We start from the raw sequence: 52,734 nt of genomic DNA, 5'->3' as shown, positions 1-52,734 counted from the left end.
CTCACCACCAGAGTTCCACCGCACCAGATCACCCGTGCGATACATCCGCTCACCCGCACCACCAAACGGATCCGCCACAAACCGCTCAGCCGTCAACCCAGCACGCCCCACATAACCCCGCGCCAGACCCGTACCCGCGATATACAACTCACCCACCACACCCGCAGGCACCAACCCCAAACCCTCATCCAGCACATACACCCGCGTATTCGCCAACGGCACACCAATCGGCACCGACGAACCCAACGGCAGCCCAGGCCGGATGTTGTACGTGGTGGAGAAGCCCAGGTTCTCGACTGGTCCGTAGCCGTTGAGGAGCTTCATCTGGGGGAACAGTTTCCTTGCGCGTTCCACGTGTGCCAGGGAGGCAGCCTCGCCGGCGGTCATCACTTCGCGGACGTTCTCGAAGGCTTCCGGGTATTCGTCGAGTACCAGGTTGAACAGGCCGGCGGAGAGCTGGAGCGCGTTCACCCCGTAGGTGCGAATTAGGCGGGCGAAGTCTGCCGGCTCGGGCCGTTGGCCCGGCTGGATGACCGTCGTTCCGCCATGCAGCAGCGGTCCGAACACCTCCAGTGCGAAAGCGTCCCAGGACACAGGTGAGCACTGGAGGAAGACCTGGTCAGCGTCGAAGGCCAGGTAGCTCTGCCCGGTGTAGGTGCTGACCAGCGCCCGGTGGGGTGAGGCCACACCCTTGGGGCGGCCAGTGGAACCGGAGGTGAACATGACGCAGGCCGCGTCGTCTGGGCGGACCGCGATATCCGGATTATCGGCAGAGAGGGCTATTGGGCCGGATTCATCCAGACAAGCCTCGGTCAGGTGGGGGACGCTCAGCCGTCTGGCGGTCTGCGCGTGAGTAATTACGACAGGAGCACCAGTGTCCTCCAGTACCGCGGTCAAGCGGTCATGGGGGAAATCCGGGTCGAGCAGCGTGTAGGTACAGCCCGCCTTGAGCGTCGCCATCAGCGCGACGATCAGGGCAGGGCTGCGCTCGATGTGTACGGCCATAATCTGGGAGCGGCGCACGCCGAGTCCGATGAGGTGGTGTGCCAGCCGGTTGGCCTGCGTGTTGAGCTCGGCGTACGTCAGACTTCCCTGGTCCGAGGCCACCGCCACCGCGTCCGGAACCCGCCGGACCTGCTCCTCGAAGAGCTCATGCACACACGAGTCCGCTGGATACTCCGTAGCCGTGTCGTTGTACTCGACCAGCAGACGGTGACGCTCCTGAGCAGACAACGTGTGAGACGCAAACACGAGAAATCCCCTTCTGGCCCTGCCGTACGGAAGAAATGAGCGGCGCCGCTCACTTGATGAGGCGCGCCAAGCTGGACCGGAATGCTCCGGCCATGTGGTCCGCCTGGTCGGCGGTGAAGGACGTTGTATCGGTGCGGAGCACTCCGCTCATGTTCCCGACCGTTCCCCAGGTGAATTCCCAAAGGGCGGGGAAGGTAGCCCAGAGGGCTGGCATAGGGAGCCCGGTGGCTCTGGCTCCAGATAGACGCAGTTTCGGGATCTCCGTGTCCACGTTGACCAGATGCAGCAGGGGGGCCGCGCCTGGGGTCCTGCGGATTCGGGCGGCCTTCAAGATGCGGGTGTACGGGAGCTGTTTGTGCGTCAGTGCGGACTGCATGGCAGCGGCATGGGCCCGCACGATCTCCTGAGCTGGCCGATCCGGGTGCCAGGTGGTCGAGACCGGGAGGGTGTTCAGCAGGGGACCCATGGTCTCTTGGAGGTCCCGTGTGTCACGCAGCGCGGCTGGCAGTCCGACAACCGACCGACACGGCTGGTCGGCTGCTCCCGAGTTCTCGGCCGCCACGGCCATGCTTACGGCCGTGAAGAGCACTGCGGTGGGCGAGACCCGGGCGGCCCGGGCGAGGCGCTTGACTCCCTGGGTTTGCACTGCGTCGAGAGGGAGACTGGTCGGGTGAAAGCGTCCGCGGTCATCGTCGGCCGGCGGGTCCACACGTGGGACGGGCTGGGGCTGGTGGCCGCCGAGCGATTCCGACCACCATGCCTCGTCCTCGCTTGTGGCTTGTTCCTGGGCGGCGTAAGTGAAGAAGTCGGGTGCCGGTGCCTGCACTGGAGGGTTGGTGTCCCGGACGATGTGAGTGTAGGCATCGCCCAGTTCCCGGGTGAGGAGCGTGAGGGCCCAGCTGTCACCGGCCACGTGGTGGACGGACAGCACCAAGAGATGACTCTCGAGCGAGGAAGACATCAGCAGGGCCCGCACCGGAATCTCTCGGCGCAGGTCGAAAGGACGCTGCCAGAACTCGGCGACGGGAGGTGTCTGTTCGTCTCCCTCCTGCCAGGTTCCGAGAGCCAGACCGGGGAGGGGTTCTCCGTGTGGCAGCGGGACGGCGCCGGCCATGTCGAACGTGGAGTGCAGTACCGGGTGCCGCCGGATAACGTGGTGCAGCGCTCCTTCCAGTGCAAGTACGTCCAGGCGTCCCGAGATACGAAAGCCCAACGGCATGTTGTATAGCGGCCGGTTCGCGAGGCTCTCGTGCACCAGCATGGACTGCTGCATGTTGGAGAGCGGGCGGGGTTCCATAGGTAGGGTGCCTCTTCTACTGGCGGCGTTGCCGCGCTACGTCCGCGCGCCACTCGGCGAAGGTCTGTGCCTGTAGGCAGCTGTGCGGGGGGATCTCCATCCCGGTCAGCTCACGGACCCGGGCACTCACGCGAAGTGCCAGGAGGGAGTGGCCGCCGAGGCGGATGAAGTCGTCGTCGTCGTGAACGGCGTCCACATGCAAGGCTTGGCGCCAGATCTCCCGGAGCTGATCCTCCTGGCCGAGTTCGGAGTCGTGAGTCTGCTCGGTGGAGTCCGGTGCCGGGGGCTCGGGGAGGCCGTGGCGCGAGACCTTGCCGTTGGGGAGCCGTGGTAGCTCCTCCAGGAACACGTACTGGTCCGGCCGCATGGCCGGCGGGAGTCGGTCCGCCATGTACCCGCGCAGTGCCCGGACGGTGAGCAGTGTCTCAACGGCATCGCCGGAGGCACCAGCCTCCATGCTGCCGACCGCTGCATCGGAGTCCGCAGGGGTCGCCCGAGTCGCGTAGACATAGGTAACGTCGGCGTCCCGGCCCACGCTCCAGTCGTTGACTTCGTGTACGGAGAAGCCGGCACCGTCGAGGATGCCCTTGATCTCGGCACCGACCGCGCTGGCACGCTCCACTTCCAGGCATACCTGCTGGACGGTATGCCAGTGCCGTGTGCTAAGTCCTCGCAGGATGCTAAGTTCCGCCCCCTCGGCGTTGATCTTCAACAGGTCGACCTTGTTCAGTCCGAGCTGCTCGAAGAGGCTGGAGAGGTCGGTGGTCGGCACCTCGTGGGCCGTGGCCTGCAGCCTTCGTTCTGCGGCCTGGAGGAGGGAGGCTTTCTCTTCCGGAGTCGCGGTCCCGTCCCCGATGCCGGTGGATGCATAGTGCGACTGGACGAGCTCGGCTGCGGCCTGGTGCCGCTGCGCGCCGAGGCCGGAGAGGTAGGAGAGCTCCGGGAACGAGGTCAATTCGGCCGTGCCGGCCCGGTCGGTCACGGCAACTGGTACGACCTCGGACCGTACACCGTGGAGTTCCAGGTTGGCCCGGAGGTAGGGAAGGGTGTCCGGGTTCGGCTCGACGGATACGAGCTGGACGTTGTCTGCCTGCCGGTGGGCCCACAGGGAGAACAGGCCGATGTTCGCCCCGATGTCGACGACCACGGCGTTGTTATCGAGACGCACGCCGTACCGCGAGTACTCGTCCTGCTCGAAGATCTGCCGATAGAGGAAGAGAGCTTCGTCAGGGGAGGGCGTTGCTACACCGAGACCGTGCGGCAGCTGCATACGTCGCAGGCCGTCGACGACTGGTGCATGGCGACGCTTGGCCGCGACATAGCCGATCAGCCGGTGGCCATTGTTCTCGTCAGGCACGGTGACGACGGCGGCATCGTGCACCATCGTCTGACGACGCAGGACGGCCGCCACCTCCTCCGGTTCGACCCGGACACCGCGTACCTTGACCTGGTCGTCGAGTCGGCCGCGGAATTCCAGATAGCCGGGTACCGCGCGGCGAACCAAGTCGCCTGTGCGGTACATCCGGCCGCCGTGGGCAGAGAACGGGTCGAGCCGGAAACGTTCCTCGGTCTGGCTCTCGTCGGCGAGGTAGCCGACCCCGACGCCCGCTCCTCCGATCCACAACTCCCCGGTCTCGCCTTCCTCTACCAACGCGAGGTCCTCGTCCAGCACGTGGCACTGGACACCGGCGATGGGCCGGCCGATGGGAGCGATGTGTCCCTCGAAGGGTTCGCTGCAGTCCCAAAAGGTCGCGTTCACCGAGGTTTCAGTCGGTCCGTACTGGTTGAAGAGGGCGCAGTCAGTGAGCGTCGCCTGGAAGGTCCTAACGCGGTCCATGTCGAGGGCTTCGCCGCCACAGAAGACACGTCGCAGGTCGGTGCAGTACGCCAGCTCGGGCTCTTCGAGTACATAACGGAGCATCGAGGGGACGAAGTGAGCCGTGGTGACGCACGCGTCCTGGATCAGGCGCACCAGGCCCAGGCTGTCGAACTGGAGGCCAGGCGGGGCGATGACGAGTGTTCCGCCAGCAATCAGGGGCGAGAAGATTTCGTGCACTGAGGCATCGAAAGCGATGGACGCCTTGTGCAGGACACGGTCGGAGTCCTCGAGAGCGTACTGAGTGTGGCCCCACTCCAAGCGGTTGTACAGACCCCCGTGGTGCAGGACGACGCCCTTGGGTGTGCCGGTGGAGCCAGAAGTGAAGAGGATCAGGGCCGGGCGCTCGGCCGCTCCCTCACGGGGCCAGTCGGATAGCGCCGCCACTTCCTCGAAAGGGGGGAGAGCCCGCTGGGACAGGTCGCTAACATCGCGCCACCGATCCGGATTGAGATTCTCGTCACGGTGGGCGGCCTCCCCCGCCGCGTATAGGACAAGCCGAGGATGAGCGGCATCAAGGATGGTGTCGATGCGCTCGGCCGGGAACTCCGGGTCGATGGGCACGGCCACCGCACCCACCAGCCAGGTAGCCACGAGCGATGTCACGTACTCGGCGGAGCGCAGGAAGAACAGGCCCACATGGTCGCCGGGTGCGGCACCACTCTCGCGCAGCAGATCGGCAATGGCGTGAATACGGCCCCACATGTCGCTGTAACTCAGCTCGCCGTCCGTACTTACGATTGCCGACGCCTCGGCAGCTCCAGGAACGGGCCGATGGAGCAAATCCGGCATAAAGAGTGACTTCATTACAGTCAGACCGCTTTCTGGGCAAATGCAACTATCGCAGAGCGGGGAATCTCGGCCGCATAACCGCCCCCGACCGGATACACGACGGGGCGCGGGTTGTAGTCGACGCTCTCGGGCAAGCTCGCGAAGTAGTCCTCGTGGGCAAAGCGCTGCTCCAGCAGCCGCCAGCACGCATCAGTGTCGCCGAGCTTGTCGAAGTACGCCCTGACCCCATACATATCGGCCACGTAGTCGCACATACGCCGCCGGGCGTCCTCCTGGGTCGACGCCTGGACAATCAACGGGTCGTACAGGTCGATGACACGAGCCGACGTTCCCGCCTCGGCGAAGAGTTCGGCGATCAGGCTGCGGGTGAAATGGGGATAGTCGTGGCCCGCTTCAGTGTGCGGGTGGACGACGTCCGTGAAGAAGCCTGCCATCGGGCTGGTCGTGTCGAAGTCGTGAAGGACCACGCGTCCTCCCGGGCGGACGACGCGCAGGGCCTCGGCGACCGCGCCGAGCCGGTCCTGCGGCGCGATGTGGTGCGTGCCGTAGGCCAGTAGTGCCGCGTCCATTGTGTCGTCGCCGAGGAAGAGCTGGTCCGCTGCCTGTCGGACGGCGGGCAGCCCCTGCCCCAAGGCCCGCTCGATCATCTCGCCGGACAGGTCCCCGGTCAGGATGGCGATCCGGTCCGACAGGTCGCCCCCCTGTTCACGGACGGCGCGGGCGAGAGTTCCGTCGCCGCCGAGCACATCCAGGACGGTGCACTGCCGCAGGGGTATCCCGGGCTGTTCGGCCACCCCGGAGGCGAGTTCGAGGAGCTGGCGTATACCGGTCCACCGGACCGAGGAGTCACGCTGCGCCTTGCGGTATGAATCTCCGCGCCCGGTGTCGTCGGAGTCGAACTCAGTCGTGGTAGCCGTCAGCACGCGCAGCGCTTTGTCCGCACCGGGCCGACCGAACTCAAGTGCCGAGGTCAAGAGGGGATGACTCGGCACCACGTCACGCAGATAGTCGTTGAGGGTCATCGACGGAAGGTAGAAATCCAGTTCCGTCAAGGCATCGGTCTGCATGTTCACCAATCCGGCCTCTCGATGGGTCTCATCGGCGACCATAAGCTCCACTGGCATGGGAGATTTAATTCCTGCCATTCGAGAATTGCGGCCGTATCCGGATCCGTCAGCACGAACCTACACGCCTGGAGAGAACTCAGCGGATCAAATTGAAGCAAGCTTCAATTTACGACAACAACATGATCAACTCTGCCAGGGCCTGGCTAAGCGTGTCAACGACTTTCCGCAGGAAATTTAAATTCAACCCACAGGCGTGTTACCTGCATCACATTCAGCACCCTTGACAAGACTCAACGTCAACCTGAAAGATCAACAGGAAGCGGGGCGCCGGAATCAGGCATATGGGCATTTCCCCGACATTGCCTTCGGGATGTGCCCGCGATCCGGGCAGAGTTCGCCCCCAATGGAACTGCGGACTCCTGGAAGCTTGGATATGGAGTTCTGGACCGCCGTATGGAACTGAGTCGCATGCCAATGCTAGAGAATCCAGTTCGTCGGAAGATCATCGTCACAAGCACCTCTTCTGACTCACATATCTGGAATCTGGTATTCCTCCAGCTTCTTCTCGAGGAGGCCGGGCATGAGGTCGCGAACCTCGGCCCCTGCGTCTCGGACGACATGCTCGTCAGTGAGGCGCTCGGCCGACGGCCCGACCTCATCGTCGTCAGCAGCGTGAACGGACACGGACACCACGACGGCCTCCGGGCCATTAACCGTCTTCGCCGGACTCCTGCGTTGGCCCGCACACCGGCGGTCATCGGCGGCAAGCTCGGGATCGGCGGTCCTGACCCGCAACGGAACCAGGCCCTGCTCACCGCTGGTTTCCAGGCAGTGTTCGAGGGCGGTCGGGACGACCCAGAAGGCCTGCTGGCCCTGATCGATGTGCTCCCCAGCACGGTCTCAGCATGACACCAGGGTTCGGACACGTAGTGGCAGCGGCACACTCCCGCGGGCAGCTGGTCGTGCAGCCACGTATGGGCATGTCGGCTCCAGCCCACATGCGGGCGGGCCTGTTGGCGACCAGAAGCGCCCAGGCTGTCACCGTTGGGACAGTCACGCTGGACAGTTACACGCGGGTGGGCGACTACGCCGCCGCACGCCGCGCAGTGAACAACGGCAACTCACTCAACGGTTTCCCTATCATGGCGCACGGCGCTGACACCACGCGGCGGATGCTCTCCGGCATCCGGAACGACGCCTTTCCCATTCAGGTACGCCACGGCTCAGCCGACCCACGCCTGATCTTCACCACTCTGGCGTCGATACCAATCGATGCAACTGAGGGTGGCCCCGTCTCGTACTGCCTGCCGTACAGCCGCATGCCACTGCGCGAGTCCATCCGATGCTGGACTGAAGCCAGCCGGAGCTTCGCGCAGCTGCAGAATGCCGGGCTCCAACCGCACATGGAGACGTTCGGCGGCTGCATGCTGGGGCAGATGTGTCCGCCGAGCCTACTCGTTGCCATCAGCGTGCTGGAGGCAGTCTTCTTCCGTCAGCACGGGCTGCGTAGTATCTCCCTGAGTTATGCCCAGCAGACCAACCCAGCACAGGACACGGAAGCCATCTCGGCCCTGCGAGACCTTGCCACAGCCCATCTGCCGGACGTGGACTGGCACATCGTGCTCTACGCCTACATGGGTGTCTATCCGCGCACCTCCCAGGGCGCCTGTCTCTTGCTCGAAGAGGCCGCCAGGCTTGCCGTGCGCGCCGGCGCAGCCCGTTTGATCGTGAAGACGGTAGCCGAGGCGCACCGAATCCCAACCGTCCAGGAGAACGTGCGCGCGCTGGAAAGCGCGGCACGAGCTGCCAGGCAGGAACACAGGCGCAGGCCAGGTGGTGGTGGCCGGCAGATCCGTGCGGAGGCGACGGAGATCGTCGAGGCCGTACTTGAGCTGGACGAGGATGTGGGGCGCGCACTCGCCCTCGCTTTCGAGCGCGGCTACCTGGACGTCCCCTATTGCCTGCACCCGGACAACGCCGGCCGTACCAGGAGCTTCATCGACACCGAAGGCCACCTCCAGTGGTCAACGACGGGCTCACTGCCCGTCAGCCGCGTGGTCAGGTCCGGAACGACGGCCCACCTCACCTCAGGCGGGCTGCTCAGCGCCCTGTCCTACGTGGCTGACAGGTTCGACGCGCCGCACCAAGCCGGCACATACGACCATCCGACGAAAACGGAACACCGAACATGACGCTGCCCCCAGGCCCCCGAACTCACCTGTCTTCCGGTACGACGCGTGCGGTACTCCGCATCCAGCACCGGATCCTCGACACCGTGCGTGCCCATCTCACCGGCCTCGGATTCGTCGAGATGCTGCCGCCCATCATCGGGCCGGTCACCGATCCTGGCGCACGTGGCGCCAAGCAGGTCGACGTCGACTACTACGGGCACCGATACAAGCTGATGACCAGCGCGATCCTGTACAAGCAGGCAGCCTTGCTCGCCTTCGACAAGATCTTCTTCATCGCGCCCAACATCCGGCTGGAGCCGCTCGAGACTGCACACACCGGCCGCCATCTGGTCGAGTTTCACCAGATTGACGTCGAGGTGGCCGGCGCATCCCGCGACGACATCCTCGAGCTCCTCGAAGGGTTGGTCAGCCGGGTCATCGAGCAGACCCTGGCCACGGAAGCCGCCATGCTGGGCGAACTCGACAGAGACATCGCGGCACTCGGCAAGGCGCTGCTATCCCCATTCGGTCGGCGCACCCACAGCGACGCCGTCGACCGCCTGCGCTACCTGGGCCACGACCAGAGCCCGAACGCCGAGATCGACTGGCAGGGCGAGGTGCTTCTGGCGGCCGAGGTGGAGCAGCCGTTCCTCATCACGGACTATCCCAAGGGTTCGCGTGGCTTCTACGACCGGGAGAGCGAACAATTGCCCGGTTTCCTACGCAACTTCGATCTGATCGCTCCCGAAGGCTATGGCGAGCTGTGCAGCGGCAGCGAACGCGAGAACGACTACGCAAAGATCGTTACGCGCATCCGGGAGACGGGTGAGAACCCCGCCAAGTACGAGTGGTACCTCAAGGCGGCCAGGGAAGGAATCCCCGCGAGCGCCGGGTTCGGCATCGGCCTGGAGCGCCTCACCCGGTACATCGTCGGACTCGACAGCGTCTGGCAGGCCAGTGCCTACCCTAAGATTCCGGGAGTGCCGTCACCGTGACACGGAAGCTCACAGCTGCGGGCTTTCCGGAGGATCTGGTGCGTGCACGCGCCCGCCGCGGCCCGGCGGCCGCACTGCCGACCCTGGAAGAATACGGCCTCGCCATGTTCGGCGAGGCAGACACCGCCGACCCCGGGTCGGCACACGACATAATGGACACGCTGCGGCTGGTGCCGCCCGTCCTTATGCCCCGTCGGCTGGAAAAGCTCATCGACCTCGGCCGGGAGCCCCTGTATACGGACGTCGCCCTAGGCACCGAAGTTGGCGGGCTCAACTCCCCACTGCCCCTCGTCATCTCCGCACTAGGTTCCACGAACCTGGCAGGCGGTCACATCGGCAATGCCGTCGCCCGGCAGGCTGGCCAGCGCGGCGTTCCAATGGTCATCGGGGAGAACGTCGTACCCTCCTCGGGTTACGGACGCCTCGGCGAGGCCGATCACAGGTCGCTGCGAACACGACTCAGCGCGTACTGCGCCGAACTGCCTGACGGTCTGGGCGGTGTCGTGGTCCAGCAAAGCACCGAGGACGCGGACTCAGAGGTCTGGAACCTCGTCTACAGTGATCCCACCGCCCTGCCGCTCCTGGAATCGGGGCGGCTGGCTTTCGAGCTCAAGGTGGGTCAGGGCGCCAAGCCGGGGCTGGGCGGGATGTCGGTCATAGATGCGCCCGACAGCTCCGCTACGGAAAGCCAGTTCACCGTGGACCCGGTCTTCGGCTATGGGGCCTCACGGGTGCTCCGCTCGGCGACCCCCGGCACCTTCACCCAGGAAATCCTGCACCATCAGCTCATCCTGATGCGTAACAACTTCCCTCGGGCGCGCATCTGGGTCAAACTCCCACCCGGTCGTGACATCGCCGCAGCTGCCGACATCGCCTGGGCTGCCGGGGCCGACGCAGTCACGGTCGATGGCGCCGAGGCCGGCACCGGCTGGGCACCGCTGTCCTTCATGGACCACGTCGGCTTGCCCTTGGCGGAGTGCCTGATGCGCATCGCGCCAGGCGACGCGTGCTGCATCGCGTCCGGACGTATGTGGGAGGGAACCCGCGCGGTCAAGGCGCTCGCCCTGGGCGCGCGGGCCGTGGGCCTCGGTCGTGCCGCCTTCCTCGCTGCCGACGAGGACCGCGAGCGGGGACTGCTTAATCTGCTCGACTGTTGTGCCTTCGAGATGCAGCTCCTGCTCAGCGGACTTGGCAAGTACACGGTGGCGGAGGTCAGCCGGGAAGACCTCTGGGGCCTACCCCTCGCTACCTCGGCCCCCGCCAACCCTTAACCGATCAGCACCAGTGACTCCAAGGAAATGCCATGACCAACCCCTTCGAAGACGACGCCGTCGCCTACATCGTGCTTGCCAACGCCGAGAACCAACACTCGCTCTGGCCCGCCACAGCTGACGTGCCGAACGGGTGGACCGTACGGCACCAAGGGGCCCGGCGGAGCTGTCTTGACTACGTGGAGGAGCATTGGACGGACCTTCGCCCCGCCAGCCTCGCCGCGATGTTGAACGAGAACACCTGATCTCCGCGGAAGCGCACCTGACCTACAGCACAAATGGATCTGGCCCTCTGCGAACCCGCAGAGGGCCAGATCGCGTCCACCACAACAAAGCCGGTCAAAGCGACAAAGCGTCGCTTTGACCGGCTCTATTTGGTCGGTTTACTGAGAGGTCCGGGGCGGGGTCAGCGGCCGTGTCGTAGCGCCGGCGAGTTGGCCGGGGGCCGGGTGGTGGCTGCGGGCGCGAGGCTGCTCGGCCCGCTCTGTGCCGAAGAGGTGGTGCGGCTGCGCGCGGCCATGACCCGGAGGTCGGTTGCGGTGCGCGTGGCGCGCGTGGCGCGGTGGACGGCCTGGGTGACCGCCGTGCGGCGCACGTCGAGAGGGGTCGGAGCGCGGGATACCTGGGGGCCAGCGGTCGGGCCGACCGGGGCCAGCGTGACCAGGTGCTCCAACCTGCGGTCGATCTGGTGGCGTTCACGGATCACCGGGCCCGAATCCACCATGACGGCCGCCGTCGCGGCGATCAGGTGGGAGGGGGTGCGAGCGGTGAAGACCGCCTCCGCCCGAGTGCCCCACCCCCGCGGGCCGGCCCATAGGGTGATGGTCTCCTCGTCCCAGCCGGAGAGACGGTTGTCGATCAGGACACCTGCCTGCCCGTCAGGGGCGACGATCTCGACGGTGCCACGCTCGGCGCCGCTGTCGCGTGTCCAGCCGGCGTCGGTCAGCGGCCGGACGGCGTCGGTCCAGTAGAGCGACGGGGCGGCCAGGAAACGGGCGTTGTCGTCGTAGGCGTCGGCTTCGGCGTAGTCGCGGGCCAGAGCGGTGGTGAGGCCGGCGACGATCTCGGGCGGGGTGACGTGGTTGAAGGTGGCCGTCCAGCGGGGTGCGGCGAGGGCGTCCTCAGATGCGTTGATCTTCCACAGTTCGAAGTTGTCGCCGAACCAGCCGATCCGGATGCGGTGGTCGGGGCTGGTGACGAGAAGTTGGCAAGGAGTGTCCCCGAGAGCGTGGTGCGGCCAGTGAGCAACCGGTGCGAAGCCGGCGTCTCCGGCCCCGCCGGTCCCGGCCAGGTACATGGGACTGACCAGTACCTCCTGGTGGAGGTACGGGACATCAGGGGGATGCATGGGCAAAACTCCGGAAGTAGGGGAGGGGAACGCGCCCGCGTGCGCAGCAGAACGGATGACTGGCGTGCACGCGGACGCCGTGGCAGCGGCGAAACGGTTCTGGCTCTCACCACCCCGGTCACCGGCCCCGGCCCGGTGCCGACTGGATGGTTACGGCCGCCGGCACCTGCGGTTGCGGCTGCGGCGCGTGGCTGAACAGGGCGCTCGGCGCGGCAGCGCTGCGGCGCAGGGCCGCCGCGGTCCGGGCACCGTCCGCCGACAGCGGGACGTTGGGGTGGGCGCGCGTGGCCACCGCGACGGGGCGCGGAGACGATGAGGTGCTCCGCTCGGCGATAGGGCTGCTCCAGTGCTCGACGCTCGCGTAGACGGCTCCCAGCGCCTGGCCGGCGTCGGTCAGCACGTAGGGGTCGCCGTGGCGCGGACCTGTGCGGGTGACCAGGCCGTCGGCCTGAAGCCGCAGGAGTCGCTGCCGGGCGTAGCCGTTGACCAGACCGGTCTCTTCGGCGATGTGGACGAACCGCATCGGGCTGCCTGCGTCGAGGACCTGGATCACGGCGGTTGAGTGCCGAAGATGCAGACGGCGCAGGGCGTCCTCCACACGTTCGGCCTTGGCTATTCGTCCGAGCGACAGGTGGGCATGTGACCAGTCCGACATGGTGCGGTGGACAGGAGCCAGCGACGCACCGAGGGCGCTGAGCTGGTACGGGGCACCTCGACGGTCGTCGGGCCGGATGACCAGCCCGTCAGCGTGCATCGTGGCCAGTCGCTTGCTGACGAACTGCTCGCTGATGAAGGGGAGCCGGGCGGCGACGTCGCGTACCCGCATGGGGCGGTTCTCCTGGGCCAGGGTCATTGCCGACCAGGCGGTCCACTTCGGCCCGATCAGGGAAAGCGCGTCTTCGACCCGCTGAGCATCGATCGAGCTGATGGAGAAGACGGGAGGCTGTACAGGGGCAGGCATGGGAGCGCGTCCTTTCTGGAAGGGGGTCAGCGGGAGCGGGAGGGCTTGCCGAGCGCCGTGGCAACGGGTGCGGTAGCCGAGTCGGCGAGGGGGCCGGGGCCCGCGGGGGTGTTGCTGCGGCTGAGGGCGGTTGACACGCGCGGTGTCGCCGTACGCGCGTCGCGGAGGGCGGCCTCGCCCTGCGGTGTGAGCGAGAGGAGCCGGCCGGGCCGGTACGGGTTCTCACTGGTGTCCTGGTGCAGCAGCCCGTCGGCGACTAGCCGCTGGACGGTCGCGGCCAGCGGCTGAGGGCGCTGGCCCGTGCCGTCCAAAAGGTAGGGGTCGTCGCCGATCCCGGTCAGGCGGATCCGAAGGCCGTCGGCCTCGACGGCTTCGAGAGCCGTCAGCTTGCGATCACCCGCGACGGCCCAGTCGTCGTCCCGGCCGGAACCGTGTCGCTGATCCAGGTCGTGGACCTTCACGTTTGAGTGCTGGGCAGTATCCGGATCGGGCAGAAGACGCTGATAGACGGATACGGATTCGAAAAGCTGGTCGTATGCCCGATTCCATTGCTTAATAAGGTCTCCGAGCCTGGGGACCACGGTCCGCAGCAACGCGTACGGGCCCCGTGCGCCGCGGTGTTCGCCGCGCCCGAGGGGTTCGAGCAGCCGGAGAGCGTCCTTGGCCGCGACCGCCACTCGGTCGTGCAGTTCGTCCAACTCGTACGCAGTGCCGATTAACCGCGTCGCGGCCCGGTACAGCGGGTCGCCGGGTCGGCAGGCGGTGTTGAGGGTGCTGACTTCAGTGATGCCGAGCGTCTCGGCAACGAGGTGGGTGCCGGGGTGCGTGTTCGCGTCGTACGGGTTCACTCCGTCGCCTCCATCCGGGCGAGCAGGGAGCGAACCAGCGTGGGCAGGCCGTTGGACCCGTTGTCGAGCCAGACGTGGTCGGTTGCCCCGTCGAGGACGTATGCGGCGTCTTCGAGCAGGCCGCTGGAGATCTCCATGCAGGCGTCGGTGAACCGGGTGGCGGCGAGCAGCGACTGGGAAAGGACCTCGACGTAGTCGCCCGGCGTGAGGCCGGCAGCCTGGGCCGCGGTGCGGATCGCCGCCAGCTCCAGCGCGCTGAACGCGAAGTCGAACGTGACGTCCTGTTCGGCGCCACCGGAGGCGGCGACGACCGGGCCGGGAGGCTTGGTGGGGATGCCCACTCGGGTGCAGATCTGGTCGACCGAGACGGTCAGCTCGGCGAAGGACTCGACGAGCCACCCCAGCGCGGAGGCGTAGGAGGCCAGGGTGAACAGGCCCGCTGGTGTGGCGGGGCGTGGTTCGGCGGCCACAAACCCTTCGAGCCGGTCGTTCAGCTCGCCCACCACCCGGGGGCCGGCGGACAGCGGGCCCAGCACGGGGTGCAGGTAGGAGCGGCCGGCGGCCGTGGGGTACTCGGTGGTGAGGATGCCGGAGACGCTCTGCGCGGCATCGGTGAGGAGATCTGCCAGCTCGGTACGGGTCAGGGGAGCGCGGTCAGTGGTCATCGCTGAGGGGCCTTTCGGGGAGCGGTTGCCGGGGCCAGGGCTGCTGTTGGAGCAGTTGCCGGGCCTGCTGTCGGCCGGTCGGCGCTGAGCGTCGACCGGGACCGGGCGGCCTGTACGCGGGCCCGGGTTGCAGCGTCGGTATCGATGCTTTGCTGAGGGCCGGTGCGCAGGTGGGCTGAGCGGTAGACCGCGTAGTCCTGCCGGCTGCCGGCGGCGACGAGATAGACCTCGCGCTTGTGGGCCGAGGTCGGCGGGGCCGGGCGGAACTGGATGACCATCCGATAGGCGACGGAAGGGTCGACGTAAACCTTGTGAAAGCCGGCGAGGCGGCCCTTCAACGGCAGGCAGTCGTCGCTGCCGTGCACCAGATTCTGCAGTTCCAGCAGTGCCAGATCACGGATCGCGTCGGGGAGTTCCCGCAGGTCGGCGATGGCGTCGGGGTGTGCGGCGAAGGCGAAGCGAGCGCGGCTCACAACAGCCTCCCCTGTACCGGACGCTGCACTGGAGTGGTGCGGGGGCCGTCGGGCTCCGCCTTCGGTGTCGTGGAGGCACCGGACGACCGAGCGAGGGCGATGCGGGCCCGGACCACGGCGCCGTTGTGATCGCTGTACTCCGGCAGTTCGGGCAGCGGACCGCTGCGCTCATCCAGCCAGGTCTGGGCTGCACCGATGTCGGCGAAGGCGCCCTCGCGCATCGTGTACGTGTGGGTGCTGAAGTTCCCCTCTTCGAGGAAGACACGGATCGGTGCCTGATCGGCGGCAGAGTTCCGGGTGAGCGTCCACGCCTCACACGGGTTGAAGTCCGAGGTTTGGCTGCCGAGCACTTCATACCGAGTTCCCGACTCCCGGATCTGTTGTTCGACCTGGAGAGTGAGCTCATCGGCAGGCTTCATGAGGTTCCCACCGGTCTGGTTGATCTGCTCGGGCGGGCACCCGCGCTCGATCAACCAGTTCTGGGCGAAGGCCACTGTGGCGTGATAGGTCACCTCGAAGGTGAACGTGCGCAGGCTGAGGTCCCGCCCGACCTTGATCGCTGCTACTTGCGGTTCACCCGGCGCACCCCAGGCGACCGATCCGTCGTGAGCGGCGACGAAACTGTGGAAGCCATCGGGAGGGGTGTGGTGTTCAGCCAGGACCGTAACGTCGCCGGCCCAGAAGTCTCGCTCCGCGTACTCGGAACTAGCGTCCGACGGTGCGAGATCGTCAAGATGCAAGTCGAGTACGTCGCTCATGCCACCGGCCCTGTCTGCTCGGGCGCCGGGGTGGCCAGTACGCGATGGTTGGGGCGGTTCGGGTTCGTCGTGCACGCCGCGAAGGGCCCATCGGGGGCACGCAGGTGCGCCAGCGTCTGGTCCAGGTGGTCGCGGTGCCAGGTCGACGGGCCGGACAGACCGGCCTCCGTGTCGGTGAACTGCTGCCAGGCAAGCCAGAGCGCGTGGAGCCGGGCGACCGCCTCGGGGTGCTCGTGCCACTGCGCGCACCACGGACGACTCGTGCTGATCTCCCGGCCGTAGGTCGGGAGGAAGAGGTAGTTCACCCAGTCGCTGAGGGCGGCGAGTTCGGTGGTGTACGTCTCGCTGCCCAGGGCGACGATGAACACCGAGGCAGGGCCGTCGGCCTGCTCGGGGCCGGCCGCCCCGGCTGCCCGAGCGCCGACCGCCTGCCGGTCGGCAGCGGGTAGGAGTTCGGGCTCGGAGCCGAGGCGGTCAAGGATGACGCCGTGCTGCCTGACCTCGGCCATGGTCTTGGCGAGGGTGCTGGCGAGGTCGTCGAGGTCCCTGTCGGAGACGCGGAACGGCTCGGGGGCGGAGGGGGTCGGGCTGGTGTCGGACATAAATACGGGCTCCACCTCTCGGGACGGCTGTGGATGGAAAGTGTCCGGAGATTCCCTGATTTGGGCTGGCCGGGAGTTTGAGGTATGGGTGCGGCGGTGTGGATGTTCGGCGCTGCAGGACTGGCCGACATTAAGGACCCGCAGGAGTGGCATGGAGGGTGTTGTGTTCGCCGAGCGCCGCCGAAAGACGGCACTGCATCGGTGTCCGGAGCGGGCGAAGAGCTGGCCCGACAGACGGGGCCGGGGCCCTGCTGAACACGCCCGGAAGGCCGAAAGAGCTGGGGGGTGATCGACTTCACACGGCCGCAAAAAGGCGCACGCTTGGCTTCCTTAGGAAGTCGTCAGCGGCAACAAGCCGCACATCAGTGGCGGTGCCGTAGCGCCCGGGATCACGCTCGGAGGATCAACAGCGACTGACCCTTGGAGTACCTGTGCTGCACCTGTTGTGTAAGGACCCCGAGAGCCCGAACAACGGCTCCCCGACCCTCTACTACGACGACGTGTCCGACACCTACCTCCTCCAGGGGTGGCGCATCGTTGATCCGGAGCGGTTGGCGTCGATCAGGATCCCCGAGCACGAGATCGTCGTCGAGTTCCCCAAGCGCTTGCTGCGTCTGTTCCCCAGCGAGGCGGGAGAGTCGCACATACGTGCAACCCCATGACATGACAAACCGTCATGTGAGCGCACATGGACGCATTTTGGAGTAGCTGGTCCCTTCTACGGGTGGCCTGGCCGGGCGGCACACTGGTCCGCATGCCTACCTCCTCCAGCATCGCGGAAGCGCGCCGTGCTCTCGGCCAGCGTCTGCGGAAGGTGCGTGAAGACCATGGACTGTCAGCGACGGAACTCGCTCGTCGGTGTGGGTGGGACCGCGCCAAGATCAGCCGGATTGAAAACGGTCATTCGCCGGCAGGGCCGGAAGCCATCCGGACCTGGGTCAGGGTGTGTGGAGCGCCGGAGCGGGCTGACGAGCTCGTCGAAGCCGCCCGGAGCATCGAGTCGATGTACACCGAGTGGCGACTGCTCGAAAGCCGGGGCCTGCGTCCGGCGCAGGACGGTGTCCGGCCGCTGTGGGCCAGGACGAGAGAGTTCAAGTCCTATGCACAGAACCTGATTCCCGGCCCTCTGCAGACCGAGGAGTACACGCGCAACGTCTTGCGGGGCATCCAGCAACGCCGCGGACTTAGCGATGACGTGGAGGAGGCCGCCGGCTCTCGGGTGGAACGTCAGCAGTTCTTCTCCGACAAGACGAAGAAGTTCGCGTTCGTACTGGAAGAGACCCTGCTCTACCGCCGGATCGCGACGCCGGAGGTGATGACCGAACAGCTCGGGCAGTTGCTCCAAGCCATCGTGCAGCCCAATGCCCTGATCGGCATCATCCCGCGTGATGCCGACCGCAGCCGCATGCCGGCCGTGGAGGACTTCTGGGTCTTCGACGGCCGGCAGGTGAACGTCGAACTCGTCTCGGCCCATCTCACCGTCAAGCAGAGGTACGAAGTCGACCTCTACCTGAACGACTTCACCCGCCTTAAAGAGCTGGCCGTGCACGGCGGTCAGGTCTTCACGATCCTGGCGGAAGCTCTGCGTTCCTACGCCCAAACGTGAGCCGGTCTCCTGCCCGTGCCGTCGGACCGGCCGTGCAGGAGCACAATTCGTGACCAGAAATCAGGGCCTCCCCGAAATGCCCGGCCATGAGCGAGAGACCTTCTACCGTTGTCCTCTCCGATGGCGCGCGAACTTCGTGGCGCTCTCCGGCGCAGGGCTCGCTGCCCTCGCGCTCGTCGCTACGGGCTCCATCGCATCGCCGCGCGGCGACAGCGACGACGCAGTCGCCCAGGAGTTCCGGGTCTTCCTCTCCGATCTCCATAAGCACCGTCCCGAGCGCATCCTGGACTCCGGCAGATCTGTCCCGGGTGAGCCGGTGGTGATCCGCTTACCCGAAGGGCTGGGGGAGCCGATGCTGCGTGTTGCGTACCGGTGCCACGGGAAGAGCGCCACAGTCACGGCGACCGAGGTCGTTGCGGACGGTGTAGGCCGCCGCTCCCCTGCGACATCCTGCGGGCCGACGATCGCGTCTGTAGCCGCGAGCGCCGATCTCCCGGTCAGGATCAGCAGCGAGGACGACCGGGCGATCATTCTGTGGGCGATCCTCAGCCAGTAGCGGACATCGGCCGACCTCCGGCGCCGTCGTGGTGGTAGCGACGGCGCCGGCGCACGGCACTGAGTACTACGGCACTATGCAGCAACGGCACGGGAGGAGAGGCGGGCTCAACAACTGCAGAGCCCGAGCAGTCTGTTGGGGAACGACGCCGTTGCCGAGCGCGGTGAGCTGTGCCGGTCGTCCGAGGCCTGGGGTGGCGGTGACCCAGCCGACGTCGAGGCCCTGCATCCACTCGACGAACGCGGGATGGAGCCGCCCGGCCGCATCGGTGGGCGCGGGCGCGGGACGGGTGAGCCTCTCCCATCGGGTGATGGCTGCTGCGTACGGCCCCCATCGCCGGTCTGTTCCTCGGCCTCCGGCGACTCCTCCGTCCAGAGTGGCAGGACCACTGCCGACAAGGGAGGACGCCACCTCTTCCCCGGGCGGCGGCCCGGGGTGCCCGTGTCGCTGGCCTTGGGCGTGGGCAGCAGTGATGCCGCCGCACTGGGCAGGGTCATGTCCCCGTTGCCGTGCCGCTGATTCGGTGAGCCCTTGGTTCCGTCCGATGCTTTCGGGGTCGGCAGTAGCAGCCATTCGACCTCGTCGGCCAGGTTCGGCCCGTGCCCCCCGCTCTTCCGCTTCGACGGGTGTTGTGAGCCGCCGTTCTTGCCGATGTTGCTGGTCGGCGTCTTGAGCAGGGTGTCCGGAGGGCCAGGCTGTGAGGAAGGTCCGCTCGCGGCGGTGCGGGGCCCCGATGTCGGAGGCGCGAAGCACGAGCCACTTCGCGTCGTACCCGAGGTCGGCCAGGGATCCGAGTACGGCACCGAGTGCCCGCAGAGGAGGCTGACCTGGGGCGTCTCCCAGACACCACGGGCAGGGTTCCACGTCGCCAGGGGAACCGGCGGGTGAGGTGAGGAGGCCGCGGACATTCTCGATCACAACCAGGCAGGGTCGGAGGGCTTCGACCGCACGGGCGACGTGCAGCCACAGCCCGGAGCGGGTCTGGGCGTTGAGTCCGGCCCGTCGGCCGGCGACCGAGACGTCTTTGACAGGGGAAGCCCGCCGTCAGGACGCACACCCGGGGAACAGCGGACCAGTCAACGGTCGTGATGTCACCCAGGTTGGGGACGCCGGGCCAGTGCCGGGCCAGGATGCGCGAGGCATCCGGATTGATTTCGGCGTGCCAGGCCAGCGTCCCGCCGAGAGCGGACTGCACACCGAGGTCCAGCCCGCCGTATCCGGAGCAGAGCGAGCCGATCAGCGGAGGGCGCATGACGTGGGTGGGCATGTCACCGGCTCCGTCGGACTACGCCCGCAGGGACCGCTGCCGTCTGAGCGGCGGGAGGCGGTGCCGCGACAGAAGGGGCAGCCGCGGACCGGCTGAGAGCAGCCCGGAGCCGCACGGACGGAGGGGAAACGGTTGCCGATGCGGCACGAAGCGAGTCGGCGGCTTCGCGCAGGGCCGTATTCGCAGTGCTGAGCGAGTCGTCGATCACCTGTACTGCGGCCTCCCGCGCATCATCGGCGTCGGGTTGGTCGCGCAGATACTCGGTCCGGTCCAAGAAGGAGAGCTGGTGGGCGACCTCACCGAGGGCGGACGCCGCCTGACCGGTGGGCCGCACTGTGGCAGCGAAGCCGGTAATGACCCTGGCGGTGTGGGCTTCGGGTTCCTGGGAGGCGCTGAAGCGTACCTCGTTGCCCAGGTCGGTGATCAGCTCACCGAGTGCCGAGATCTGCCTGGCGACGTCGGCCACGTCGGGTGAGCGATGAGGATCTCCGAGAACGGGAAGCTTGCCACGCTGGGCGTCGAGGGCCGATGCCGTGGCGCGCATGGCACGGATATCAGAGCTGGGGGTGCTGTTCATGTGACGTCCAGGAGGAGAGCAGCGGGGGTGGGGAGTCGTCAGCTGTGGCCGCGCGAGGGCGGCCTGGAGGCGGAGGGGGTGGGTGCGGAGCTGGGGTGGTCCGAGGACGGTGGGACTGGGCGTGGCGTGCTCCGGGCGAGAGCTACGTGCACCCGGGCCGGAGGTGGCACGGGCGCTGAAGCTGGCGGTTTCGGGGCTGGGTTGCCGTTCGCGGTCTCCCAGCGGGCGCGCACCTCGTCGAGCGGGCCGAGGGCGTGCAGGGCATAGTTGATCAATCGGCCAGGAACCAGGGCTTCGTCCTCGGCCAGAGCACGCACCGCACGCGCGGAGGCGGCTGCGGTACGGGTGAGGGAGGAGCGCATCACCCGGTCCCCGAGCCATTCGGCGCTGCCGGCACCCACGCCGTCGCAGATGGCGGTCACCTGCTTGCCCGACAGGGTGCCGTCGGCCAGCAAACCGCGCCGCTGGGCTTCCCAGAGCAGGGTGATCCGGTCGATGGGTTCGCCCCGGTGGTGCAGCGCACCGAGGCACCGGTAGAGCTGCCCGTGGGCCGGATCGGCGAAGTCTCCCGGCCGCAGCCAGGCCACCACCTGCTCCATGGCTCCCGGCTGCTCGGTGAGGACGGCCAGGAGGAACCGCTCGTCCTCGGCGACCTGATCGGCCTGAATCGGCGGCGGGACGGCGGGGCCATTGGCCGGCGCGCTGGTGGGCGCGACCGGACGCGGTTCGGTCCCCCAACGCCGCGCGAGATCGGTGAGGACCCCGGTCAGGACATCCGCCGAGCGCAGCGCCCCGTCGACCTCACCCTGCAGGGCGTCGGCCCGAGCCACCTGGTGGAGTCGGATCGCGTGCTGGGCGACGGTGCGATGGATCGCCCCCTCCAGCACCATGCGGCCGTACACCGGGGCATGTTCGGGCCGCGGACATGCCTGGATCAGGACGTGGGGGTACACCGGGGTCAGCCCCCGAACGTGCAGGCCGGCCTCTTTGACCGCGTCGGTCACCCACGACAGGGGCACCGGCCCGTCAGCTCCGACCGCCGGGTGGCTGTCGCTTCGGAGCTTGCGCAACGCGGCGAACAACGCCTGGTGGACCGGACGGTAGAAGTGATCCGGTGCGAGCCAGTCAAGGTGCGAGAGCTGACCCGGGTCGAGCAGTACGGCACCGAGTACCGCCTGCTCCGCACCCAGCAGCGGGCTCATCGCTCGCCCCCTGCGTCGGAACTGGAGGGGGTGCTCTGCCGGGCATGGAGGCCGGCGACCACTTGGTCGGCAGCGGCTACCGCCGTGGCGAAGGCGTCCAGCGTGCTGGTGAACGCGGGATCAGTGGCGAGGATCGACCCGGCCCTGCTGACCAGCCACCACTGGCCGTCACGCAACACGACCGGCGAGCGCGGCAGCCGCCCGGGACGCGGCGTGGGCGCGCTCATGCCGACAGCCCGTAGCCGTCGTGGCCGATGCTCTTCGCGAGGGCCCGCTCGGTGATCGCCTTCGTGGCGCGGGCGGAGGCCGGGCCGACCACCTTGGCCAAGGGCTCCTTGTACCAGGGCTTGAGGTTGAGCATGGCGACCCGGGTGCCGGTGGCCAGTAGCAGCACCTTGCCCTTGGGCAGGGCGCGGATCGCGTCCGGCGGCAGGATCCGCTCGGTGCGCATGCTCACCGAGGTGGACTTACCGCTCTCGCTGGTGGAGACGGAGGTGGTCTGGACGTCGTGGTCACCGACCTGCCGACTGAGGCGGTCGGCGAAGTCCGCGTCATCGATGCCCGATCCGATGATTTTGACGGTGGCGGCGGAGTACAGGGCGTCCATGCCGGCCTCGCCCCAGCACCGTTGGCCCTGCCGGTAGGACTGCAGGATCGTCATCGGGATGACGCCCCGGCTGCCCAGGTGGCTGTACAGGTCCGGAAGATCCGAGATGCGGCACACATTGGCGGCCTCGTCGAGGACGCACAGGGCGGGCGGGTCGAGCCGGCCCCCGGAGCGCTCGGCGACGATCACGGCCGCGCGCATCACGGCGTCGGCCGCCGCCGCGATGATCGCGGACGCGCTGCCGCCGCCGTCCTTACTCAGCAGGTACAGGGTGTCGCGGGACGTGGCGAAGGCGAACGGCTGGAACTCGGGCAGGTTCTCGTTCGGGGTGACCCAGGCGGCGACGTCCGGGTCGAGCAGGCAGCTCGCGTACTGCCTCGCCGTCTCATAGATTCCGTCGCGGGTTTCGGTCGCACCGGAGACGGTGCCCTGGAGCTGGGCGGCGACGGCATGGTGGCCGGCATCGGCGAGCAGGTCCACCGGGGTGCGATCGGCCGGCATGGCGAGCCAGGCCAGGACATCGGTGATCGGCCGTCGGTGGCTGGCGGCGGCCAGGAACAGGGCGCCGAGGGTGTTGGACGCGGCGGTGGACCAGAAGTCGGAGCCGCTGGACTCGTCCACGCTCGCGGCGACGAAGTGCCCGGCCAGACGTTTCGCACCGGCCAGGTCGCGGGCGTCGGCCAGGATGTCCCACCACATCTCGCGCGGGTGGTGGGCGATCTGCTGGGGGTCCAGGGTCCAGATGGTGCCGACCTCGGCACGGGCGTCCACCGTCGCGGTGAAGGCGTCGTTCGCAGCCTTGTTACTGGTCAGCAGGACCGGACCGGGCGCGGAGAGCATCGCAGGGATCGCGAGCCCGGAGGTTTTCCCGCTTCGGGGAGCCATGATCGCGACGATCACGTCCTCCCATGACGCGCGGACCTCAGCCCGACCGGGGTCGAGGGTGCCGAGCAGGATGCCGCGGTCAGCCGGAGCGACCTCTTTTACCCTCCCGGCCGTCCAGGGACGGGCGCAGGCTCGTCGCCTTGGCGGTGATCTCCTTGTCCAGCAGAGGTGCCAGGTCGGCCTTGCGGGCGAGACCCGACTTGGAGTCGGAACGCCAGCGCATCCACAGAACAAGGCTGGTGGTGATCAGGGCCAGGGTGAGCAGGCCGGGCACGACGCGGGCGCCGAACAGCAGCGCGGTGGTGCTCAGGGCCGGCCACAGCACCTCGGGGTGCAGCAGGGCCTCGGTGGCGCGGAACGGGGCCCACGATCCGTTGCCGACGAGGGTGTTGGTGAAGTTGCCGGTCAGCCAGGCGAGGGAGCCGAAGGCCATAGCGGCGCCGATGACGCCGAACAGCAGGTAGAGGAGCGCGTCGGAGCCGGTGGTGGTCGACGGCGCGCTGGTACGCGGGGAGGGCACGGCGGTTCCTAGGGGGTGCGAACGGGCAGGGGGCGGAGCGCGCTCGGCTCTCGTGCAGTTCACCGGTCTCCTCCTTGGCGGTCGAACGGGAACGTTTCAGCGCTGATGGGTGGCGGGGCGTGCCACAGGTGGGGCTGGCGCGACGGGCGAGACCTGGCGGGCGGCGGCCTGCCACCGGGCCTCGGAATCGACGGAGTGGACAACGAGGCTGGCCGGGGCTTCTGCGGTGCCGGGTGGCGGGGAGGCACGGGCGGCACGTTGGCGGTCGGTGTCCGGATCCTGGGCGGAAGGCGCTGCGGCGACCGGGCTGGCGCCGAAGACATCATCGAGCAGACCCCGGGCCCGAAGGACGTTGACCCTCTCGTGGTACCGGGGATCGGTCCGCTCGGCCGGGCACGCGGCAACCCCATCCTCGGCTACCTCCAACTGCTCCCGGACGTCCTGGAGCATCCCGTAGGCGGCAGCCAGCCGCGTCCAGGTCTCGAAGGTGGGATTGCGATGTGGATCCTCGAACGACAGGCGAACGCGGGTCCAGTCGGCGGCAGCGGCGACAAGTTCGGTCAGCTGAGGCAAAGCCCCGACCAGCGCACCGTTGACCTCCTCAAGGATCCCGGCTACCTCGTCGGGCGTCGCGTCCTCGGTAAGGCGGGCGATCATCCCGCGGACGGAGTACGGGTCGGCGGAAGCGCTGGGCAGGTGCCGGACCTGCAGCGGTGTGTCAGAGCTGGGTGCCACGTTGCGGTGGGCGAGCCGGATGTTGTGCTGCATCGCGGCGCCGACGGCCTCGCCGATGCTGGAGTAGTACTCGGGCACGATTCCTCCTCGGTGGTTGTTCTGGGGCGAGCCAGGTGGGAGCACGCGTCCTGCCTGCTCCGACCTGCGGGAATTGCTCAATCTGGCAACGGAAGAAAGCAGCGGCGGATTCACGGCGTGACCGACAGGGTCAGGCTGTCAGCGAGGAGTCACCGCCGCGGACCAGAGGTGTGCGACGGGTGCGCAGCCGTGCTGGAGTTCGTCGCCTCGACGCCGGGGAACGAAGCGACCTTGGCTTTGGCCACTGCGGGGGACGTGGCCAGGGCAGCATCTCGATGGTCGGGCAGAGCCGAGGACCGCGTCCGTGCCGTGGTGCGGGACTCGGACGATGTGCCGACACGGCGCAGCTCAGTCTCAGAGTCGACGAGTTCGGACTGCGCCGAGCTGACGAACTCCGAAGCGAAGGCGAACCGGTCGGCGAGCGCGTACGCCTCCTCGTCCAGGCCGTTGACCTGTTCCCCCGCTGCCTCCAGCGCTTCCCGGACGCGCTCCAGGGCACCGTGCTCGGGGTGAAGGAGGTGGTAGACCGCATGCTGAAGGTCGGCTCCGTTCTGGGCTGCCCGGATCCGGTCCGTGATCTGGAGGAGTTCCGCTCCGGCGGTGTAGGGCCCGAGGGGGTGTGCTGGAGGGCTCGTGCGAGCCGTGTCGAGCGAGGGAGGAAGCTCGACGTCGTAACGGGCGGCGCGGAGCATCTCAGCCGCGTGGGTGGCGATGGCGACCTTGTCGGCGATCGGAGTGGTGGTGGGAAGACGATGGCGCCGGCCGTGCCAGTCGTCGATCTGCTGGAAGCCGGCGTGCTTGAGGAGCTGGGCGGAGAGGTCATCGGTGGCGCCCTTGGCGACGACGCTGCCGCTGAACTCGGACGTGATGGTGATCGAACGGGCAGGCACGAGGGTCTCCTGGGCGCGGGGGGCTGGGTCGGGAACGGCGGGCAGGGGTGCCAGCTCGGCGGCGATACGCCGGCACTCGGTCTGCACATGGAAGATGTCGCGGTAGGTGGTGTGGAGGCCGCCGTCCTCACGAGCGAGGGTGGCCACGATGTGTACCTGTCGGGGCTGGTTGCGCAGGGTGATGCACCGGCAGGCGTCGGGGTCTTCGTCCGGGGCGAGCCCGACGGCGGACACCAGGCGGCGGGCGACGGTGGCCCACTGCGTGTCGGTGGGATCGGGCTGACGCGGATCGGAACGGACCGAACAGGACCAGGTCGGCTGTGCAGGGGCGCGGCTTCCGAGGCGCTCGACAGGCGCGTCGAGCGCATGGGCCAGGTAGGGCAGCGAATCCGGCTCGGCGAGCAGCTCGATCGGGGCTCCGTGACCTTCGCCCGCGATCAGACGAGGGCTGACATGGTCGCCGGGACCGTAAAGGTACGAGAGCAGTCCCACGGTGTTGCTGGCGCGCTGTAGATGAGTGATCACGGCGTCGACCTCGGAGGAGTAACGGACACGAGCCCGGTGTTCGGGCCGTCAAGGGGAGAGGATCCGCAGGATCCATGATTTGGCTCAGCCAGAGAACCGTGGTAGATGCCCCACTCTGCTGGGCCGGGAGGAGCCCGTAGGGGCGTACCGCCCGCTTACCTGGCTGGTATCCGCGCCCGATACCTAAGGCGGCACTGTATGCCGCTCAACCTGCGAGAGTTCAATGACGTTTGTGGTTGAGTCATCCCGCAGTTGCCCCGACGCCTTCTGCGGACGAACTACACAACCGGTCGTGGCACCTTGTTCGATCACCGCAGCGGTGGGTGGGCTGGTTGTCCGCCGACGACGTGCGCTCCGGTCCAGTCGGGCTCATAGCTCAGCCACGGGTCGGGACACGGTCTGAACTTTCGGCAGATCAGACGAAACCACTCCACGCCCGGTCCCGCTCTTCTAGGGTCATCCCTGGCAGTGGCTTTGTGTCATCCCCACGCCACCCCCGGTGCTCACAACGTAGTTAGGCACTATCGCAAGGGGGCGTTATGGGACGCAGAGGTATCCGCCGCAGGAAAGAGGACCGGGACTGGAACCGAGCCACCTTCTTCGCGACGCTGGGTCGGCTTCTTCTCGAAGCGATCGACAAGGCGCGCGAATGGTGGCGCGACTGACAGTCCAGGTCCCCTTTCTGGCTGTGTTGCAACAACCGTGCGCCACTAGGCGCACTACGTCCCGGTGTTGGCGCACCTGGACGTGACGGGCCGCGGTGTTAACGCACCGCGGCCCGCGTTTTTGGGTTCAGCGCCGTTGGCGGGCGACGCATAGCGATAGTCAAGGACGTGACGGGTGGACCCCCAAGGTCAACCTGTTGTGCTTACGAGACATTGGCGGCTGCTTCTTCTTCCCTCTGGGTTCATCCCCGCACGCGCGGGGAGCACTCTTACCTGATGGCAATCCCAGCCATCAGACCGGCGAGCGCCTTGGTCTGATCGTTGAGAGTCCCAGTCAGCTAAGGGTGCTCCCCGCGCGTGCGGGGGTAGTCCCACAGGTGAGAGTAACGGGGTCACCCCCGCGCGCGGGGAGAAACTGTTGTAATTGATTGACTACGGTGTGTCATCAAGTTGGGGTGCTGGTAGGTCAGAAGTGAGGGTTCTCGGCCGGCCGGCCGGCTTCGGCGACGGCCTGGAGCAGCTCGACGAGGTCTTCGGGCTCGGAGGAGCGCTGGTCGATCCACCACCCGGCGCGAGTAACGCGGGGGGCGGCCCCCTCGATCGCCTCCCACTCCGTCTCGCCGGTATCTCCTTCGAGGACGAGAGCTGTATACGCAGCGGCCAGGACCTGGTGGCGACAGCGCACACCCCAGGCGACGGCCCGCCCGGTTCCTTCCAGAGGAGGCATCCGGTACTGCTGCGACCAGGCTTCGGATTCGGCTTGCTCCTCGGCGCGCTTGGCCTTGAGCCAGGCAGCCTTGTCTTGCTCGTCGTCCTCTTTGGAGGCCCGCCAGCAATCGGTGCACGACTGCTTGGCGAGCCACTTGGTGAAGTCCGCCCGGCGGTCGGCGGCCCGGTCGGACAGATCGCGGTCGGCCTGGTGGCCGCATGCGAAGGTGATCGACCAGATGGTCTTCAACGGCCATGGAACTGTCTCCTTAAGTGAGTTGGATCAGCGGGGGCGGGAGAACGCGATGCAGGGGTCAACCGGCCGGGCCGTCGCAGACGGGGTGACGGGGGCGGGGGCCAGTGGCTTGCCCGGAAGGCCCGCACGGGCCGGGCTGGCGGCGAGCGCGGCGGCGCTGACCGGAGATGCACGGGGAGTGTCCTGGCCGCGTACAGGGGATGAGGTCGTTGCGGCGGCAGGTCGGGGGCGTGCTGCTACGTCCTGAGCGAGGCGAGGGTGCACTGCGACCTGAACGCCGGACCAGTGCAGGGTCAGTGTGGCGCCGGCGACTTTCCCCAGCGCCTCGTCACGGCCGGTGGTGACGGGCAACGTGTAGATGTCCAGGATCGGGTTGTGCCGCCAGCCGTGCTCCACCAGGGCAAGTCCGGTGAGGCCAGAGGCACGGTCGTCGATCGCCGCGACGATGCCGAGTTGCGGATGTTCGGCGAAGGCAACATCGGGCTCGCCGAGCGCGCCCCGAGTGCGGGCAGGTGCTGCGTCGGATGCCAAGGAGGGATCGAGCGCGGCATCTACGTCGACCCGGTAGCCGGCCTTGCGCAGCAGCTCGACTGCTCGGCTCGTACGGCCGTGCCCGTCACGTTCCTGATGGGCCAGCGCGTACAGCGTCGGCTGGTCCGGGACGGGGTGGAAATCGAACCCTTTCAACATCCACGTGCTGGCCGTGAGGTTCTTCGGGTTCGCGGCGACGATGCCGTAGACGGGGTGGTGGCCGAAGGCGAGATCGGGCAACACGTCGTAGTGGCTGGGCATGGCGGATCCATCCGGGGTGGGCTCGGGTGCAGTGGTGGGCGGGGGACGGTTCGCTTCTTCCGGTGCGGTACACGAAGGTCTCCGAGACGGTGGATGGTCAACGGCCAGGGGTGGACGAGGGACGTGTGGGTGGCAGCGCGGCGCGCGTGGACGGCTCCGCCGGCGGACCGGCCGGGAGTGCGTGCTGTCCGGCCGACGGCGAGGGGGCGAGAGCGGCGCTCACGCGTGACGAGGCAGAGGTCGGAGGGAAGGTCCTGCCCGTCTGTGTCTGGGCCTGGAAGCCCTCGACCTGCAGCATGTCGAAGGCCCGGGTCACCGCAAGTCGCTGTTCGGCCGGGTCGGTCATGGCCGAGGGCAGCCGGTAATAGTGCGCACCGCCGACCGCCTCCGCGGGGACGAAGCCGGCGCGGTGGAGCACGGCGCCGGCGGCGTGCTCCTCGGCGGATGGTCCGCGCTCCTGGCGCGGGGGCACGCCGAGCCGGTCCAGGCGGGCATCGACGGCGGAGAGGAGATGAGGGACGCTGCCGCCGTGCCGGGCGTCGGGGCCGTCGGGCTCGGAGTCGTAGATCACTTCGTACACCGTGGGCTCGGCGGACCGGTGACGGGTCGCCATCCAGCTCTCGGGGGACTCGGGGTTCTCGGAGGGAGGTTCCTGGGGTGGCGAGATGATCAGTGAACTGCCGTCGGAGAGTTCGGCGTGGACGATGTAGTCGCTGAGCCCGTACTCGACGGTGCACTCCAGGCCGCGTTGCCGTAGGGCAGCGGTGAGGGTGGCGTACCGGTGGTCCTGTGCGGAAGCCGCAGGCGGGGAGGACGATGCGCTGATCCACGCGCGGACGTGCGAGCCCTGCCGCTCGAAGGTGACGAGGACGTTGTCGGAATGCATGGGGTTTCTCCGTTGCCGGATGCCCCGGGCCGTGGCGTGAGCCGCAGGCCCGGGGGCTGGAAAGGGGGGTGGTCCATGAGAATCCGGCGGTGGGCCGGTTTGGCGCTGCCGTAACTCGGTGCTAAGGGCGTCCGCAGTGGCGAGCGGGGGTCACCGGATTCGCCACCGGGGGAGCGGGAGACGAAGCAGGCGGAATACTCCGGGCACCGGGTGTGGACCGGGTCAGGGCCACGCGCGCCCGTTCGGTCTGCGCGGGCCGTTCCGCCTCCGCCCGGCCGACCAGGTACTCGCCTGCCCGTACGAGTGCCGGGCCCTGGTAGGACAGCTCGTGCGTGTAATGCCAGCCCTCGGAATTGCGGTGCTCCTCCGCGCGCTCCTGGTAGAGCTGGAGCGAGCCTGGTTGCGAGCCGTCCATGAGTGCCATGACCTGGTCCCACTCATGCCGAAGCTGATGCGCTCGGGCCAGGGTGGTGTCGATCCCGCGCAGTCGGCGCAGGTCGTCGCTGATCGGCCCCTGGACATAGTCGGGGCCGTCGGCGGCGGAGCGGACCCCGGCCAGCACCTCGGGCCCGTGGTCGAGGAACACCTCGGCGTGCTTCCACGCTGCGGCGTCTCGTTTGACCTTGCCATCCCCGTAGACCTTGTCGTCCAGTGGCCAGCCGTCCGCGTCACAGAGGGAGTCCGAGACCGCATCCCAGGCGTCGCACGCCTCATTGATGCCGACGGCGGCCGAGGCCAGCGCCGGGAGATGCCGCCGCCACGCCAGGGGATCGTTAGCCGTGGGCGGCTGCTCCTCGCCGGAGGCGGGAGAAATGGAGGAAGCAGACATGATCGATCCTTGTTCCTGTGCCGGTCGTTGGGCTAGGCATCTACTCCTGCGGGTTCGATCCCCGCAGGCACGCTGTGGTGACCTGCAGGTGCAGGTCGGCGGGGCCCACCACCTTTGGGTTCACGGGGGGCAGGACGTCGGTATTCGTGAACTCACGGACCTTGGCCGCCATGCGGGCGTCGGTGTCGAACAGTTCGCGTTCGGCCGGGTGCAGGATGTGCTGCGTGATGAAGGAGCGGCCGGCGACCTTCCACAGGCCCCGGCCCTTGGTCAGGGCGGATACCGCCTGGGTCTCGACGCCGGTCAGGCCGAGCAGGGACGCGGCGGCGGCGAGCTGGTCGGGCTCCTGGCGGTAGATGATGCGGGTGGAGCAGTCGGCCAGGAGGCCCTCGGCCAGCACCCGGCCGCGCGAGCCGGCGTCACCCGCGCTGAGCAGGTCGCTGAGGCGGTGGATGACCATGAGGTTCGCGATGCCGAGTCCTCGGGAGAGCTTCCACTGACTCTGCATGCGTTCCAGCAGGCCGACGTGCCGCATCAGCCGCCAGGCTTCGTCGTAGATCACCCAGCGCCGGCCGCCGTCGGGGTCGGCGAGGGCGGATTCCATCCACGCTGAAGCGCAGGTCATCGCGAGAACCAGCGCGGTGTCGTCGCCGCTCCCTCCAAGCCGGGAGAGATCGATGGACAGCATGGGCATGGACGGGTCGAAGGCCACCGTCGAGGGGGCGTCGAACATGCCGCTGAGGTCGCCGTGCACCAAGCGGCGCAGAGCGTGCGCGAGGTCCTGAGCGGCAGAGCCGAGGTGTCCCGACTGGTGGCCGAGGGCCCGGTCGAGGCGTTCCGGAGAGCCGAGGGCGTGTGCGATCTCGCCGAGCAGTGGCACCGTGCCACGAGCGGCAGCGCCAGCGACGACCAGGTCAAGGGCGAGATCCAGGGCGGTGTGCTCCATCGGCAGCAGATCGCGCTTCAGCACCGTGCGGGCCAGGCCGGCCAGGAGCAGCAGGCGGCGCTTTCGGACCTCGGTCGACCAGTCGTCCTCGCTGACGGAGGCGGGCCGGGCTGGTGCGTCCAGCGGATTCAACCGGCCGGGGAGCCCTGGGCCCAGCGCGATGCTGTAGCCGCCGAGGGCCTGCGCGACGCCGGTCCACTCTCCCTTGGGATCGCAGGGAATGTAGATGCGGTAGCCGTGGGCGATCGACCGGGTGGCGATGGACTTCGCCAGCGCCGACTTGCCCATGCCGATGACCCCGGCCAGGACCGCGTTCGGGTTCGTGAAGCCCTCGATCCGGCCGCTGTTGTACAGCGAGAACGGATCGAAGCAGAAGGCGGCCTCCGCGTGCACATCGCGGCCGATGAACACGCCCTCCGCTCCCAGGCCGCCCTCGGCCACGAAGGGGTAGGCGCCGCTGGCTGTGGCGGTGGTCATCCGGTGGGCGGGCAGGCGGAGCTTGCCGCCGCGGGCCGAAGCCGGGCCGGGGCAACCGGCCGGCGGGTAGGTCGGGCGCAGCTCCGGGTCGAGGGCCTGCTCGGGGCGGTGCTTGGACGGGGTTCCGGCGAGGCGGGCCTTGCGGCGGGCCTCGGCGAAGCCGGCTCGGGCCGCCCTCTGCTCGGCACGCGAGGTCTTGCGGGGCACGAACAGGGGAGAGGCGCTGGCGCGGGTGCGGGGCATGAACGTTTCTCCAGACAGGGGGGATAGGTCAGCGGCGGACGAGGCCGGTGAATGGCGCGTGCAGGTCGGTTGGGGTGGTGCGGCGCCGTACCAGGTGCGCGGTGCGCTGGTGGCGCTGGCAGATGGTCAGCTCCGGTGCCCCTTCGGGCAGGCCGGCCCGGCACACCTCAGGTTCGGGCACCTCGCCCGAGCCGGGCCGAGGTGCCGCGTGGTAGGCGGCGTGGAGGTGCTCGGCGGCCTGCCAGATGCGGATGCGGGCGGTGCGGAGCTGCTCGCCCTCGCCGGACACGAGCTTCCCGGTCCGGGCGGTGTGGGCATCGAGCAGCCCGTACAGCGAGACGAGGTGCGCGTGCAGGGTGTCCAGCTCGGCGCGGCTGGTGACGAGCGGTCCGCCGGGGATGTTGAGTGCGCGGTGGAAGTCGAGCGCCGCGGTGGCGAAGGGCACGAAGTCCTGCGCGGTCGGGCTGGCGGTGCGGGACATGAGGGTGCTCTTCCGAAGTGGGAGGTCAGGCTGCGAGGGCGAGCGGCAGGGCGGCTGCGGTGAACGCCTCGGCCTGCTGCCAGGTCAGCGGCCGGAGGTCGAGCTGGGCACCGACGGCCGCGGTCTCCACCACCGCGCAGGCGGTGCGCAGTTCGTCCTCGGAGTCGGCCGAGACGGTCAGCAACCCGGTCAGGGCGACATCCGCGTGCCCGGCGATGAGCTGGCGCTCGCGGGACTTGATGTCCTGGTACTCGATCGAGTCGGCCTCGGAGTCGACCTGGCCGCGCCTGGCACGCTCGGAGGCATCGGCGATCACGCTGGACTTCTTGCGCTGCACGTCGCGCAGGGCTGCGTCCAGGCCCTTCGGCTCGTAGGACAGCGACAGCGTGCGCCTCACCCCGCCGGTGAACAGGAGCTGGTGCAGGAAGCCGGCGCTGGTCTCGGTGCGCGGCCAGTTCTCCACCCAGTAGGTGGCGTGCACCGCGGAGTCGGTGGCGATGTGGTCCGCCTTCTCGACGACCACGACGGGGCCGGCTGCGGCAGGCTCGGCCTCGGGGCGACCCGCCGTGGACCAGCGGTCGAGTGTCGCCAGCGCCTTCGGGTCGTAGGAGGTGCGCACCACGGCGGCGATCTCGCGTGTGGTGAGCCAACCCGTCGGGGTGAGACCCGCAGTCCGCGCCGCCTGGTCGAACGTCGAGGTGAGCTGGGCGAGGACACTGAAGGCACCGGTGAGACCGCCCCCGGCCTGATTGATCAGCCGGCGGGCCGCCTTGGTGTCCAGGGACACCGCGACGTACGCCTCGTGCGGGGCGGCTGCGGGGCCGGCGCTCTGGATCAGCTCGTTGTAGATCGCGCCGGCCATCGGGGTGTCGGGTCGGCCGTGCTCTTCCCAGTAGCGGCGCAGCGCGTCGCCGGAGTCCGGGACGGTGCGCTCGATCACCTGGATGCGAGCGATCTGCCCGGTGCGGGCGAGTGCGGCCAGCGCGCGTCCCCAGCCGCCGACGTTGGCCTGCTGGGTGCCCGGGTCGAGCAGGGCGTAGGCGCGGGAGGAGACCTTGACCACGGCGGTCAACGTGTTGCTGTGCGGATCGTGGACCGCACCGTACCGGCCGTCGGGGGCGGTGACCACGCGCAGACTGGCAGCGGTGCCGGGCAGGTGGAGCAGGCCTTCGCGGATAGGCCGGCGGGAAGGCCGGGTGAGCCAGATGAGCTGGCCGCGCATCCGGCGCAGGGTGTACTGGCTGACGATCGGAGCCCAGTCCGCCAGGGCACGGCCCCGGTGGCGAACGAAGACGAGCAGGGCGATGACCGCCCACAGCGGAATGAGTTCGAGAGCGCCGACCACGCCGCGCGTCAGAATCACGCCGAGAAGGAGCAGGCCGGTGAGGCCGACGACGGTCAACTGCGGGACGGTCAGACCGAGCAGAACGCCGCGCCTGCTGAGGTGGGGGAACTTGACGGTGGCCGTGGCTTCGGCCTGGTGCTTGCCGGACATGGTGGTTCCAGACGGTGGGAGCGGGCGGAGGGCGGGGCGTGCTGCGCTCTTCTGGAGGTCATGACGGAACCTTTCTGCTGGCCGGGCGGGGCGGGGACGGGCTGAAGAGTGCAGCCCGCCCCCTGGGGGTGGTGGGTCAGGAACCCGAGGGCGGCTGGGCGGGGAACACCCAGTTCGTCGGCGTCGGAGAACCGGCAGCCGATGGTCCGGCGGGGGACGGCGGCATGGCCGGGGGAGCGGAGGCCGAGGGCGCCGGACCGACAAGCGGCATGGAGGACAGGTCGCCGCCAGGAGCCGATGTGCCGGCAAGGTGATCGGATCCGCCCGTGACACCCTGGGCAGTCACCCCGGACCCTTCTGGTTCGTCCTCGCCGGTGCGGGTGATCAGCGGCGGGATCCCCGGGCGCTGGATCAGGGCCCGACCCTTGTCGCCGGCGGCGTTGGGCTCTTCGCCGTAGCGGAAGCTGGTCTGCGGCCTGGGCGGACCGGCATCGATGCCCTCCTTGCTGAGGTTGCCGCCGGTGGGATTGATGCCGGAGGCGACCCCGTCGGCATCCGCCCCAGGGACCTGGCTCGGCCCCTGCGGGGCGATGCTTCCGGTGCCGACCCGCATCGCCATGCTGCCCGCGGTCTTCGCCGCCCCGGCGGCGACCGCCATGCCGGCGACACTGGTGCGGTGCAGGTCGTCATGGCCACCGCCGTCGCTGGCCCAGTGCACGAACTTGTACGTCGCGTACGGGCACAGCAGGACCAGCACCATCACGACGATGCCAGCCATCGCGTCGGACAGGGCCGACATGCCGTCCGTGGCGTCCGACTTGCCCATCGCCGAGACGCCGATCAGGAATACGACGGTCATCAGGAGCTTGGAGACGATCAGGGTCGCGGTGGCCTCGATCCACCCGCGCCGCCACCGCTTCGCCACCTCCCAGCCTCCGCCGGCCCTGGCGAAGACCGCGAGGGCGACCATGACCAGGACGCCGACCTTCCGCGCGACCATCACACCCCAGTACAGGAACGCGCCGATCGCGCACCCGAAGGCGACCAGAGCCGGAACGCCCCAGCCCAGGCCGTACATCGCCCCGATCTGGTTGACCTTCACCACACGGCGGATCGCATCGTCGACCGACGTGTTGGCAGCTTGGAACAGGCCGTCGGACAACGCATCGACCACGGTGATGGCGACGGACGTGAACGCGATGGCACAGAAGCTGAACAGGACACCGGTCATGGTGCCGATCGCTGCTTGTGCCAGGGCGCGTTCATCCCGGCGCCAGGCCGCGAACATCAACTGGATGCAGAACGTCCCGACGGTCAGGATGAGCCCGATGGGCAGCAGCAGCTCGTAGTTGTCCCGGAACCACCCGGCGTTGAGGTCGATGGCAGTGGTTGCGTTGACGGCCTTGGCGGCGAGATCCGCCGCGCTCGCGGCCAGTTCGCCCGCCGACTTCGCGATCCACGCGCCGATGCCGTCGGTGACAGCTCCGGCAGGGTTGGTGGCGAAATCGACGGCGCCGCACACCTTGTCCATCAGCGGGAAGTCACAGACTCCCATGGCGGTACCTCCTTCCTTGTGCGGGGGTCAGGGCGCGACGGACGGCAGGACACCGACCAGGGCGCAGGACTGGTCGGGCCGGCACTGCACGGCCAGGGTGGTGGAACGGCTCTCCGCACCGCCGGCGGGCGAGCCCTTCCAGGCGATGGTCTGCTTGCCGGAGAGCGTGACGGCGTACACGTACGCCTGGGTGATCGCGCCGGGGTCTTCCTGAAGGGCCTGGGTGAACGCGTTCGGGAAGTGCCCTTCGTTCACCGTGGCGGTGGCGAACTGGCCGTTGGCGGCCATCTCCTGCCACAGCACGGGCGAGGGCACGACCTTGTCGACCGAGGCCGGATCGGCGTACTTCGACTCCGTGGTCAGCCACCCGCGCAGGGCCTTCTGCAGCTCGCTCTGCGAGTACGCGCGGGTGTCGTAGGACCACAGTGCTGCGGCGGCTGCCTTCCCGAACTCGATCGGGTCACTGGTCTTCGGCGGGACCGGGAGAGCACCGGAATGGATGCCCGGCGTGGGCGGGTCAGTGGGTACCGCGGGGGAGGAGGAAGCCGTGGGTGAACTCGATGGTGGAGCGGGAGTTTCGGAGGGACTCCTGCTGTCGCGGGTGAGGTAGGCGGCCAGGCCGGCGAGAGCGACGAGGACCACCAGGACGAAGGTACCGAGCAGCGCCCGGCGGCACACGCGAGATGCGCCGCCGGGGTGGGTGGGATGCTGAGCCATCAGTGGACCTGCGTTCCCAGCGTGCTGAAGAACGCCACCACGCCGTTGGCCGCACCGAGCAGAAGGGCCGCGCCGGCACTGACCAGCACGCCCTTCTTGCCGTTCGCCTCGGCCTGGTGACCGCCGGAGTGGTGGCCCCAGGCCCACACGCCCGCGCTGACGGCGAGGGCGCCGACCACGGCGACAAGTCCGAACAGGTTGATGGAGCCCATCACCTGCTTGAGGACGGACAGGCCCGGCAGGCCGCCCTCGTTGGGCTTGATCCCGGGATCATAAGCGAGCTGGATGACCTGGTCAGCGAGATACATTGCGAACTCCAGTTCGGTTGAAAGCATGCCGAAGCCCGCTGGGGCGAAGCGGCGGTGCGGGAAGAGGGGGAGGGGAAGCGCCGGTCAGACGACTCGGCGGGCCGCGAGAACCTGCGGCTTCCAGGACGCGAGGGTCGTGATCCGGACCACGTCACCGGTGTGCGGGGCGTGGACGATCAGGCCCTGCCCGATGGCCATGCCGACGTGCTCGGGCATGGCGGCCGTCCCTTCGGTGAAGAGGAGATCTCCCGGCTGTAGGACGTCGACCGATACGGCTTTGCCGTCCTTGACCTGCGTGTACGTGGTCCGCGTCAGGGTGACCCCGGCGGCCTTGTACGCCTGCTGCATCAGGGAGGAGCAGTCACACCGGCCCATCGGGTTCTTGCCGTGGGAGTCGGTGCAGCTCCCGCCCCACTGGTACGGCGTACCGAGCTGGCCGAGCGCCCACCGGATCGCCGTCTGCACCTCTCGCGGAGCGGTGGCGGGGATCTTGTACTCGTCCGGCAGCGCGCCGGCCGGGATGGTGCCGAAGTCGGTCCCGTCCCCGTCCGCCGAACAGCCGCCCGCGGTAGCGGATGAAGGGCTGCTGGTTCCGGCCGAGCCGGACGAAGAAGGACTCGGTGACCCGTCGCCGGCCTTCTGCAGCAGGGACTCGATGGCCTCCTGCAGAGCGGTGGCCAGCGGCTCCCACTTGGCGTAGGCGTCCGGGAAGCCCGATCGCTGCACCGCCTGGGCGGCCTGAGTGAGGGACAGGGACTGCCAGCCCGAGACCTTCTTGAGCCCTTCGTAGAACTTGGTCGAGGCATGCACCGGGTCGAGGATCTGGTTCGCCGTGCCCCAGCCCTGCGAAGGTCGCTGCTGGAACAACCCCAGCGAGTCGCGGTCGCCGTAGGTCAGGTTCCGCAGACCGCTCTCCTGCAGGGCGGTCGCCAGGGCCACGACCTGTCCTCGGGCCGGGATGTTCATCGCGACGCCGGTGGCCTGGATCGTCTTGGCATTGGGCACCTGATCGGCAGGCGCGTCCAGGCCCGGCACGGAGACCGAGCCCTTGTCGCCACCGTCCAGAATGGCCTTCACCTGCTTGGCGACGGCGGCGCTGTCCACACCCTGTGCACCGTCGGTCGAGCAGGAAGCCGAGGCGGTCCCGGCGCCGACGGCGAGAATCGGAACGGCCAGCAGCAGCGGGCCGGTCGCGCACAGACCGACAAGGGCTCCAGTGGTCTTCTTCATCGCGGCCGCCGTTCACCGAGGCGGTGGTGCCGACCGGACGACGGCGACGGAGGATCAGGGCGTGGGCGTTTCAGGGCATGCTGCATCGCAGCGGCTCCTCGGTGTTCGTAAGGAGACGCGGTGCCGACCTCTCGTGCAAAGCCGTCGGCACCGCGCCGATGTGCATCCGCCCTCGGGCGGGCCCCGGTCAGGGGAGTTGGTGACTCCCGGACGCCGGTTTCAGGACATGCGCGGCAGCCGGCCGCGCTCGTAATCTCAGGCAGTGCACGGGGCCTCCGGACGTCAGGGGAAACGTGTGGGCGACATGCCTCCCGTGCCGCTCGCCTGGACGAGACAGCACGGATAAGCACAGGTCAGCGGGGGTGGAGTGAAGCTCCGGCCCGGTGACACGGCGAGACAGTAGGCCGGGATTCCGGCCGCACCAAACGACCCCCGTCCCCGAAGCCGCAGCAGGGGGTGCCTCGTTAGGCACGGCCGGAAAGCGCCGTTAACCTCCGGTGCAACCTCGCCCGAGCCGAACGCATTTGAGCGTTGTCCGGAGCAGGTCCAGATCCGCCGTGCCCTGAAAGAGGCCCTTCCCATGAGCTACACGCTGCACCGAGGCGACGCCCTGACCGTCCTGAAGTCCCTCCCCGACGAGAGCGTCCAAGCCGTGATCACCGACCCGCCGTACAACTCCGGCGGACGCACCAGCGCGGACCGCACCGGCCGCACCGCCCGAGCCAAGTACGTCACCAGCAATTCGGCTCACGACCTCGCCGACTTCCCCGGCGAGAACCGAGACCAGCGCTCCTACCGCTCCTGGCTGACCGAACTGCTCACCGAGTCCTACCGGGCCTCGACCGAACACGCGGTCGTCATGGTCTTCACCGACTGGCGCCAGGAGCCGACCACCTCCGACGCCCTGCAGATGGCGGGGTGGACCTGGAGTGGCACCATCCCGTGGATCAAGCCCTCCAGCCGGCCTCGAAAGGGCGGGCCGAAGCAGGACTCGGAGTTCATCCTGTGGGGCGTCAAGGGATCCCTCGACAACACCCGCGACCTCTACCTTCCAGGCCATTACATCGCCTCCCAGCCCCGCAAGGGCCGGGTCCACATCACCCAGAAGCCCATCGAGGTCATGCAGCAGCTCGTCCAGGTCTGCCCCGAGGGCGGTACCGTCCTCGACCCGTTCACCGGCAGCGGCTCCACGGGGGTCGCGGCCCTGCGCGAAGGACGTCGCTTCGTGGGCGTCGAGCTGTCCGCGCACTACGCCGACGTCGCCGAGCAGAGGCTCCGCGCCGAACTGACGAAGGACGACTTCGAGCTGGCCGGACCGGAGGCATGAGCATGAGCACGGGGAGTCCGGAACCGACCGGATACAGAACGCCGAAGGGCGGCTGGCACATCGAGTAGTCGATGCGCCAGCCGCACTTCTCCTTGCGTCAGGCCGTCTCGAACGCCCGCCGGATCAGCGGTGCCGCCTTCTCCAGGTCGGCCGCCGAGGCGAGTCGGACCTCCAGGTCCCCGGCCCCCAGGTGCCCGATGCCGCGCATGTCCCGGGTGAAGCCCTCCTCCAGCGCAACCGTGTCCGGGTCGAGTCTGAGGTACGCCAGGATCGCCTCGTGCTTCGGACGGAAGATCACCGACGCCACGTTCACCAGCCGCCGGTAAGCGATGTAGTGCCGTAGGACTGCCACCTCGACCTCGCCCCACGCCGTGAGTGCGTCGTCCAGCTCCGCGTACAGGGCCCGCAGGCACGCTGGCACGAGGCCGGCACCCGCTAGCGAAGGAGCCACCGGTACCGCCGCGCTGTCGACCGCTACGTCTCGCTCCCGGCTTCGCCGGGGCGAAGCGGCGGACGGAAAGCCGGGCGAGGGGTCGACGAGCAGCAGGCTCAGCAGGCCACCCTCGAAGATGCGGTAGCGCACCAGGTCGATGCGCTCGGGCAGCCGCTGCACAGCCACACGGTCGTGATGGGAGAAGCCGGCCGCGATGCAGACCATCCGCGGACGACGCCAGTCGATCGACTCGGCGGCCTCCGCGCCCAGCACCTTCCGCACGAGCGACTCGAATTCGTGGTGTGCCGACTCCAGCCAGGACAGATATGAGACGGCCTGCGACAGAACCCCGTTGTCGGAGCCCTTCTTGAATTCGATCACCACCGGGCTGCCGTTCTCGTCCAGGCCCAGGGTGTCGATCCGCCCCCGATGCCACGGGCCGGTCGCATACTCAGACGCCAGAAACCGAATGCCGAGCATCTGCTCCAGACCGGCCTCGACCCGCCGCTGCAGCTCCACCTCTAGCGCCACCGTCGAACCGGACAGCTCGACATCCCGCCCGTTCACGTCTTGCCGGAACAACATCAGCTCGGCCACCAGCGCCCCCTCCCACGATCTCTGCAAGGAGAGCAATCGAACGAACGCGCTCGATATTCCGCCTGCGGTCGGCTCGCGCGGACTGGCTTCGGATAGGCCCGAGGACGCCAGCGCCACCTCTGCAGAATCGAAAATCGGCGGTGGTCCGGCTGTTCGGTCCGTACCGTCAGAGTCATGACGTACAAGTTCGGCGCCAACTGGCAGTGCGCGCGCCGTGTCGATACGGTGCTGCCCAGCTTTCTCGACAGTGCCAACGAAGTGCTCAGCGACGAGGTGACGACGCTGGAGGAGCATAGGGAGATCTTCCCGCTTCTCATGGGCTGGTGGCTGTTCACCCGTAGTACGGCTGCGGCGATGATTCACCTGTATCGACAGGACTTCACGGTTGAGGTCAAGCCGCTGGCGTGTAACCTCTTCGCCCACGCCTTCGCGATGAGCTGGCTCGTCGACAACGGTCCCGCCGCCGTTCAGGCGGTCCACACCTACCTGGGAAAGCAGCAGCAGTCGTTCGCCAGCAACCTGGTGGAGATAAAGTATCCGCTCCCCGAGTCCAGGGTCATTGCACGAACAGGATCGGTCCGGTTCGTCGGTCTCGGGTGTGACGTGACGTCATGTACCGGTGTGTGGCGGCATGTCCCTGGAAAGCAGTGCAGGCACGGCTGTCGGTGATCATGTGGTTGTCGAAGACCCATGAGAACCGAGCGAGACCGTGCCTGCCCGAACATCATCGCCCATGCCCGCCGGACTGGGAAAACTGGCCCTTCCGAACCCTCACGTCGCCCTGCAGAATGCCGCTGACCTGCGGCGTTTCCTGATATGGATACCGGATCCGCGCGGCCTGCGAGGACGGAGGTATCCGATGCTCCCGCTTCTGTGCGCGGCGGCCGGCGCGGTTCTGGCCGGCGCGCGCTCCCTGATCGCGATCGCGAGTGGATCGATGACGCCCCGCAATCCGTCCTGGGCCTGCTCGGCTTTCCGGCGGACCCGCTCACCGGTGTGCGGCCCACGCCGCACGCGGCCACCGTCCGGCGTCTGCTCCAGCGCCTCGACGGTGACGCGCTGGACGCCGCGATCGGCGCGTTCCTCCAGGCCCGAGGGCGATCACCGCAACCGGACGAGCCGCCGAAACTGCGGGCGGTCGCGGTCGACGGCAAGACTGTCCGCGGCTCCCGCACCGCCACAGCCACGGCGATCCAGCTGCTGGCCGCGATGGACCACCACGGCGTGGTCCTGGCCCAGCGGCAGATCGCCTCCAAAAGCAACGAGATCCCCGCCTTCGCTCCGCTGTTGGACTCCATCGAACTGGCCGGCACCGTGATCACCGGCGACGCGCTGCACACGCAGCACGCCCACGGCCGCTACCTCCGGACACGCGGCGCCCACTACCTGGCCATCGTGAAGAAGAACCACCCCGGCCTGTATGCGCAGGTCAGAAAGCTGCCCTGGGCGGATATCCCGCTGGACCACCGCACCCGCGACCGTGCCCACCACCGTGACGAGATCCGTCGCCTCAAGGTCGCCGCCTTCCGGCACCTCGACTATCCCGGCGCCTGCCAGGCCGTCCAGACCGTCCGGTGGCGACGCGAGTTGAGCACGGGGAAGCTGACGATCGAGCGGGTCTACGTGATCACGAGCCTGGACGTCTTCGACGCCACCCCGGCCGAACTCGCGTCCTGGATCAGAGGTCACTGGGGCATCGAGAACCTCCTGCACCACGTCCGTGATCGGACCTTCCGCGAGGACGAGTCCAAGGTCCGCGCCGGGCACCTGCCCCGCACCATGGCCGGCCTACGCAACCTCGCCATCAGCATCTTCCGGCAGAACGGTGACACCAACATCGCCGCCGCCCTCCGCCACACCGGCCGCGACCACCGGCGGCCTCTGACAGCTCTCGGCCTTACGTGACCAACCCGGACAGATCGCGATCACGCAATGGCCTTGTCCCCGAGTCCCCTCGCACAGTCGTCCCTCCGGTCTTTGAGACCTCGGAGGAGCGCCGCTGGCACGAGAAACTGGTGGGTGAGATCACGTCCTTCGCCAACATGGTCGCGGCGTACAACGTTCCGATGGCCTATCCGCTGTACCGGATGCACAGCGCGTACGCCCACACCTCTGCCCAGACGGCGAACGCCTTCATCACGGTTGAGGCCGATGGGCGCGTCGGGTTCACAGCCGAAGCTACCGAGGACAGCCTGACCGATCAGGTGTACATGGCGGTCTCCGTGTTCACCGCAGCACAGGCGATAGGGCCGACGACCAAGGGCGACCCGACGAGGAAGTCACTGGAGAAGGCGATGGGCGACCTGGGGATCTCTGGTGATCTGCGGCCCCGTCGTAAGTCGTGTGCTGCTCCGCGCCCGTAAGCCGGGCCGACAGGGGATTTCCTTGCGTAGTCCTTCGGCATGATGACGCGGCCCCGTACGAGGGGGTGTGCGGACGGGTGCAGAGGTGCGCGGGGAGGTCGCTGTAGAGGATCCACAACCTGCGTGAAACCCCATGCTGACGCTATGGACGCGTTCTCCGGTGGCCAGCCGACGGCCGGACGCCTTGGACGACGTAACCTCAGCGAGGACAGACTAACCAGCCGCACGTGCCCTGATCAGGCAGAACCTCACTCGGCAGCAGGGCCAGGTACCACGTAGCACGAACGCTTACGGTCTCATTCTACGCCGCGTTGCGATCCTCGGCCGACCCGGGGCGGCCGAGGATCGCTGACCTGAGCAAGATCACGTTATTTTGTGTGCGGTTGCGATCCTCGGCCGCCCCGGAGGGCGACCGCCACGGGGCGGATCTCCTCCACCACCTCGATCGAGTCGGCGTTGCGATCCTCGGCCGCCCCGGAGGGCGACCGCCACCGCCCGCACCACCGCCGACCTGGCCCACGCACAGGGCGTTGCGATCCTCGGCCGCCCCGGAGGGCGACCGCCACCCCAGCAGATTTTGCCGATGCCCATGAACGCGAGGTTGCGATCCTCGGCCGCCCCGGAGGGCGACCGCCACCAGGATCTGGCCGGTGGCGTCGGTGGGGTCCGGGGTGTTGCGATCCTCGGCCGCCCCGGAGGGCGACCGCCGCGAGGGCGCCCACCAGGCCCGCATGGACGTCCTGGCGTTGCGATCCTCGGCCGCCCCGGAGGGCGACCGCCACACCGATCCCCTGCTTCCCACCGCGCAGACCGTGGTGTTGCGATCCTCGGCCGCCCCGGAGGGCGACCGCCACGTCGCGTCGCGCACGATGATGTCCGAGCAGTGGATGTTGCGATCCTCGGCCGCCCCGGAGGGCGATCGCCACCTCGTCCTCACGCCCGGAGCGCAGCGCGCTGGGGTTGCGATCCTCGGCCGCCCCGGAGGGCGACCGCCACGTAGTCCCGGTCCGATGTCGACTGCAGGTCAGGACGTTGCGATCCTCGGCCGCCCCGGAGGGCGACCGCCACCTGCCCGTCGACCAGTGGGGCAACCTCGGCTCCGAGTTGCGATCCTCGGCCGCCCCGGAGGGCGACCGCCACCCTGGCTGGCCAGCGCATGCACCCCAGGTCTACGTGGGCGTATCGGGCGAGCACTAAGGCAAATGGGAGATTATGGACATCTTTCTTAGGTGTGACCTGTGTGTCACGTGCGTGCTTGAGGTTCCGAACCTGCGGGCGGCCCCCCAGTCGGCTCCGAACTCGGAACGCGGGAGTACTGATGATGCAGCATCAGCAGGCCCTTTCGCCCTCGTATCTGACTTTTCCTTTGACTGTCAGTGGGCTCGTGTAGGTTCTGCGCACCAGACGAATCGGGGAGGTTCGTGCTGGCAAGAGGGGTTTTCTATGTCTTCAAGGCAGTTGTATGCGCATAGTCGTAGTCCGGTCTCGGGAGTGCGGCATGAACTGACGGATCACCTGCGTAAATCGGCGGTTCTCGCTCGTAGGTTCGGAGAGGTTTTCGGGGCTGGGGAACTCGCGGAGTACCTCGCTCTGGTGCACGACGTCGGTAAGGGATGCTGTGCCTGGCAGGACGGCCTGCTGCAGCGGGCCGAGCCGGAAGGGAAGCCGGTGGGGATCCCGCACAAGGAGGCCGGCACCCGTCTGGCCGCCGAGTACGCGGGCCTGCCGTTCGCCGCTGTGGTGCAGGGGCACCACGGCGGTCTTCCGGATCAGCAGAAGATCAAGGACGTGCTGACCGCGCTCCAAGGCAGCGGTCCGGATGCCGAGGCCGCGCGTGAGGCGACTCGGCGAGTTGCCGAGTTGCTCCCGGGGATCGTCCGCACGGGGCCGGTGGCGTTGCCGCCGTGGGTGTCGGCCTTGCGGGGGGCCGCTGCCCGGACCGAGGTGGACCTGCTGGTGCGCATGGTGTTCAGCTGTCTGGTGGACGCCGACTTCCTCGACACCAGCGCGCACTTCGACGGCCGTGTGGCACCGCGGCTCGCCCCGGCGGGGGACATGACTCTCTTGTCCGAGAGGTTCGAGAAGAGGCGTGCCGCGTTCCTGGCGAAGCGGCCGGTGTCCCCCGTGGACGAGATCCGCAGCCGGGTGTTCGCCGAGACGGTGGCCGCTGCCACGCGCGAGCCCGGCATGTATATCCTGCACGCGCCGACTGGTGGGGCGAAGACGATTGCCGCGGGGGGCTTCGCTCTTCGCCATGCTGCCAGGCACGGGATGCGGCGGGTCGTGTTCGCCGTCCCCTTCATCAGCATCACGCAGCAGAACGCTGCGGTGTACCGGTCGCTCCTCGACCCTCTGGAGGAGGACGCGGATAGCGAACCGGTGGTTTTGGAGCACCATAGTTCCGTCAGTCTGGATGAAGACAGCGACGAGGGAACCTGGGCGCGTCTGGCCGCCGAGAACTGGGACGCTCCCGTCGTCGTGACGACCATGGTTCAGCTTTTCCAGTCGCTGTTTTCCGCGAAGCCCTCCGCCATGCGCAAGCTGCACCGGCTGGCGGGATCGGTCATCGTGCTGGACGAGGTACAGGCGCTGCCCGACCGGCTGCTGAACCCCATCCTGAGCGTGCTGAGGGGGCTGGCCGAGCGGTACGGGGCGACGGTCGTGCTGGCCTCGGCGACGCAGCCGGACTTCTGGTCGCTGTCGAAGCTGAAAGGGGTGCCGCGCCACAGCATGGTGGAGGACGTGCCCGGCTTGTTCGACGAGCTCAGGCGTGTGACGTACGAGTGGCAGCTCGGCGACGACGTCACCTGGCAGAGCGTGGCCGAGGACATCGAGGGGCGGGCCGGCGACCAGGTCCTCGCGGTGGTCAACACCACCCGGGACTCGGCGCGCCTGCACCGCCTCCTTGCAGGGTGTCCTTCCGCGCCCGGCCCGGTCCTGCACCTGTCGACCCGGATGACCGCAGAGCACCGCTGTGAGGTGATCGACCAGGTCCGCACCCGACTGAAGGAGCGTCTTTCGGTATGGGTCGTGTCGACCTCCCTGATCGAGGCCGGTGTCGACGTGGACTTCCCGTCGGTGTACCGCGCGTGGGCACCGGCCGAGTCGTTGCAGCAGGCTGCGGGGCGGTGCAACCGCGACTCCCGGATGGACGAGCTGGGCAGGGTGGTCGTGTTCCGGCCTGCTGAGGGCGGGACTCCGAAGGATCTGTCCTACCTTGCCGCGCTTGAAGCCACGGCTGAGTTCTTCGGCCCGTATCCGCTGGCCGATCCCGACGACCTGGAGGCCCTGGCCGGTTACTACGCCAAGCGCTACGCGCTCCAGGGTGAGGACCACGCGATGGGGGAGCGTATCGAGGACCTGCGCCGGGCTTGGGACTTTCCTCAGGTCGCTCGTGAGTTCCGCATGATCGACGACGTCTACGGTCAGTCCGTCGTGGTGGTCCGGCCCCAGAAGACGGCTGAAGAGCAGGACGCGATCTGGGCGGACATCCACCGGCTGCGCGCTCCCTACCCCAGCGGGCCTGAATGCCTGCGTCGCCTGCAGCCGCACACCGCGACCCTGCCACGTCACGAGGTTGCCGAGGCGCTGCGTACGGGGCTGGCGGAGCCCGTGGTGGGTGACCTCGTCGTATGGCGCGGGCATTACGACGAGGTCAGAGGGCTCGATCCCCAGGACCGTGAGGACAGCTCCGCCTTCCTTGTCTGACACCGCATCCCTGTCCGACTCCCCCTCCCTACCGTGCCGGCGGCCCCGGTCGGCCGATGGGGCGATCTTGCCGTCGCCGGCACCTTCTTCCGGTGCGGCACCCACCCTCGTTCTCCTCGACCCGAGCCGACAGCGCATCGAAGGAGCCACCCCCTTGAGCACCATGACCACCAGCCCACGCCGAGAAGGGCGCGGCAACGACGGATGGGCCTTTCCTGATCTCGTCGTCGAAACCTGGGGCGATCTCGCCTGCTTCACCCGGCCCGAGCTGAAGACGGAACGAGTCAGTTATCAGGTGATGACGCCGTCTGCGGCGAACGGACTGCTCCAGGCCATCTTCTGGAAGCCACAGTTCCAGTACGTGATCCGCCGCATCGAGGTTCTGGCACCGATCCGTTGGACACGGCTGCGGCGCAACGAGGTCGGCTCCGTGATCACCGGACCGGACTACCGCAACCTACGCGAGGGCAAAGGCCGCCGGTACGACGTCGAGGAGGACCGCGACCAGCGCAGCACCATGTGCCTGCGCGACGTCCGCTACCGGATCCACGCCCAGATCGTGGTCGCCGCCCACGCCCTCAAGGGCTCTCCCACCCACCCGCCGGCCTCCGAGGAGAAGTACCGCGAACAGCTGCGCCGACGGGTGGAGCGGGGCGCCTGCTTCTCCCAGCCGTTCTTCGGGTGCCGGGAGTTCACCGCCTTCTTCGGCCCCGTCAACCCTGGTCACGACCAGCTACGGCTCGACCACACCGAAGAGCTCGGCGTGATGCTCCACTCCATCGCCTACACAACGGCGGGCGAACGCTACCGCTGGTTCAGGGCCAGCCTCCTCGACGGAGTTCTCGACGTGCCCCTGCAGCCCTTGGGTGAGGAGTCCGTCAACATGCCCAAGGGCCCGTGGCGCGCGGACACGAAGGAGAACTGAGCGTGCTGCTGCAACGGCTCACTGAGTACGCCGACCGGCTCGGCGATGTCCTGCCGGCCGAGTACTACCGCACCAAACAGATCCACTGGTTCCTCGACCTCGGCAAGGACGGCACCGCCACGCTCAGGGACCTGAGGGTCTCGGCGAAGAACCGCGACCAGGCCCGCACCATGCCGGTGCCCTACGCACAGCGGTCGGGCACCAAAGTGCCGCCCTACATGCTCGTCGACACCGCCGAGTTCGTCCTGGGTGTTCCCAAGGCGGATAAGACGAACCCGCCCACGGATAAAGCGCGTGAGGAGGCCGGCCGCCGCCACGCCGCCTACCGTGACCTGGCCCTGCACTGGGCCCAGGACAGAAAGGACGACCCCGGCGCCACGGCTCTGCGCTCGTACTTCGCGGGCGGCGGTCCGGCCGGCCTGGACATCCCCGACGAGGTACAGGCCAAGGACACCGTGGCGGTGATGGTCGCCACACGCTGGCTGCACGAGGAACCCACCGTCAAGACCACCTGGGCGTCCGTCGTACGGGAACGCAAGGGCGGCGCCGACGACAGGCCCGGCCTGTGTCTGGTCTGCGGCACCACCGCCCCCTTGCTGGCCACCATCCCGGAACCGGTGAAGAAGGGGGCCGTCCCCACCAGTGGCGGCAGCAACGAGGGGCAACTCGTCAGCATCAACAAGGCCGCCCAGGGACGGGACGGCAAGACCCAGCTGGTGAACACGCCCATCTGCCACCACTGCGGCGGCCGGGCCATGGCCGTCCTCAATCACCTTCTCGCCTCGGACAACCACAGCCGGCGCTTCCGTGACGACGGCGTCATGGTGTGGTGGACCCGCCAGGCCGGCGACGACTCCGCGATGGCGCTCCTGTTCGGCAACGCCCCCGATCCGGCCGACATCGCCCACCTCATCGACTCCCTCGACCACAGCCCCACGCCCCACACCGCGCAACGGGTCGAGGACGACGAGTTCCACGCACTGACCCTCGGCCTCAACAACGCCCGCCTCGTGGTCCGTGACTGGATCGACATCCCGCTCACCGACCTCAAGGCCACCGTCGCCGCCTGGTACAAGGACCACGGCGTCTACGACGGATGGAACGGCACCACCCGCTACGTCCCCCTCTGGCGTCTGGCCCTGTGCTGCGGACGCGCCCAGGACGGCCGCTACGCCAAGGACAGCGCACCCCACGGCCTGGAAGCCGAACTCGTCCACAGCGCCCTGCGCCGCACTCCGCCACCCGCCCGGACACTGCCGCTGCTCCTGCAGCGCATCCACGCCGACCAGTACCTCGACACCGCGCGGATCGCGCTGCTGCGACTCATCCTCAACCGCTCCAGCGACCCCAAGGACCACGTCATGATGACCCTGGACGCCGACTGCCGCGATGCCTCCTACCTGTGCGGACGTCTCTTCGCCGTCCTTGAGGACATCCAGACCACCGCGCTGCCCAACCTCAACACCACCCTGCGCGACAAGTACTTCCGCACCGCGGCCACCGCCCCCGGCGCCACCCTCACCAACCTGCGAGTCGACGCCAACGCCCATCTCAAGCGCCTGCGCCGGGACAAGAAGGGGGCTGCCGCATCGCTGGAACGCAGGCTCGGCGAACTCTTCGCCCTGTTCAGCGACGACATGCCCCGCCACCTCACCCCCCTCCAACAGGGCCGCTTCGTCATGGGATACGAGCACGAACGAACCGCCAAATGGGACCGGATCCGGCGCGCGAAGGAAAAGAGCGAGACCAACCCGGAGGAGTGACCCTCCGCAGCCCGCCATCCGCCCACAACCCCGACTGAACCCGCACGTCAAGGAGTAGCGAGAACATGACCGCACCGCACCTGGACCCGGCCCGCAAGCACGACTTCGTGTTCCTGATCGAAGCCACCGACTCCAACCCCAACGGCGATCCCGACAACGGCGGCCTGCCCCGCACCGACCCCGTGACCGGACAGGGACTGATCACCGACGTCGCCATCAAGCGGAAGATCCGCAACACTGTCTCGCTGATCAACGAGATCGACAAGAAACCCGGCTACGAGATCTACGTCGAGGCCGGCGTCGCTCTCAACGCCCAGCACGAACGCGCCTACGCCGGCGGAGACCAGGGCGGCAACGCCACCAACCAGGCCACCGCGCAACAGTGGATGTGCCAGAACTTCTTCGACGTCCGGATGTTCGGCGCCGTCATGTCCACCGGCAAGGCCGACCGCAAGGCCGGCCGGGTCCAGGGACCGGTCCAGATCGGATTCGCCCGCTCCATCGACCCCGTCACCCCCTTCGACATCGGCATCACCCGCGTCACCCCGACCAGGCAGGAAGACGTCGACGCCTGGAACAACCCCAAGGAAGGCCAGAGCAAGGGCAAGGAGACCGAGATGGGCTCCAAGCACATCGTCCCCTACGGCCTCTACAAAGGTGCCGGCCACTTCAGCGCCCCCCTCGCCGCCCGCACCCGTGTCACCTCGGACGACCTCGCCATCCTCTGGCGCGCCTTCACCAACATGTTCGAGCACGACCGCGCCGCAGCCCGCGCCGGCCTCGCCCTGCGCGGCCTCTACGTCTTCACCCACGCGGACGCCTTCGGCAGCACCCCCTCCCACGAACTCATCGACCGCATCACTGTGAAACCCCTCGGTGAGGCCACCGCCCGCACCTTCGCCGACTACGGGAGCATCGACGTGCGCGACGCCGACCTGCCCGACGGCGTCAGCATCACGAGGCTCGTCGGGTGACCACGCCACACCAGCCCAAGAGAGCAGAGGGAGACCTCACCCAGGTCTCCCTCTCCTCCCTGGAGCACTACGCCTACTGCCCCCGCCAGGCGGGCCTCATCCTCCTCGAACAGACATGGACCGACGACGCCGCCACCGTCCGCGGCACCCTCCTCCACCAGCGTGTCGACACCCCCGGAAACCACGGACGCGGCACCATCCGCACCCTCCACGCACTCCCCGTATGGAACGACCACCACGGGCTCACCGGCGTATGCGACACGGTCGAACTCCACGCGGACGGCCGCATCCTGCCCATCGAGCACAAGTCCGGCCGCTACGTACCAGGAGGACCGGCCGACCTCCAAGCCGCAGCCCAGGCCATGTGCCTGGAAGAGATGTTCAGCCGCCCCGTCCCTCAAGCCGTCATCTACTCGGGCACCGACCGCCGCCGCCACACCATCACCATCGACCAGACACTGCGCTCCCGCGTCCTGCAGACCACCCACCAGGTCCGCAACCTGCTCGACCGCAGCCAACTGCCCGCCCCCGCCGCGGACAGCCGCTGCCGACGCTGCTCACTGGCCACCGACTGCATGCCCAAGCTGCTCACCGGAACCGGCCGCTACCAGCGCGCACTCACCCGCCTCTACCGCGCCGACGACCAGGACGACGAGTGACCACCGAACTCCTCAACACCCTCTACGTACAGACACAAGGAGCCGACCTCCGCCTCGAACAGGACAGCCTGCGAGTCCACCTCCCCGAGACCCCCGGCCGAAAAATCCTCCCCCTGCGCCGCATCGACTCCATCGTCCTCTACGGACACGTCAACCTCTCCACTGAACTCATCACACGCTGCGCCCAGGACCGGCGTCCCGTCACCTGGATGACCCGCGGCGGCCGCTACCTCGCCCGCCTCGACGGAGCCGTACAGGGCAACGTGCTCCTGCGCCACGCCCAGCACCAACTCCACGACGACCCTGCCGCCCGCCTCGACATCGCCAGAAACATGATCGCAGGGAAGATCCGCAACAGCCGCTGGATCCTCCTCCGCGCCGCCCGCGACGCCGAACCCGCCGCACGGCTGCGAATCAGAACCCACGCCGAGGAACTCGCCACCGCCCTCACCACGACCCGCAACGCCGAATCACTCGACATCGCCATGGGCATCGAAGGCAACGCCGCCCGCGCCTACTTCACCGCCCTCACCTACGCACTCCGCCCCTCCGACGGCATCCCGCCCTTCACCCACCGCAACCGCCGACCACCCACAGACCCCGTCAACGCCCTGCTCTCCTTCACCTACGGACTACTCAGGAGCCTCGTCCACGGAGCCGCCGAACAAGTCGGCCTCGACCCGCACATCGGCTACCTCCACGGCCTGCGCCCCGGAAAGCCCGCACTCGCCCTCGACCTCATGGAGGAGTTCCGCCCCGTCCTCGCCGACCGGTTCCTCCTCACCCTGCTCAACCGCCGCCAGATCCGCAGCGAACACTTCGAGGTCCTGAGCGGAGGAGCCGTACGACTCACCGACGACGGCCGCACCACAGTCCTCGGCGCCTGGCAGGAATGGAAAGCCCAACCCTGGGAACACCCCATCGCCGGCCGGGACGTCCCCGCCGGACTCCTCCCCGTCGTCCAGGCCCGCATCCTCGCCCGCCACCTCCGCGGTGACCTACCCTGCTACCTCCCCTGGACGGCAGCGTGATGGACCTCCTACTGACCTACGACGTCGACACCACCACCCCCGAAGGCCGCCGCAGACTCCGCCGCGTCGCGAAACTCTGCGAAGGCCACGGGCTTCGTGTACAAAAATCCGTCTTCGAGATCATCGCCAACGACACCGACCTGCTCAGACTCACCGCGGCGGTAAGTGACATCATCAACCCGGACACCGACAGCGTGCGCCTCTACCGGCTGCCCTCCGCAGGCCTCGCCGACGTACACACCCTCGGCACGGCCCAGATCGAAGCACACCGTGAGGACTTGGTGCTCTGACTGCTTCGGAACCTCAAGCACACACGCGACACGCAGATCACACCGAAGCGAAATATCCTTATTCGGCGCTTCGGTCACCCGTCGGCCATCCCAGTAACAGTTGCCGATACGCTGTTCCCGCTGATCAAGCACCGTGGCGGTCGCCCTCCAGGGCGACCGAGGATCGCAACGGATCCACGGTGACGCTCATCCAGGGCGCCACGCTGGTGGCGGTCGCCCTCCAGGGCGACCGAGGATCGCAACACGAGACCGGCGAGCAGGTCCGTGGTGAACATCCGCGTGGCGGTCGCCCTCCAGGGCGACCGAGGATCGCAACACCCATGACGCGATGGTGGCGACGGTGGACCACTCGTGGCGGTCGCCCTCCAGGGCGACCGAGGATCGCAACGCTGCTGTTCCGTGAATGGAACCGGACCTATGCGGGTGGCGGTCGCCCTCCAGGGCGACCGAGGATCGCAACGCCATCAGGGGATCTCCGGAGGGTTGAGGGTGGCGGGTGGCGGTCGCCCTCCAGGGCGACCGAGGATCGCAACCGCGATACGGCGCGACCCCAGGGCGGGCACCCCGGGTGGCGGTCGCCCTCCAGGGCGACCGAGGATCGCAACTCCGAAGGTCTACGTACAACCGGCTCGTCGCCCGCGTGGCGGTCGCCCTCCAGGGCGACCGAGGATCGCAACCGTGCGGCGGCCCGGGTGCTCGCCGTGAACGGCCTGGTGGCGGTCGCCCTCCAGGGCGACCGAGGATCGCAACTCCTGGGGGTGTGGGGTGCCGCGGGCCGCCGTGGGGTGGCGGTCGCCCTCCAGGGCGACCGAGGATCGCAACAACAAGGAGACGACCGCCGAGCAGAACGCCCTGGCCGTGGCGGTCGCCCTCCAGAGCGACCGAGGATCGCAACCCCTTGGAGAGCAGCATGGAGCTGAGCGCCACTGGTGGCGGTCGCCCTCTAGGGCGACCGAGGATCGCAACATCTACCACGTCGCGATGTACGCGGGTGACGGCAAGTGGCGGCCGTCCTCCGGGGTGGCCGAGGATCGCAACTCCTCCTTGCCCCGGTGCTTGAGGTCGAGCGATTCGAGTGGCGGTCGCCCTGTGGGGTGGCCGAGGATCGCAACGCAGCCCTTGTTGACACTGTGGAAGACCTACAATCCGCCTGGGGCTCCTAGTAGGGCTTGGTCATGTTGGTGCGGGGTCTGGCATGTCGCGGTGACAGGTGGGGCAGGCGCCGGTCCAGGTCGCGAGGAGTGTTTGCAGCT

48 protein-coding genes, 3 pseudogenes and 2 CRISPR repeat arrays are annotated in these 52,734 nt (G+C 68.3%); of the genes and pseudogenes, 20 read left to right on the top strand and 31 right to left on the bottom strand.

Features of this window, described 5'->3' with window-relative positions:
* From ACFYSH_RS32185 to ACFYSH_RS32170, 4 genes are all read right to left on the bottom strand, one after another.
* The coding region (locus ACFYSH_RS32185; protein WP_388757188.1) for an amino acid adenylation domain-containing protein at window positions 1-1,158 on the bottom strand (1,158 nt) is incomplete at its 3' end.
* Between the two features lie 142 nt (window positions 1,159-1,300).
* Window positions 1,301-2,548: a condensation domain-containing protein gene (locus tag ACFYSH_RS32180; RefSeq protein WP_388757185.1), complete on the bottom strand. Its 1,248-nt coding sequence runs from the start codon at window positions 2,546-2,548 to the stop codon at window positions 1,301-1,303.
* Between the two features lie 16 nt (window positions 2,549-2,564).
* A complete protein-coding gene (locus tag ACFYSH_RS32175) occupies window positions 2,565-5,216 on the bottom strand; it encodes an amino acid adenylation domain-containing protein (protein ID WP_388757182.1) in 2,652 nt (883 codons plus the stop codon).
* A 20-nt stretch (window positions 5,217-5,236) separates the two neighbouring features.
* Window positions 5,237-6,325, bottom strand: coding sequence for a class I SAM-dependent methyltransferase (locus ACFYSH_RS32170; protein WP_388757179.1), 1,089 nt, complete (start codon window positions 6,323-6,325; stop codon window positions 5,237-5,239).
* A 411-nt stretch (window positions 6,326-6,736) separates the two neighbouring features.
* On the opposite strand from ACFYSH_RS32170, the gene ACFYSH_RS32165 reads away from it, so the two are divergent.
* The 5 genes from ACFYSH_RS32165 to ACFYSH_RS32145 are packed head-to-tail and all read left to right on the top strand — an operon-like array spanning window position 6,737 to window position 10,965.
* Window positions 6,737-7,192 carry a cobalamin B12-binding domain-containing protein gene (locus tag ACFYSH_RS32165; RefSeq protein ID WP_388757176.1) on the top strand — a complete coding sequence of 152 codons (456 nt, stop codon included), beginning with the start codon at window positions 6,737-6,739 and terminating at the stop codon, window positions 7,190-7,192.
* Entirely contained in the window at window positions 7,189-8,475 is a 1,287-nt protein-coding gene (locus ACFYSH_RS32160) for a methylaspartate mutase (RefSeq protein WP_388757173.1), read from the top strand. Before ACFYSH_RS32165 ends, ACFYSH_RS32160 begins: the two co-directional genes overlap by 4 nt.
* A complete protein-coding gene (locus tag ACFYSH_RS32155; RefSeq protein WP_388757170.1) occupies window positions 8,472-9,449 on the top strand; it encodes an asparagine synthetase A in 978 nt (325 codons plus the stop codon). Before ACFYSH_RS32160 ends, ACFYSH_RS32155 begins: the two co-directional genes overlap by 4 nt.
* On the top strand, window positions 9,446-10,720 hold the full coding sequence (locus tag ACFYSH_RS32150) for a glutamate synthase-related protein (RefSeq protein WP_388757167.1): 1,275 nt from the start codon (window positions 9,446-9,448) through the stop codon (window positions 10,718-10,720). The genes ACFYSH_RS32155 and ACFYSH_RS32150 overlap by 4 nt, the downstream gene beginning before the upstream one ends.
* A gap of 32 nt (window positions 10,721-10,752) precedes the next feature.
* On the top strand, window positions 10,753-10,965 hold the full coding sequence (locus ACFYSH_RS32145) for an MbtH family protein (protein ID WP_388757164.1): 213 nt from the start codon (window positions 10,753-10,755) through the stop codon (window positions 10,963-10,965).
* 161 nt (window positions 10,966-11,126) lie between these two features.
* Here ACFYSH_RS32145 and ACFYSH_RS32140 read toward each other — a convergent pair whose 3' ends face one another.
* From ACFYSH_RS32140 to ACFYSH_RS32110, 7 genes are all read right to left on the bottom strand, one after another.
* The gene (locus ACFYSH_RS32140; RefSeq protein ID WP_388757162.1) at window positions 11,127-12,068 is read right to left on the bottom strand and encodes a DUF317 domain-containing protein; all 942 of its coding nucleotides are present in this window, start codon (window positions 12,066-12,068) and stop codon (window positions 11,127-11,129) included.
* 118 nt (window positions 12,069-12,186) lie between these two features.
* Entirely contained in the window at window positions 12,187-13,029 is an 843-nt protein-coding gene (locus ACFYSH_RS32135; protein WP_388757159.1) for a winged helix-turn-helix transcriptional regulator, read from the bottom strand.
* A gap of 26 nt (window positions 13,030-13,055) precedes the next feature.
* Window positions 13,056-13,877 carry a large ATP-binding protein gene (locus ACFYSH_RS32130; RefSeq protein WP_388757156.1) on the bottom strand — a complete coding sequence of 274 codons (822 nt, stop codon included), beginning with the start codon at window positions 13,875-13,877 and terminating at the stop codon, window positions 13,056-13,058.
* Window positions 13,874-14,542, bottom strand: coding sequence for a hypothetical protein (locus ACFYSH_RS32125; protein WP_388757153.1), 669 nt, complete (start codon window positions 14,540-14,542; stop codon window positions 13,874-13,876). Before ACFYSH_RS32125 ends, ACFYSH_RS32130 begins: the two co-directional genes overlap by 4 nt.
* Window positions 14,539-15,015: a hypothetical protein gene (locus ACFYSH_RS32120; protein WP_388757150.1), complete on the bottom strand. Its 477-nt coding sequence runs from the start codon at window positions 15,013-15,015 to the stop codon at window positions 14,539-14,541. The genes ACFYSH_RS32125 and ACFYSH_RS32120 overlap by 4 nt, the downstream gene beginning before the upstream one ends.
* Window positions 15,012-15,773, bottom strand: a complete 762-nt coding sequence (locus tag ACFYSH_RS32115) for a glycosyl hydrolase (RefSeq protein WP_388757148.1) — start codon at window positions 15,771-15,773, stop codon at window positions 15,012-15,014. Before ACFYSH_RS32115 ends, ACFYSH_RS32120 begins: the two co-directional genes overlap by 4 nt.
* Window positions 15,770-16,375 (bottom strand): DUF4913 domain-containing protein, encoded by a 606-nt coding sequence (locus ACFYSH_RS32110; protein WP_388757145.1) that lies wholly within the window; start codon window positions 16,373-16,375, stop codon window positions 15,770-15,772. The genes ACFYSH_RS32115 and ACFYSH_RS32110 overlap by 4 nt, the downstream gene beginning before the upstream one ends.
* 431 nt (window positions 16,376-16,806) lie before the next feature.
* Between ACFYSH_RS32110 and ACFYSH_RS32105 the strand changes: the two genes are divergently transcribed.
* The 3 genes from ACFYSH_RS32105 (at window position 16,807) to ACFYSH_RS32095 (ending at window position 18,537) form a co-directional block, all read left to right on the top strand.
* Window positions 16,807-17,037 carry a hypothetical protein gene (locus tag ACFYSH_RS32105; protein WP_388757142.1) on the top strand — a complete coding sequence of 77 codons (231 nt, stop codon included), beginning with the start codon at window positions 16,807-16,809 and terminating at the stop codon, window positions 17,035-17,037.
* Between the two features lie 92 nt (window positions 17,038-17,129).
* Window positions 17,130-17,981 (top strand): Scr1 family TA system antitoxin-like transcriptional regulator, encoded by an 852-nt coding sequence (locus ACFYSH_RS32100; protein WP_388757139.1) that lies wholly within the window; start codon window positions 17,130-17,132, stop codon window positions 17,979-17,981.
* A 49-nt stretch (window positions 17,982-18,030) separates the two neighbouring features.
* Window positions 18,031-18,537, top strand: coding sequence for a hypothetical protein (locus ACFYSH_RS32095; RefSeq protein ID WP_388757136.1), 507 nt, complete (start codon window positions 18,031-18,033; stop codon window positions 18,535-18,537).
* 66 nt (window positions 18,538-18,603) lie between these two features.
* Here ACFYSH_RS32095 and ACFYSH_RS32090 read toward each other — a convergent pair.
* From ACFYSH_RS32090 to ACFYSH_RS32055, 8 genes and pseudogenes are all read right to left on the bottom strand, one after another.
* Window positions 18,604-19,509: pseudogene (locus ACFYSH_RS32090) on the bottom strand (DNA cytosine methyltransferase); the annotation flags it as partial.
* A 121-nt stretch (window positions 19,510-19,630) separates the two neighbouring features.
* Window positions 19,631-19,789: pseudogene (locus ACFYSH_RS32085) on the bottom strand (DNA methyltransferase); the annotation flags it as partial.
* Window positions 19,790-19,805: 16 nt separating this feature from the next.
* Window positions 19,806-20,381 carry a hypothetical protein gene (locus ACFYSH_RS32080; protein ID WP_388757134.1) on the bottom strand — a complete coding sequence of 192 codons (576 nt, stop codon included), beginning with the start codon at window positions 20,379-20,381 and terminating at the stop codon, window positions 19,806-19,808.
* A gap of 38 nt (window positions 20,382-20,419) precedes the next feature.
* Window positions 20,420-21,583: a DnaB-like helicase N-terminal domain-containing protein gene (locus ACFYSH_RS32075; protein WP_388757131.1), complete on the bottom strand. Its 1,164-nt coding sequence runs from the start codon at window positions 21,581-21,583 to the stop codon at window positions 20,420-20,422.
* Entirely contained in the window at window positions 21,580-21,810 is a 231-nt protein-coding gene (locus ACFYSH_RS32070; protein WP_388757128.1) for a hypothetical protein, read from the bottom strand. Before ACFYSH_RS32070 ends, ACFYSH_RS32075 begins: the two co-directional genes overlap by 4 nt.
* A pseudogene (locus ACFYSH_RS32065) lies at window positions 21,807-23,595 on the bottom strand (type IV secretory system conjugative DNA transfer family protein). The gene ACFYSH_RS32070 and the pseudogene ACFYSH_RS32065 overlap by 4 nt, the downstream one beginning before the upstream one ends.
* A gap of 96 nt (window positions 23,596-23,691) precedes the next feature.
* Window positions 23,692-24,408, bottom strand: coding sequence for a hypothetical protein (locus tag ACFYSH_RS32060; RefSeq protein ID WP_388757125.1), 717 nt, complete (start codon window positions 24,406-24,408; stop codon window positions 23,692-23,694).
* Window positions 24,409-24,557: 149 nt separating this feature from the next.
* Complete coding sequence (locus ACFYSH_RS32055) at window positions 24,558-25,823, bottom strand: hypothetical protein (protein ID WP_388757123.1); 1,266 nt, start codon at window positions 25,821-25,823, stop codon at window positions 24,558-24,560.
* Between the two features lie 539 nt (window positions 25,824-26,362).
* Here ACFYSH_RS32055 and ACFYSH_RS32050 point away from each other — a divergent pair.
* On the top strand, window positions 26,363-26,488 hold the full coding sequence (locus tag ACFYSH_RS32050) for a hypothetical protein (protein WP_388757120.1): 126 nt from the start codon (window positions 26,363-26,365) through the stop codon (window positions 26,486-26,488).
* A 466-nt stretch (window positions 26,489-26,954) separates the two neighbouring features.
* Here the strand turns inward: ACFYSH_RS32050 and ACFYSH_RS32045 are convergent, their stop codons facing one another.
* From ACFYSH_RS32045 to ACFYSH_RS31995, 11 genes are all read right to left on the bottom strand, one after another.
* Complete coding sequence (locus tag ACFYSH_RS32045; protein ID WP_388757117.1) at window positions 26,955-27,446, bottom strand: hypothetical protein; 492 nt, start codon at window positions 27,444-27,446, stop codon at window positions 26,955-26,957.
* Between the two features lie 33 nt (window positions 27,447-27,479).
* The gene (locus ACFYSH_RS32040; RefSeq protein WP_388757114.1) at window positions 27,480-28,244 is read right to left on the bottom strand and encodes a hypothetical protein; all 765 of its coding nucleotides are present in this window, start codon (window positions 28,242-28,244) and stop codon (window positions 27,480-27,482) included.
* 97 nt (window positions 28,245-28,341) lie between these two features.
* Window positions 28,342-29,130: a hypothetical protein gene (locus tag ACFYSH_RS32035; RefSeq protein WP_388757111.1), complete on the bottom strand. Its 789-nt coding sequence runs from the start codon at window positions 29,128-29,130 to the stop codon at window positions 28,342-28,344.
* A 121-nt stretch (window positions 29,131-29,251) separates the two neighbouring features.
* Window positions 29,252-29,959, bottom strand: a complete 708-nt coding sequence (locus tag ACFYSH_RS32030; RefSeq protein ID WP_388757109.1) for a hypothetical protein — start codon at window positions 29,957-29,959, stop codon at window positions 29,252-29,254.
* Between the two features lie 40 nt (window positions 29,960-29,999).
* The gene (locus ACFYSH_RS32025) at window positions 30,000-31,625 is read right to left on the bottom strand and encodes an ATP-binding protein (protein WP_388757106.1); all 1,626 of its coding nucleotides are present in this window, start codon (window positions 31,623-31,625) and stop codon (window positions 30,000-30,002) included.
* A gap of 28 nt (window positions 31,626-31,653) precedes the next feature.
* The gene (locus tag ACFYSH_RS32020; RefSeq protein ID WP_388757103.1) at window positions 31,654-32,106 is read right to left on the bottom strand and encodes a DUF6238 family protein; all 453 of its coding nucleotides are present in this window, start codon (window positions 32,104-32,106) and stop codon (window positions 31,654-31,656) included.
* Window positions 32,107-32,131: 25 nt separating this feature from the next.
* Window positions 32,132-33,601 (bottom strand): SCO6880 family protein, encoded by a 1,470-nt coding sequence (locus tag ACFYSH_RS32015; protein ID WP_388757100.1) that lies wholly within the window; start codon window positions 33,599-33,601, stop codon window positions 32,132-32,134.
* Window positions 33,602-33,737: 136 nt separating this feature from the next.
* Window positions 33,738-35,156, bottom strand: a complete 1,419-nt coding sequence (locus ACFYSH_RS32010; protein WP_388757097.1) for an ATP-binding protein — start codon at window positions 35,154-35,156, stop codon at window positions 33,738-33,740.
* Window positions 35,157-35,183: 27 nt separating this feature from the next.
* A complete protein-coding gene (locus ACFYSH_RS32005) occupies window positions 35,184-35,873 on the bottom strand; it encodes a hypothetical protein (protein ID WP_388757094.1) in 690 nt (229 codons plus the stop codon).
* Complete coding sequence (locus ACFYSH_RS32000) at window positions 35,873-36,181, bottom strand: DUF6112 family protein (protein ID WP_030581509.1); 309 nt, start codon at window positions 36,179-36,181, stop codon at window positions 35,873-35,875. Before ACFYSH_RS32000 ends, ACFYSH_RS32005 begins: the two co-directional genes overlap by 1 nt.
* Window positions 36,182-36,265: 84 nt before the next feature.
* Window positions 36,266-37,411 (bottom strand): C40 family peptidase, encoded by a 1,146-nt coding sequence (locus ACFYSH_RS31995; RefSeq protein WP_388757091.1) that lies wholly within the window; start codon window positions 37,409-37,411, stop codon window positions 36,266-36,268.
* A 580-nt stretch (window positions 37,412-37,991) separates the two neighbouring features.
* On the opposite strand from ACFYSH_RS31995, the gene ACFYSH_RS31990 reads away from it, so the two are divergent.
* A complete protein-coding gene (locus ACFYSH_RS31990) occupies window positions 37,992-38,738 on the top strand; it encodes a DNA-methyltransferase (protein WP_388757088.1) in 747 nt (248 codons plus the stop codon).
* A 97-nt stretch (window positions 38,739-38,835) separates the two neighbouring features.
* Here ACFYSH_RS31990 and ACFYSH_RS31985 read toward each other — a convergent pair whose 3' ends face one another.
* A complete protein-coding gene (locus ACFYSH_RS31985; protein WP_388757194.1) occupies window positions 38,836-39,768 on the bottom strand; it encodes a hypothetical protein in 933 nt (310 codons plus the stop codon).
* A 174-nt stretch (window positions 39,769-39,942) separates the two neighbouring features.
* Between ACFYSH_RS31985 and ACFYSH_RS31980 the strand changes: the two genes are divergently transcribed.
* The 10 genes from ACFYSH_RS31980 to cas2 all read left to right on the top strand — a co-directional run bounded on the left by ACFYSH_RS31980 (window position 39,943) and on the right by cas2 (window position 51,481).
* Window positions 39,943-40,437 carry a hypothetical protein gene (locus ACFYSH_RS31980; RefSeq protein WP_388757085.1) on the top strand — a complete coding sequence of 165 codons (495 nt, stop codon included), beginning with the start codon at window positions 39,943-39,945 and terminating at the stop codon, window positions 40,435-40,437.
* A 327-nt stretch (window positions 40,438-40,764) separates the two neighbouring features.
* Window positions 40,765-41,673, top strand: coding sequence for an ISAs1 family transposase (locus tag ACFYSH_RS31975; protein WP_388757082.1), 909 nt, complete (start codon window positions 40,765-40,767; stop codon window positions 41,671-41,673).
* 110 nt (window positions 41,674-41,783) lie between these two features.
* Window positions 41,784-42,131 carry a hypothetical protein gene (locus ACFYSH_RS31970; RefSeq protein ID WP_388757079.1) on the top strand — a complete coding sequence of 116 codons (348 nt, stop codon included), beginning with the start codon at window positions 41,784-41,786 and terminating at the stop codon, window positions 42,129-42,131.
* Between the two features lie 310 nt (window positions 42,132-42,441).
* A CRISPR array of direct repeats spans window positions 42,442-43,271; the repeat unit is 37 nt; unit sequence GTTGCGATCCTCGGCCGCCCCGGAGGGCGACCGCCAC.
* A 72-nt stretch (window positions 43,272-43,343) separates the two neighbouring features.
* A complete protein-coding gene (locus ACFYSH_RS31965; RefSeq protein WP_388757076.1) occupies window positions 43,344-45,839 on the top strand; it encodes a CRISPR-associated endonuclease Cas3'' in 2,496 nt (831 codons plus the stop codon).
* 163 nt (window positions 45,840-46,002) lie between these two features.
* Window positions 46,003-46,764 (top strand): type I-C CRISPR-associated protein Cas5c, encoded by a 762-nt coding sequence (gene cas5c / locus ACFYSH_RS31960; RefSeq protein WP_388757191.1) that lies wholly within the window; start codon window positions 46,003-46,005, stop codon window positions 46,762-46,764.
* Window positions 46,765-46,766: 2 nt separating this feature from the next.
* Window positions 46,767-48,527, top strand: coding sequence for a type I-C CRISPR-associated protein Cas8c/Csd1 (cas8c, locus tag ACFYSH_RS31955; protein ID WP_388757073.1), 1,761 nt, complete (start codon window positions 46,767-46,769; stop codon window positions 48,525-48,527).
* A 65-nt stretch (window positions 48,528-48,592) separates the two neighbouring features.
* The gene (cas7c, locus tag ACFYSH_RS31950) at window positions 48,593-49,501 is read left to right on the top strand and encodes a type I-C CRISPR-associated protein Cas7/Csd2 (protein WP_388757070.1); all 909 of its coding nucleotides are present in this window, start codon (window positions 48,593-48,595) and stop codon (window positions 49,499-49,501) included.
* Window positions 49,498-50,160: a CRISPR-associated protein Cas4 gene (gene cas4, locus ACFYSH_RS31945; protein WP_388757067.1), complete on the top strand. Its 663-nt coding sequence runs from the start codon at window positions 49,498-49,500 to the stop codon at window positions 50,158-50,160. The genes cas7c and cas4 overlap by 4 nt, the downstream gene beginning before the upstream one ends.
* Complete coding sequence (gene cas1c / locus ACFYSH_RS31940; RefSeq protein WP_388757065.1) at window positions 50,157-51,191, top strand: type I-C CRISPR-associated endonuclease Cas1c; 1,035 nt, start codon at window positions 50,157-50,159, stop codon at window positions 51,189-51,191. The genes cas4 and cas1c overlap by 4 nt, the downstream gene beginning before the upstream one ends.
* Window positions 51,191-51,481, top strand: coding sequence for a CRISPR-associated endonuclease Cas2 (gene cas2, locus ACFYSH_RS31935; RefSeq protein WP_388757061.1), 291 nt, complete (start codon window positions 51,191-51,193; stop codon window positions 51,479-51,481). Before cas1c ends, cas2 begins: the two co-directional genes overlap by 1 nt.
* Before the next feature lie 133 nt (window positions 51,482-51,614).
* A CRISPR array of direct repeats spans window positions 51,615-52,593; the repeat unit is 37 nt; unit sequence GTGGCGGTCGCCCTCCAGGGCGACCGAGGATCGCAAC.
* Window positions 52,594-52,734: the final 141 nt, after the last annotated feature.

Source organism: Streptomyces sp. NPDC005791, from assembly GCF_042871485.1.
In the GTDB taxonomy this organism is placed as follows: Bacteria; Actinomycetota; Actinomycetes; order Streptomycetales; family Streptomycetaceae; genus Streptomyces.
The sequence above is the reverse complement of the archived record's forward strand: the minus strand, read 5'-3'. Positions and strand labels throughout refer to the sequence as shown.

Excerpts from the sequence above, each read along its gene's own strand:
- ACFYSH_RS32170 (WP_388757179.1), bottom strand. The coding sequence starts at position 6,325 with ATGGTCGCCGATGAGACCCATCGAGAGGCCGGATTGGTGAACATGCAG.
- ACFYSH_RS32180 (WP_388757185.1), bottom strand. The coding sequence starts at position 2,548 with ATGGAACCCCGCCCGCTCTCCAACATGCAGCAGTCCATGCTGGTGCAC.
- ACFYSH_RS32075 (WP_388757131.1), bottom strand. The coding sequence starts at position 21,583 with ATGAGCCCGCTGCTGGGTGCGGAGCAGGCGGTACTCGGTGCCGTACTG.
- ACFYSH_RS32135 (WP_388757159.1), bottom strand. The coding sequence starts at position 13,029 with ATGCCTGCCCCTGTACAGCCTCCCGTCTTCTCCATCAGCTCGATCGAT.
- ACFYSH_RS32000 (WP_030581509.1), bottom strand. The coding sequence starts at position 36,181 with ATGTATCTCGCTGACCAGGTCATCCAGCTCGCTTATGATCCCGGGATC.
- ACFYSH_RS32015 (WP_388757100.1), bottom strand. The coding sequence starts at position 33,601 with ATGTCCGGCAAGCACCAGGCCGAAGCCACGGCCACCGTCAAGTTCCCC.
- ACFYSH_RS32070 (WP_388757128.1), bottom strand. The coding sequence starts at position 21,810 with ATGAGCGCGCCCACGCCGCGTCCCGGGCGGCTGCCGCGCTCGCCGGTC.
- ACFYSH_RS32125 (WP_388757153.1), bottom strand. The coding sequence starts at position 14,542 with ATGACCACTGACCGCGCTCCCCTGACCCGTACCGAGCTGGCAGATCTC.
- ACFYSH_RS31965 (WP_388757076.1), top strand. The coding sequence starts at position 43,344 with ATGGACATCTTTCTTAGGTGTGACCTGTGTGTCACGTGCGTGCTTGAG.
- ACFYSH_RS32050 (WP_388757120.1), top strand. The coding sequence starts at position 26,363 with ATGGGACGCAGAGGTATCCGCCGCAGGAAAGAGGACCGGGACTGGAAC.
- ACFYSH_RS32140 (WP_388757162.1), bottom strand. The coding sequence starts at position 12,068 with ATGCATCCCCCTGATGTCCCGTACCTCCACCAGGAGGTACTGGTCAGT.
- ACFYSH_RS32020 (WP_388757103.1), bottom strand. The coding sequence starts at position 32,106 with ATGTCCCGCACCGCCAGCCCGACCGCGCAGGACTTCGTGCCCTTCGCC.
- ACFYSH_RS32115 (WP_388757148.1), bottom strand. The coding sequence starts at position 15,773 with ATGAGCGACGTACTCGACTTGCATCTTGACGATCTCGCACCGTCGGAC.
- ACFYSH_RS31995 (WP_388757091.1), bottom strand. The coding sequence starts at position 37,411 with ATGAAGAAGACCACTGGAGCCCTTGTCGGTCTGTGCGCGACCGGCCCG.
- ACFYSH_RS32025 (WP_388757106.1), bottom strand. The coding sequence starts at position 31,625 with ATGCCCCGCACCCGCGCCAGCGCCTCTCCCCTGTTCGTGCCCCGCAAG.
- ACFYSH_RS32040 (WP_388757114.1), bottom strand. The coding sequence starts at position 28,244 with ATGCCCAGCCACTACGACGTGTTGCCCGATCTCGCCTTCGGCCACCAC.
- ACFYSH_RS32165 (WP_388757176.1), top strand. The coding sequence starts at position 6,737 with ATGGAACTGAGTCGCATGCCAATGCTAGAGAATCCAGTTCGTCGGAAG.
- ACFYSH_RS32160 (WP_388757173.1), top strand. The coding sequence starts at position 7,189 with ATGACACCAGGGTTCGGACACGTAGTGGCAGCGGCACACTCCCGCGGG.
- ACFYSH_RS32155 (WP_388757170.1), top strand. The coding sequence starts at position 8,472 with ATGACGCTGCCCCCAGGCCCCCGAACTCACCTGTCTTCCGGTACGACG.
- ACFYSH_RS32175 (WP_388757182.1), bottom strand. The coding sequence starts at position 5,216 with ATGCCGGATTTGCTCCATCGGCCCGTTCCTGGAGCTGCCGAGGCGTCG.
- cas5c (WP_388757191.1), top strand. The coding sequence starts at position 46,003 with ATGACCACCAGCCCACGCCGAGAAGGGCGCGGCAACGACGGATGGGCC.
- ACFYSH_RS32030 (WP_388757109.1), bottom strand. The coding sequence starts at position 29,959 with ATGTCTGCTTCCTCCATTTCTCCCGCCTCCGGCGAGGAGCAGCCGCCC.
- ACFYSH_RS32100 (WP_388757139.1), top strand. The coding sequence starts at position 17,130 with ATGCCTACCTCCTCCAGCATCGCGGAAGCGCGCCGTGCTCTCGGCCAG.
- ACFYSH_RS32005 (WP_388757094.1), bottom strand. The coding sequence starts at position 35,873 with ATGGCTCAGCATCCCACCCACCCCGGCGGCGCATCTCGCGTGTGCCGC.
- ACFYSH_RS32080 (WP_388757134.1), bottom strand. The coding sequence starts at position 20,381 with ATGAACAGCACCCCCAGCTCTGATATCCGTGCCATGCGCGCCACGGCA.
- ACFYSH_RS32145 (WP_388757164.1), top strand. The coding sequence starts at position 10,753 with ATGACCAACCCCTTCGAAGACGACGCCGTCGCCTACATCGTGCTTGCC.
- cas2 (WP_388757061.1), top strand. The coding sequence starts at position 51,191 with ATGGACCTCCTACTGACCTACGACGTCGACACCACCACCCCCGAAGGC.
- ACFYSH_RS32035 (WP_388757111.1), bottom strand. The coding sequence starts at position 29,130 with ATGCATTCCGACAACGTCCTCGTCACCTTCGAGCGGCAGGGCTCGCAC.
- cas7c (WP_388757070.1), top strand. The coding sequence starts at position 48,593 with ATGACCGCACCGCACCTGGACCCGGCCCGCAAGCACGACTTCGTGTTC.
- ACFYSH_RS32010 (WP_388757097.1), bottom strand. The coding sequence starts at position 35,156 with ATGGGAGTCTGTGACTTCCCGCTGATGGACAAGGTGTGCGGCGCCGTC.
- ACFYSH_RS31980 (WP_388757085.1), top strand. The coding sequence starts at position 39,943 with ATGACGTACAAGTTCGGCGCCAACTGGCAGTGCGCGCGCCGTGTCGAT.
- ACFYSH_RS32110 (WP_388757145.1), bottom strand. The coding sequence starts at position 16,375 with ATGTCCGACACCAGCCCGACCCCCTCCGCCCCCGAGCCGTTCCGCGTC.
- ACFYSH_RS31990 (WP_388757088.1), top strand. The coding sequence starts at position 37,992 with ATGAGCTACACGCTGCACCGAGGCGACGCCCTGACCGTCCTGAAGTCC.